Below are 57671 nucleotides of genomic sequence, written 5' to 3'. Positions count from 1 at the left end.
GAAAGCCTCGACCGCTGTCAGGAAGTCATGCGTCAAACGCTCGGGATTTTCAGGACCGCCTTCCGGCGAAGTCGCCGGACCGGGATCGAGCGTCTCGTCCAGACCAAGCAGCATGCCGCCGAGAATGGCGGTCAGCAGAAAATAGGGATTGGCGTCGGCGCCGGCAACCCGATGCTCGACGCGCGCGCCCGGCCCATCCTTTTCCGGAATGCGCACGGCGGTGCCGCGATGGCTGAAGCCCCAGTCGATATCGACAGGCGCGAACGAACTCGGCTGGAATCGGCGATAGGAATTGGCGAAGGGCGCAAACAGCAACTGGCTTTCACGCATGGTCTTCAGCATGCCGGCGGTGACGGATTTGAGCAGGGTAGGCTCGCCGCCCTTGGCGTCCAGCACATTGCGGCCGTCCTTGTCGATCAGGCTCGCATGCACATGCAGGCCGGAGCCGGCTTGGTCGGAATAGGGCTTGGCCATGCAGGTGGATTTGAGCCCCATCTTGCGCGCCGCCTGCTCGACCACCCGCTTGAGATAGATGCAGTCATCGGCCGCCGCCATGGCGTCGGCCTTGTGGTTGAGGTTGATCTCATACTGGCCAGCGCCGAATTCCGCCGTGGTGGCGTCGGCCGGCAGGCCCATCTCGGCGCAATAAGCGCGCACGAGATCGAGATAGGGCTGCATGCTGTCGACCGCGTCCATCTCGTAGAGCTGGAAGCCGTTGGGCACGCCCTTGCAGGTAAGGATCGACGGCGGCATGGGCACGCCGGTTTCGCGGCTCGATCCCTCCATCACGTAGAATTCGAGCTCGGTGGCCACCACAGGCGTCAGGCCCTTGTCCTTGAAGCGCTCGAGGATCGCAGCCAGCTTGGCGCGCGGATCGCAGAAATGCGGCGCGCCTGAGAGCGTATGCATGGTGGCGAGCGTCTGGCTCGATCCCTTCGGCGCCCAGGGCATTGGCCGATGACTGGCGCGGTCGGCGATGACGGCGCCGTCGGGATCGCCGAGTGTCAACGAGATCTGGGTCAGATCGTCATTGTCATCGCCCCAGATGTCGAGCGATTGCGTGGAGGCGGGCAGCCGCACGGCGCCTTTCCAGACCTTGTCTTCGGCCTCGATCGGGATCTGCTTGCCGCGCAGGCGGCCATTCATGTCGACCAGAAGGATTTCGATGCGCGGCGGCGTCGCGGGGTTCGAAGTGCCGGCGTCCGGTCTGGATGATGTCATGATGGAATTGGGCCTCGCTGAGCAGGTTTGTCTGGCAAAACGGGCAAAAAGCCGGAGATCTCTTGCCAAAATCGGGAAGTCAGGCCAATTTGGTAGCTGATAACACGTCGCCTTTCAATCAGGCAAAACCGCCGCATGCCCCGCCTTGCATCCCTCCGGAGCCGGGAGGGCTTTCTGCGGCAAGGGGGAATGACATGACCAGAACCGCCGCGCTCTCCAACATCGCCGCCATCGACGCCGCCCACCATATCCATCCCTTCTCGGATATGAAGAAGCTGAACGAGGCCGGCTCCCGCGTGATCGCCCGCGGCGAGGGATCGACCATCATCGACACCAACGGCAAGCGCTATCTCGACGCTTTCGCCGGCCTGTGGTGCGTCAATATCGGCTATGGCCGCACCGAGATCGCCGACGCCGTGCGGGCGCAGATGGACGAACTGCCCTATTACAACACCTTCTTTGGCACCACGACGCCGCCGACCGCGCTCTTGGCGCAGAAGGTGACGGCCCATGCCGGCCCCAACATCAACCATGTCTTCTTCACCAATTCCGGCTCGGAAGCCACCGACACCTGGTTCCGCATGGCGCGCGTCTACTGGGCGGCGCTCGGCAAGCCGGAAAAGACCCATTTCATCTCCCGCCGCAACGGCTATCACGGCTCCACCGTCGCCGGCGCCAGCCTCGGCGGCATGAAATACATGCATGAGCAGGGCTCGCTGCCGATTGAGAAGATCCACCATATCGGCCAGCCCTACTGGTATGCGGAGGGCGCCGATCTCACGCCGGAAGAGTTCGGCGTGACGGTCGCCCGCGAACTCGAAGCCAAGCTCGACGAATTGGGCGCGGAAAATGTCGCGGCCTTCGTCGCCGAACCGATCCAGGGCGCTGGCGGCGTCATCGTGCCGCCCTCGACCTACTGGCCCGAAATCGCCCGCATCTGCAAGGAGCGCGACATCCTGCTGGTGGCCGATGAAGTCATCTGCGGCTTCGGCCGCACCGGCAGCTGGTTCGGCCATCAGCATTTCGGCTTCGAGCCGGATATGGCGCCGGTCGCCAAGGGCCTGTCCTCGGGCTACCTGCCCGTCGGCGGCGTCCTTGTCAGCGACCGCGTCGCAAGTGTGATCATGCAGACCGATTTCAACCACGGCTACACCTATTCCGGCCATCCGGTTTGCGCCGTCGCCGCGCTTGAAAATCTCCGCATTATTGAAGAGGAAAAGCTGGTCGAGCGCGTGCGCGACGACATCGGCCCCTATTTCGCCAAGGCCTGGCATGCTTTCACTGATCACGATCTCGTCGGCGAAACCCAGGCTGTTGGCTTGATGGCCGGCCTGCAGATGGCCAAGGACAAAAAGACCCGCGAGCGCTTCGAAAAACCCGACGCAATCGGCACCTGGGTGCGCAATCACTGCGTCGAAAACGGCCTGATCCTGCGCGCCACCGGGGACCGCATGCTGGCCTCGCCGCCGCTGATCATCACCGAAGAGGAAGTGGACTTCATGGCCAAGACGCTGAAGGCTGCGCTGGATGCGGCCTGGAAAGAGTGGAAGTAAGAGCAAAGTTGCGGCTGGCCCCTCATCCGGCTGCCGCCACCTTCTCCCCGCAATAGCGGGGCGAAGGGCCATAGAGCGCGCACCTTGCCACAGCCTCCTTCTCCCCGCATGCGCGGGGAGAAGGTCCCGGCAGGGGGATGAGGGGCCTCGCACGCCCGCCAGCCTGAGCCAGTCCCGCCTGTCACATCCCTGACGCCTACATCCGCTACCCACACGCAAGCCTGACACGGGAGACGCACATGAAGTTCATCCACGTCACCGATCTTCATATTCTCCCTGAGGGAGGCGCGCTCTGGGGTCTCGATCCCTTCGAACGGTTCGAGGCTTGTCTCGTCGATATCGAGGCGCATCACGCCGACGCCGCCTTCGTGTCCATCACTGGCGACCTTACCGACAAGGGCGATGAAGCGTCCTACCAAAGGCTCAAGGAGCGGCTCGCGCGTTTCCCCCTGCCCTGCCATCTCATTCTCGGCAATCATGACAACAGGGCGAATTTCCGCGCCGTGTTCTCCGACCGCCCCGTGGATGAAAACGGCTTCGTCCAGTTCGCCATCGAGGCGGACGGGCGGACGCTGCTGTTCCTCGACACGCTCAAGGGACCGCCATCGTCGGCCGGCCTCTATTGCCCGGCGCGGCGCGAATGGCTGGCCGAACAACTGGATGCGGCCGACGGCAAGCCGGTCTATCTCTTCATGCATCACCCGCCTTTCGGCATAGCCCATCCGCTGATGGACAAGATCATGCTCGATGATCCCGAGGATTTCGCAGGCATACTCTCCGGCTATGATGTCCGGCATATCTTCTTTGGTCACGGCCACCGCGCCGTCTCCGGCGTCTGGCGCGGTATCGGCTACTCCGCCCTGCCCTCGACCAATCACCAACTGCCACTGGTGGGCGGATCAGTGCCGACGGTCTATAGCGACGAGCCGCCAGCCTATGCGGTCGTTCATCTCACAGAAGAGCAGACCATCATCCACAATGACGCTTTTATGCATCGCGCGCCGTCGCTGATGCCGATCGAAGCGGAGCGCGGCGATTGGTATTAGAAAGTTGCGCGGATCGCCATTGATCCGGCGTTCAATTTTCTTGCGCGACCGTTTTTGAGGCCCCGTCCGGTATCTTTTTTCGGTTGGGGCTGGAAAGGCCAAACCCCGGCACGCCGATCGTCAGCAAATTTTTGCCAATTTGCTCGTCATCTACCTCGAACGCACCGCATTCCGGCCCGCTTTCACTCATCGAAAGAACGGGGCCAGGCCGCATTTCCACTCCCGGCCAACCCGAACCATAAGCTCGGAAAAGAGCCGCTTTGGCCCGGTCCTTATGCCCATCCGAAAATTCCGGGGAGGTGGTTTGGGCGCGTGTGATTCGCGTCAACGGCATTTCCATCCACATTGCGGCTGTGTCAGCCAGCCCACAAAGGAGAGTAAAAAGGTTTAGATTACTCGATGCGCGATCACAAAAAATCATGCCTCGCGCCGGAACTAAAGATGCAACAGATTTGTTTCTTGCGGTCGAAACACATCACGTCTGGTCACCTTTGAGCCTGACCTAGATGATTTACACTCGTTGCCGGATTTAGTCCTCATCACGAAACGCAACCGGGAAGTGCAACCCCACCTCTCAAGCAGATTTAAAATCCGCAACAGGCGTATTTATAAATCCATAATATTTTCACTGAATCAATTTTTCGGATATCAATACGCGTATAACGGTTATGCTCGACAACAACTTTTTCCAAGTTTATGATATTTTGTTCTCCATTTCGTATACCAAAATACTCGTTAGTATAATTTAATTATATACATGACTTAAAATTAGTATTTGACTATTTTTTTATTGGTTGAAATCTTCTCGCCTACGGATATCTGAGCATACGAGGAATGACTTATGGGAACTCCAAACTTTCTATGCATAGGAGCACAGAAAGCAGGCACCACATGGCTGCACCATATGCTGAAGCAACACCCGGATGTGTGGCTGCCGCCCATTAAAGAAATACACTTTTTCGATAGATCTTTAGAAAAGAAAATTGGGCTCTCGAACAATCTACAAAGATACAAAGCGATTGCCGCGGCCTATAAAAAACGTTTAAAAACAATTGATAGTGATACATACAACTACCAGTTGGGATATTTAATATCCCTTACGCAATATGATTTCCTAACCGAGGATTGGTATCGGAGGATATTCAATCACAAGACTGCACGAGAGAAAATTTCAGGAGAAATTACACCTGCTTATCTGGATATGGATAAGGCGAAGGTCGAGAATGCAGCAAGAATGCTGAAAGACGCAAAGTTCATTTTGATTATTCGCGATCCGCTTGCGCGCGCGGTTTCGCAAATAAGAATGACTGTTGAACGGCGCAAATTAACTTCAGTCAGCGAGAAAAACTGGCTGCACTTGCTAAAACAGATCAACAGGGATCCGCGAGGCCTTTATCACCTCAGCATTCCCAACTGGATCGATGCGGTGGGGCAGGACCGAATGCTTTGCCTGCCATTCGCTCAAATCAAGAGCGAGCCCAAAGGTCTGCTTGAGAAGATCGAGGATTTTATCGGCGCCTCCCGGTTCGTTGACTATGCTGCGGCGGAAGAGAAAGTGAATGTAAGCCAGAGCATCGACATCCCGGATTGGGTCGTCGCGAAACTGGCCAAACAAACCGATCCCGCCAAGCAGTTTCTCATCAAAAAGTTCGGGCGGGAATTTTACGAGCGGACGCGTTGATAGCGACCATTCCGACATTTGCGTCGAACCCAATCACAGGCGATGGCGATGGCGATGGCGCCGACGCCATCGGTCAGGCCTCCGCGACGACGTCTGGATGTCGCGAAGTCGGAAAAATTCGTTCCGGATTGAGGATGCAGTGCGGATCCAGCGCCGTCTTGATCGCCCGCATCAGGGCGATTTCCTCGGGGCTGCGGCTATGGCCGAGATAGGCGCGCTTCAGCCTTCCAATACCATGCTCGGCTGAAACCGCGCCCTTGTGGCGGCGAACATGATCATAAACGATCGCGTCCACTGCATCATGCTCGATGTCGCCAGCCTTGCCCACCGAAATGCAGAGATGGATATTGCTGTCGCCCATATGACCGAAGACCGAGACATGCGCGTCTGGATAGGCGGCAAGGATCTCGTCGGTCACAGCGCGGGCATAGGTGTCGAGATCGCCGATAGGCAGGCTGACGTCGTAATTCATGAGGTCAGGCAGATGATCGAGCGCATAGCCCTCGCGCACTTTCCAGAAATCCAGCCGCTGCTTCTCCGACTGTGCGATCACCGCATCCGAAATCAGTTCCTGTTCGAAAGCGGCTTCGAGAAAGCCTTCAATGGACGCCGCGCCGGATTGCTCGATCAGCACGACAAAAGGCGGGTCCTGTTCGAAAAAGCGCAGCCCTTCAGCCTTCGAGCTGAAGTCGAAGAAAGTCCGCCACATCACCTCATAGGCCGACAAGCCTGCTATGCCTTTGCGCGCCGCGTGCAACAGCGCCACAGCCGCCTCATAACTTTCAACCACGCAAAGGCAGGTCTCGCGGCCGTCGCCCAGCGGCTTGAGCTTCAGAACCGCCCGCGTAATGACGCCGAGCGTGCCTTCCGAGCCGATGAACAATTGCTTGAGGTCATAGCCGGTATTGTTCTTCTGCATCTTGTTGAGCGAGGAGATCACCGTTCCATCGGCAAGCACGGCTTCGAGACCGAGCACATTGTCGCGCGTCACGCCATGCGAAATGACGCGGATGCCGCCGGCATTGTTGGCCAGATTGCCGCCGATCTGGCAGGAGCCCCGCGCGCCGAGATCGATCGGCAGCAGAAAGCCGGCCTCTTCCGCCGCCTTCTGCGCCGTCTCCAGCACCGTCCCCGCCCATACCGTCATCGCGCCGGCGTCGCGGTCGACCTCCTCGACGCCGGCCAGACGATCGAGCGACAACGCCACATCTCCGGCATCAGGATTGGCGCCGCCGGCAAGACCAGTCATGCCGCCTTGAATGGTGACTGGCCGCCGCGCCGCGTTGCAGAGACGCAGCGCCTCCGACACGTCGGACACCCTGCGCGGCCGGAGATAGATCGTTGGCATCGCATGGCCGGTGCGGCTTTCATCCGATTTGGCTTTGGCCGGAATCCGTTCGCCGATGAACACCACGTCCTCCCCCAGCGCATCGAGAAGAGCCTGCAGCAATGGGTCGGTCGGCTGGATCATGTCAGTCTCAGGAATGATGGAGGAAAGAGGAAAGATCAGAAAGCTTTGCGGCCCCCACCTGCTGCATCGTGCCGAACAGTTCCTGCTTGAGCACGTCGATGAGATGCGCCGGGCCCTCGTCGCTGACAGCCGCGGCGAACAGGAAGGGCCTGCCGAGAAAGACATAGTCCGCACCCAAAGCGATCATACGGGCAATATCGAGGCCCGAGCGGACGCCGCCATCGACCATCACCAGCGCTTCGGCTCCGAGCCGCGCCCGGATCTTTGGCAACATGGCGGCAGACGATGGCGCGGCGTCAAGCTGCCGTCCGCCATGATTGGAGACGATAACGCCGTCGGTGCCGGCGGCCATATAGTTGGCAGCCTCCTCCGGATCGAGCACGCCCTTGACGACGAGCTTTCCCGGCCATTGGTCGCGAATGCGCTTGAGCCGGGCGGCAGTGATGTGGCCCGAGAGGATCTCGCCGAGAAACGTCCCGAGCTGGGTGATGCTCAGCCCCGGCGGCGCATAGGGTTCCAGATTACGGAAATGCGGCATGCCGTATTGCGCCAGCCGCATGAGCCAGCGCGGTCGGGTGAGAACGTGAGAAATGGTCCGCGCCGTGATCTCAGGCGGCACCGAGAGCCCGTTGCGAATGTCGCGATCGCGCCGGGTCGGCGCAGGAATATCGACGGTGACGACCAGCACCTGATAGCCCGCTTCGCGCGCCTTGCGGATGAGATCGCTTTCCATCTCGGGATCGTTGGGCGGATAGAGCTGGAACCAGCCATTCGCGCCCGAATGCCGCTTCATGTCTTCGAGCGATTGCGTCGCATGCGTCGACAACACATGCACGATGTTATGCGCGCGCGCGGCGTCGGCGATCGGTTTTTCGCAGCCCGGCCAGATCAAGCCGTTCAGCCCCATCGGCGCCACGCCGAACGGCGCATCCAGTTGCGCGCCGAACAGCGATGTCGAGAACAGGGGAACATCGGCATCGCCATTCAGATAGCGCGGCATGAGCTGCACCGCCTGGAGATCGTCGGCATTGCGCCTAAGATTCTCCTCAGGGCCGATCCCGCCGGTCATGTATTCCCAGGCGAAGCCCGGAATGCGCGTCCGGGCTTCTTCCTTCATATGCGCCACCGAGGGGTAGCGCCGGCTCAAATCGGCCATAAATGCCTTCCTGCGTGTCAGGCGGCTTCGCGCTTCAGGGCTTGCGCCATGCAGTGGATTCCGCCGCCGGTCTTGGAGATCTCGCTGGTGTCGACGGCGGCCACTTCGAAGCCGCGCGCCTTCAACTGCTCGATCAGCGTCTTGCTCGTGGTGGGGGCGATGATGCGGTCATTGCCGAGCGCCATGAAATTGCAGCCGAGCGCCATCGTGTCCTGGAACGGCACGTTGACGATCTCATGCCCCTTGTCCTTGAGCCAGGTTACGATCGCCGGATCTGTGCAGTCAAGGCAGACGGCGGTCAGCTTCTCGGCGATCGGCACCACCATCAGGTCGATATGCACGTAATATTCGTCGATGAAGGCAAGCCGTGTTTCCCAGCCTTCCTTGTCGAACCATTCCTTCACCTGGCGCGCGCCCTCTTCCTGGGTGCGGGCGCCGCCGCAGCCGATCAGCACGACGCCATCTTCGATGACGTTGAAATCGCCGCCTTCGAACGTGCCGGCAGTGACCATGTCGTAGATCGGAATGCCGAGCTTTTCATAGGTGCGGATGGCGGCGTAATTCTCGCCGCGCCGCCACCACTGCGCCATGGCGGTGATAATCGCGCCATAAGGGGTCATGACGGAGGAATCGCGGCTATAGACCTGCATCGGCAGTTCCGACGTCGGCTCATGCCAGTGAATGCGCACGCCGAAATGCTCGTAAGCGGAGACGAGTTCCTTGTGCTGCGCCTGGGCCGTCTGGATGTTGCAGGGATTTTCGCGCAGATGCTTGCGCGACAGCGAACTGGTGGCCATGTGGCGCAGAAAGGCCGGCGAGCCGAGCAACACATCGGTCAGCGGATCGGTTTCGTTTTGAAACCCCCAAGTGGTGAGCTTGGGCGTGTTTCCAGCCAAGTTGCGGCGCTGAAGCGAAAACGGCTCGTTGAAGGGGCTGGTCATGATTGGGTCTCCTGGGTTTCGGGGGCAAGGTTCAAAGAGAGGGTATCCACCAGTCGCGTCCGCGCGGCGTCTCGACATATTCGGGCCAGCGGAACTGAATGGGCGGGTCGTAATCGCAAAGCGGCGCAAGCCATGTGTCGCCGCCGACGCCGCCGCCGGTGCGGGTGTCGAACTCGGCTTTGGCGGCGGCGCGCGTGGCGGGATCTTCGAGGATGCGCAAGCCCGCATGCGCCAGCACTTTGGCCGCCGTCGTCACCATCGGATCGATGGTCTCGGGGATGCCGCCAAGCGCATTCATCGCCCAGGCCGGGTAGCGAAAGCCATTTGGCCCCTTGAGCGTGGGCCGGGCGATATAGAAACGGGCGAGCGGCGCGTGCCAGCTCATATCGGTGTAATCATCCGACGTCGAATGCGTCTGTGACGGCGCGAGATCGCGGCGCAGGATCGCTTCGGCCTCCTGGGGATCGATCAGCTGTTCGCACTCGTCGAGGAACGGATTTTGCATCGGCTCGACGCCGCAATTCTTCTGTACGGCGCGAGCGATTTCGCGCGCTTGCTCATCCCAGCGCGGCGCACCCACGGCCTGGATCGTCTCCCACACCGTTCCGGCCAAAGCGAGATTGGGCAGGCCGGGCCGCGATTTGCACACCCAGTGACGCTCGACCCGGCAGCCGGACATCGTTGCCGCCGCCTCGGCATTGCGGTCGAGCACGGCGATCACCTGCTCGGCCATGTCGATCGTGGGCATGCGCAGCATATATTGAATTTCGGCGAGCCCGGCCGGCAGATTGTCTGCGGTCGCCTGCCCGGCGGTCAGAATGGCTTCGGACACCGACCACCCGCCCATATGCGGCAGCATGGATTCGCGCAGGCCCTTGGAGGACATATACATCAGCATTAGCGCGTCATTGGCGCCCGGCGCGCGCACAGCGGAATGCGCCTGCGGGATCGGCGCGCCGTCCGAACGTCCCCAACCCTCGGGCTCGTCGCAGATGAAGCGATAGATCATCGAATAGGCGGCGCCGCAATGCGTCTCCAGCCGCACCGTGTTGCACATCGGCAGCATATAGAAAGGGTGGAAGGACAGCATGGCGTCCAGCCCGTCATAATAGCCCTTGGCGGCATGGATGGGCTTGGAGCCGCGCACCTTTTCCGCCGGTTCGCCGGTGAAGCGCAGCGTGCCCTTGATGTCATGCTGCTCCATCGCCGATTTGATCGCGAGCAGCGCCGCAAGCCCGGCCGTGCCGAGACCGGAATGCGGATCGGTATGCCCGCCGGCGTGAACGCTGAGACCCTCGCGCGGGCGTTTTTCCACCGCCGCCGCCTGGCAATTGCCGGGCACGGCGTCATATTCGGCGTAGAGACCGAGCGACGGGCCGGACCCGTTGCTCCACTCGGCGGCAAAGGCAGTGGGCATGCCCGCCGAGCCTTCTTCGACGGAAAAGCCATTGGCCCGTAGCGTCCGCACATACCATTCCGCTGAACGATATTCGCGCCAGGCCGTTTCGCCGAAATCGAAGATCGTCGAGGTCCAGGCGGAACGCGCCGACGACGTCGCATCGATTTGGGCTAGGGCATGGGCTTGCGCCCCCGTGTCGGCCATGGCCGCTTCTCCTTGGGGAAATCTGTCGACGGGCACTACAGCGCAAGTCGCTTATTCGAAAAAGTGAATTGTTTTCCGGGTTCATGCAAATTCGGTTCACCATTGCCCAAGATTTGGCTAGCCTTGCGCCATCATGGGAGACCGATCATGACCCGCATTCCCTCCACCCAGGCGCTGCGCGCGCTGGAAAGTTTCGCCCGCCACGGCTCCGTCTGGAAGGCAGCCGACGAGCTCAACCTGACCCGGTCGGCCGTCAGCCATCAATTGCGCCTGCTCGAACGCGATCTCGGATTTCAACTTCTCAATCGCATCGGCACCAAGGTGGAGTTGACCGAGCAGGGCCTCGGTTACGCGCTGGATGTCCGCAAGGCGCTGACCACCATCGCCGGCTCGGCGGCGCGTCACGCCAATCGCGGCGTCACCGGCTCGGTGAAAGTCTCCTGCCCGCCCGGCTTTGCTTCCAGTTGGCTCTGCGCCCAGGTCGGCGGCTTCAAGGATATCCATCCGGACGTGCGGCTGTCGATCACCACGCCTGGCCGTCTCGATGACGTCTCCAATCCCGATGTCGATGTGTTCATCGCTTTCGGCCATGGCCATTGGCCGGATATGCAGGTGGAACTGCTGGCGGAGGTGGAGTTCACACCGCTTTGCAGCCCGGTGCTGCTCAACAAGGGCGCGGCGCTGTCCGGCCCTGCCGATGTCAGCAAATTGACCCTGCTTCACCTCGTCGACCACGAGGATTGGGAGCTGTGGCTGGCCCAGGCGGGACTGGATCGCTCACTTGCCCAGGGCGGCATCCTGTTTTCCGACATGAATCTCGTTTACGCCGCCGCCATGGCCGGCCAGGGCGTGGCGATGGGCGACGAATTCATCTGCCGCAGCGCCATGGATCTCGGCCATCTCGTCCGTCCCTTCGATCTCAATATCCAGTCGAGCCGCGCCTATTACCTCGTCGTATCCGAGGCGAAGGCCGACAATCAGACGGTGGCCGCCTTCTCTTCCTGGCTAAAATCGGAGGTGATGAAAAATGATGCAGCGCAGCGAAGATTGTGATGTGAAAATGACGCTATAGGTGAATGAAATTTGTCGGTAGGGCGAAAAGATTTCGTTTGTGCAAGGGCCGCATCGCCCATAGGCTTCCAAAAAAAGGGAACGGCGATGCAGACTGCGACACGGGCGGCCGAACTTTCCGCCCAAGGAATCGGCAAGACTTATGGGGATTTCAAGGCGCTCCACGATGTGTCCCTGACCATCGGGCGCGGCGAGTTCCTGACGCTTCTGGGGCCATCGGGTTCAGGCAAGACAACCTTCCTGATGATCCTGGCCGGCTTTATCCAGGCGAATTCCGGAACGCTCACGCGAGACGGGATAGACATCACCCGACTGCCGGCAGAAAAACGCGGCTTCGGCATGGTGTTCCAGGGCTACGCCCTGTTTCCTCACATGTCGGTCGAGAAAAACATCGCCTTCCCGCTTCAGGTGCAGGGGCGCAGCGCTTCCGAGATCAAGGCGCGCGTCGATCAAATGATCGACACGGTCGGCCTGCGCGGACATGAAAAGAAGCGTCCTGCCGATCTTTCCGGGGGCCAGCAACAACGCGTTGCGCTCGCCCGCGCTCTGGCCTTCGAGCCGTCTGTGCTGTTGCTCGACGAACCCTTCTCGGCGCTCGACAAGAATTTGCGCGGCTCGATGCAGGAGGAAATGCGCCGGCTGCATCGCGAAACCGGCACCACCTTCGTCTTTGTGACCCATGACCAGTCGGAAGCCTTGGCGCTGTCGACGCGCGTGGCGATCTTCAACCATGGGCAATTGCAGCAGGTGGCCGCGCCGCGCGAGATCTATGACCGGCCCGCCAACCGCTTCGTCGCCGAATTCCTCGGCGACATCAATATTCTCCCCGTCACCGACGCCATTTTCAGCGGCGATGGCTATGTGGCGCGTTGCAGCGGCGAAATCGTCCGACTGGCGCCGGACGCCGGCGCGCTCAGCAACACGATCGCCGTGCGGCCTGAATATATCGCGCTCACCCAAGCCCGGGGGGGGCACGGCAACGCTTTGCCGGTCACCCTGACCTCATCGACTTATCTCGGCGGCGTGACCCGCTTCTCCGCTGTCACCGCGGACGGCGCGGCGCTGGTCGCGGAACTGCCGACGCATTTGACGCCCGCAGACTTTGTCCCCGGGGCCCGGGTTTTCGCGGGCTGGCCGGAAGAACGCGGCTATTTTCTTTGAGTTTCCGGCCGGGTCGCCATACCCGGGGAATGCGCCTGCCATAATCATAAAACAGAGGTGAACGACATGACGGATAAATTCGAGAAGGACTGCCTGGATATTCTTTCGGCGAAGGCCGCGCGCGGGGAGATTTCGCGCCGCCGGTTCACGCAGATCGCCGCCTTCCTCCTGGCTGGCGCGCCGCTGGCGCTGAAGGCCAAGGGCGCTCAAGCCGCCGCCAACGAACTCGTCTTCGTCAACTGGGGCGGCGACGCCGGCACAGCCTATGATGAGGCTTACGGCCAGCCCTTCCTCATGGAAGCCGGCGTAACGGTGAAGCAGGACGGCTCCGGCCCGACCGAGGGCGCGATCGAAGCCCAGGTCAAGAGCGGCAAACCCAGCTGGGATATCGTCGACGCCGATCCCTTCTCCGCCGAAGCGCTCGGCAAGAAGGGCCTGATGGAAGAGATCGACTATTCGATCGTCGACAAGAACAAGATGCGCCCCGGCTTCGGCTGGAAATACGCGGCATCCACCTATTTCTTCTCCTACATCATCGCCTATGACGCCTCGAAATTCGGCGACAAGGTTCCGACCGGTATGGCCGACTTCTTCGACGTGGAGAAATTCCCGGGCAAGCGTTCGCTCTACAAATGGGGCGCAGGCATGTGGGAAGCAGCGCTCCTCGCCGACGGCGTGACGCCCGATAAGCTCTATCCGCTCGATCTCGATCGGGCCCACAAGAAGCTCGAAGCCTTCAAGGACAATGTCGTTTCCTATTGGGGCGGCGGCGCCGAAAGCCAGTCGGTGCTTCTCAACGGCGAAGCCTCGATGGCGCTGATCTGGTCGACCCGCGCCGGCCTGATCGAACAGGATTCCGGCGGCTCGATCAAGTTCGTGTGGGACCAGGGCCTGATCTCGCCCGGCGCCATGGGCGTTCTGAAGGGCAATCCCGGCGGCAAGGACACCGCCATGAAGTTCATCGCCTCCGCCCAGGACCCGGAAAAGCAGATCGTGATGTTCGACAAGCTTGGCCAGGGACCGGCCAATCCGGCCGCCGACGCATTGATCCCGGAGGACAAGAAGCGGCTGAACCCCGTCGATCCGGAAAACATGAAGAAGCAGATCGCTCTCGACATGGCCTGGTACGAGACCAATTACGGTCCGGCGCTCGACGCCTACACCAAGATCATTTCGGCCTGACAGTAGCGGCTCGCCCCTCATCCCCCTGCCGGGACCTTCTCCCCGCAGGCGGGGAGAAGGAGGATGGAGCAGGGACATCACCAAAATCGTCCTTCTCCCCGCAATGCGGGGAGAAGGTGGCGGCAGCCGGATGAGGGGCTGTCATCAACCCATTTCCACTTCCGGAACCCCACCGCCATGCCGCACAGTCTCAAGCCTTTCGTCCTTATCGGCCCGCTGGTGCTGTTTCTGGCGGCGGCCTATGTGATGCCGTTTCTCGGCGTGCTCGAATGGAGCGTGACGCTGCCCGAGCCGGGACTGCAGAATTATGCGACTGCCGCCACCGACCCACTCATTCTCTCCGTGATGATCCGCACCTTCCGCATTTGCCTGATCGTCACCGTCTTCGCCGTCACGGCGGCCTATGCGATCAGCTATATCTGGGTGCGCGGCACGCCGGGCCAGCGGTTGGTGATGGAATTGTGCATTCTCATTCCTTTCTGGATCTCGGTGCTGACCCGCGCTTTCGGCTGGGTTTCGCTGCTGTCCAATCGCGGACTGCTCAACACCTGGCTCACCCAACTCGGCGTCATTTCCGAGCCGCTGACGATGGTGCGCAACGAATTTGGCGTCGTGCTCGGCATGGCGCATTTCCTCATTCCCTTTGCGGTGTTTCCGATCGCCTCGTCGATGCGCAGCCTCGACGAACGGGTGCTGCTCGCCGCGCGCGGCATGGGCGCCACGCCAAGACGCGTGTTCTGGCAGGTCTATCTGCCGATGACCGGCGCCGGCATTCTGGGCGGCGCGATCCTGACTTTCGTCTTCTCGCTCGGTTTCTTCATCACCCCCGCCATCCTCGGCGGCGGTCGGTCGGTGATGGCAGCCGAACTCATCTATCTCCGCATCTTCCAGAGCCCGGATTGGGGGCTGGGCGCGGCGATCAGCGTCATGATGATGATCATCGTCGGCCTGCTGCTCTCCCTGCTCATGCGTTATGCGCGCCCCAACGGCATGCTGAAGTGAGGTCGCGCCATGTATAAACCCTCCACCCTCGCCGTTCTCGCCGCCGCTTTCGTGGCGATCTTCCTGCTGATGCCGCTGATTGCGGTGGCGCCGGTGTCTTTCACCCCGGCCCGCTTCCTGTCCATGCCAAGCGGGGTCTGGTCGCTCAGGCATTACCAAGCGCTTTTGAACGATCCCAGTTGGGCTGAGGCCGCCTGGCTGTCTGTCCGCATCGCGCTGATGAGCACGATATTTTCGACCGCGCTCGCGCTGGCCTTCGCGCTCGGCGTCTGGATGTTTCGCCCCTGGTTTTCCAGCATTCTGATCGGCTTTGTGCTGATCCCCATGGTGGCGCCGCCTGTTGTCTCGGCCATCACGCTCTATTTCTTCCTGACCTCGCTGTCCAAACTCAACGACTGGATCGGTTACGACACGCCGCTCGGCGTCGCGCTCGCCCATGCCGTGATGATCGCGCCCTATGGCGTGGTGCTGATCCTGGTGGCGTTGTCGCAGGTAGACCGGCGCATCGATCTCGCCGCGCGCGGCTTCGGGGCCGGCGTCTTCACCCGTGTGTTCAAGGTCATCCTGCCGAATATCCGCTTCGGCGTACTCACCGCCGCTTTCATGGGCTTCGTACTCTCCTGGGAAGAGATCGGGGTTACTCTGTTCATCACCTCGGTGAACGCCGTCACCCTACCGCGCAAAATGTGGATGGGCCTGCGCGACAATATCGATCCCGCCATCGCCGCGATTTCGGTGATCCTCATCGTGCTCGTGGTGATCGGCGTGCTGGTGAAGACGGTCCTCGCAGGCGGCGAGAAAAAACCCGCCGAGTGACTTGCCGCGGCCTTCAAATTATACAAATGTAGAATAACAGACTCGCAGACAGGGAGCGCGACGTGATCAGCACGGGCATGTATCTCACCAGGCTTTTGGAAGCCTATGGCGTCGACACGGTGTTCGGCATTCCGGGCGTGCATACGGTGGAGCTGTATCGCGGCCTTGCCGGCAGTTCGATCCGCCACATCACCCCACGCCATGAACAGGGCGCCGGCTTTATGGCCGATGGTTACGCCCGCGTCTCGGGCAAGCCGGGCGTCTGCTTCATCATCACCGGGCCGGGCATGACCAATATCGTCACCGCCATGGGCCAGGCCTATGGCGATTCCATTCCGATGCTGGTGATCTCCACCGTCAACAGCCATGGTCGCATGGGTTCGGGCGAAGGCTGGCTGCATGAATTGCCCGATCAGCGGGCGCTGGTCGAGAATGTCGCCGCCTTCAGCTATACCGTCAACCGCCCCGAGGAGCTCGCGCCGGCGCTGGCCCGCGCCTTCGCGGTGTTTGACAGCGCGCGGCCTCGCCCCGTCCATATCGAATTGCCGATCAATGTGATGCTGGCTTCCGCCGAACATCTGACGGTTCCCCGCCAGATCGCTCGTCTTAGCCGGCCGGAGGCGAAATCCGACGACATCGCCGCAGCGGCAGACCTTCTGAATGGCGCCAAAAGCCCCGTCATTCTCGTCGGCGGCGGCGCCGCGCGCGCGGCCGACGAAATTCGCTCACTCGCCGAAATGCTCGACGCCCCCGTGGTCATGACCACCAACGCCCGCGGCCTGCTGCCTGTCGGCCATCCCCTCGCTGTGTCTCTGTCGGCAAGCTACTCCGCCACGCGGCAGATGATCGAAGCCTCCGACGTTGCGCTCGCCATCGGCACCGAATTCGGCCCGACCGATTACGACATGTATGAAGACGGCTTCTTCACTATTCCGGGCCGCCTGATCCGCATCGACATCGACCCGACCCAGATCATGCGCACCATTATGCCCGAAATCGGAATCGTCGCCGACAGCGCCGAGGCCGCCGGACACCTTGCCGCCCTCATCGAGCCGGCGTCGCGCAACGGCTCGGCCCGCGCCGCCCATATCGCGACCAATCCCAACCAGGATCTCTCGCCGCAGATGCTCGGTGATCTCAAGATCCTCGAGACGATCCGCGACCGGGTTCCCGACGCCATCTTCGTCGGCGACTCCACCCAGCTCGTCTATGCCGGCAATCTCGGCTACGCCTCGGCGGCGCCGGGCTCCTGGTTCAACTCCGCCACCGGTTACGGCACGCTCGGCTACGGCCTGCCCGCCGCGATCGGCGCCAAGCGCGCTGCGCCGGAACGGCCTGTGATCGCGCTCGCCGGCGACGGCGGCGTACAATTCACCATCGCCGAACTCGCCTCCGCCAAGGAGGCGCGCCTGCCGATCACGCTGCTGCTCTACGACAACAAAGGCTATGGCGAGATCAAATCCTATATGGTGTCGCAGAACATCCCGCCGCTCGGCGTCGACCTCTTCACCCCCGATTTCCTCGCCCTTGGCCAGGCTTATGGCTGGGAAACCGCGCGCGCTGAGACGCTGGACGATCTCTTCGACCTCGTCGAAGCCGCCGCCAAGAACACCGAGCCGACGCTGGTGCTGTTTGGCCCGGAGGTGCGGGATCAGGCGATGAAGGCGATTTCGTAAAAACACCCCTCCCCACCCCCTCCCCACAAGGGGGAGGGGCTAGCCCGGCCGCGACGTCTTGCCTTTTACAAACCTCGTTTTTCCTGTGAGGATAGCCGGGACAGACGACAGCGCTGCAGGTTAAGCCCCTCCCCTTGTGGGAGGGGTTGGGGAGGGCCTCCTATTATCGGGAGGGATTTTCATGACAAGGAAGAACACCATGACCCAGTTCAACCAACCTCTTGGCGGCAATGAGATGCCGCGCTTCGGCGGCCCCTCGACCATGATGCGCCTGCCGACGCAGCCGACAGCGGAAGGCCTTGATGTCTGCTTCGTCGGCATACCGCTCGATATCGGCGCATCCAACCGCTCCGGCACGCGGCTGGGCCCCCGCCAGATCCGGCAGGAAAGCTGCATGATCCGGCCCTACAATATGGCGACCGGCGCAGCCCCATTCGACAGTCTGCAGGTGGCCGATATCGGCGATGTCGCCATCAACACCTTCGACCTCAAGAAGACGGTGGATATCATCACCGCAGCCTATGACGAGATCCTCAGTCATGACTGCATCCCGCTGACGCTGGGCGGCGATCATACGCTGACCTATCCAATCCTCCGCGCCATCGCCAAGAAGCACGGCCCTGTGGCGCTGATCCATATCGACGCCCATGCCGACATCAATGACGAGATGTTCGGCGAGAAGATCGCCCATGGCACGCCCTTCCGCCGAGCCTATGACGACGGCCTGCTGATCAACGACAAGGTCTTCCAGATCGGCCTGCGCGGCTCCGGCTATTCGCCCGACGATTTCAACTGGGGCCGCTCCAAGGGCTGGACGGTGGTGCAGGCCGAGGATTGCTGGGGCAAATCCATGACGCCGCTGATGGCCGACATCCGCGCCAAGATCGGCGACGCGCCCGTCTATTTCACCTATGACATCGACAGCCTCGACCCCGCTTTCGCGCCGGGTACCGGCACGGTCGAAGTCGGCGGGCTGACCACCTGGCAGGCGCTGGAAATCGTCCGCGGCGCAGCCGGCCTCAACATTGTCGGCGGCGATTTGGTCGAGGTCTCCCCGCCTTTCGACCCCTCGGGAAACACCGCGCTGATCGGCGCTAATATCCTCTATGAAATGCTCTGCGTTCTGCCGGGCGTGAAAAGGATAGTCTGATGTCTGCTGCCCAGAACCGCGAACAGACTGTCCGCGCGCTGATCGCGGCGCTGGATGATTATCTCAGCCGGTTTAATGGTCCAGGCGTCGCCGATGTCCGCGCCGGCATCGGCCGTTTCCGCGGCGGGCCGGTGCGGGAAAAGGCGCCGCATGGCATCGCCGCCGTCGATCACGTCGACGTAGCGCTCGACTGGATGACCGCCAACGGAGAGGCGCCGCTTGCCGGCGCTATCCGCGCCGCCATGCCCTATCTCGACTGGCGCGCCTATGATCCCTATCCGCGTGAGATCATCGGCGAGACCTACGCGACCAATCATTGCGCGACGATCCTGATCGGCGAACATGGGCTGATCCAGGCGGAGGATTTCGATCTCGGCCTGTTCGGCTTTGGCCCCAATATTCTTTACCGCGATCATAAACACGCCGCCCCGGAGCTCTACGCGCCCTTTACCGGCCCGAACGGTTGGCGATTTCAGCCCGGCGACCCGCTTGATTGGCGGCCGGCGCATGAGCCCGTCTGGAACGAAGCCTGGGCTCCGCATGCTTTTCGTTCCGGAAATGTTCCATTTCTCTGCGTCTATGGCTGGACGAAGGATGTGAACATCCCGGCGGAAATGATCCTTTGTGACGATTGGGCCGCTGTCGAAGCGGAAAACCAGCCTCTATCCGCCTGAAATGACCAGGAACTCCTCGATGAATTTGCTTTTGGCAAGCGGGAATTGCCGCTTGCTTTCCCCCGTTGCATTGCACAAACTCTTGTTCAAACAAGGGGAACAACCGCGCTTATGTCGATCAAGGCCAGCATCTATCATCTCACGCATTACACATACGACAATCCAGTTGTCCTGAGCCCGCAGATCATCCGTCTCAAACCGGCGGCGCATTCCAAGACCAAGGTGCTCAGCCATTCGCTGAAAGTCACGCCGTCCAATCATTTCGTCAATCTGCAGCAGGATCCCTACGGCAATTACCTTGCCCGCTTCGTCTTCCCGGAACCGGTGACGGAACTGAAGATCGAGGTCGATCTCGTCGCCGACATGACCGTCTACAATCCGTTCGACTTTTTCGTCGAGGAATCGGCGCAGGCCTGGCCGTTCGACTATTCCGAGGATCTCGTCGAAGACCTGTCGATCTACCGCAAGCCGGAGCCGACTGGCCCGCTTCTCGACGCCTTCCTGAAAACGCTCGATCGGACGGAAGGCCAGCACACCGTCGACATGGTGGTGGCGCTGAATGCGCGGCTCCAGCAGGAAATCGGCTATGTCATCCGCATGGAGCCCGGCGTTCAGGAGCCGGAGGAAACGCTGAAGACCCTCAAAGGCTCCTGTCGCGACACCGGCTGGCTCTTGGTGCAGATCCTGCGCCATCTCGGCTTCGCCGCCCGCTTCGTCTCGGGCTACCTGATCCAGCTCGCGCCCGACATCAAGGCGCTTGACGGACCTTCGGGAACGGAGGTCGACTTCACCGATCTGCACGCCTGGTGCGAAGTCTATATTCCCGGCGCCGGCTGGGTAGGCCTTGATCCCACATCAGGTCTGCTGACGGGCGAAAGTCATATTCCGCTCGCCGCCACCCCGCATTTCAAGAATGCCGCCCCCATCACCGGCGGCTATTTCGGCAAGGCGGAGACGGAATTCGCCTTTGACATGACCGTGACCCGCGTTTCCGAACATCCGCGCATCACCAAGCCTTTCCCGCAGGACAGCTGGGAGAAGCTGGACGAACTCGGCGAAGAGGTCGACGCCTATCTCAAGGCCGAGGATGTGAGGCTTACCATGGGCGGCGAGCCGACCTTCGTCTCCATCGACGACTTCCAGGCGGAGGAATGGAACACCGGCGCGGTCGGACCGATGAAGCGCGGCCTCGCCGACACGCTGATCCGCCGCCTGCGCGACCGCTTCGCCCCAGGCGGATTCCTGCATTACGGCCAGGGCAAATGGTATCCCGGCGAAAGTCTGCCGCGCTGGACCTTCTCGCTCTATTGGCGCCGCGACGGATTGCCGATCTGGAACGACCCGGGCCTGATCGCCATCGAGACGCGCGATCACGAGATCACGCATGAGGATGCGGGTCGGCTGCTGCAGGCCATCGCCGTTGAACTCGACATCAAGACCGACAATGTCGTGGCTGCCTATGAGGACCCGGCCGAATGGATCGTTCGCGAGGCCCGTTTGCCGGAAAATGTCGATCCGTCCAATTCCAAGCTCAAGGATCCCGAAGAGCGCAGCCGCATCGCCAAGGTGTTTTCCAATGGCCTGACGACGCCGGCGGGTTATGTCCTGCCGGTTCAGGCCTGGCAGGGCCGCGTCTCGGGCCGCACCTGGGTGTCGGAACAATGGCGCACGCGGCGTGGTCGGCTCTATCTTGTGCCAGGCGACTCCCCCGTCGGCTTCCGCCTGCCGCTCAATTCCCTGCCCTATGTCTCGCCCTCCTGGTATCCCTATATCAATCCCACCGATCCGATGATCGAGAAGCCGCCTTTGCCGGATTTCTCGACCGAAAAGGGCCGGGTGATGCACGAGCACTCCTTTCAGCGCGACATCGCTTTGCGCGACCGCCCGGTCGGCCAGTCCTATGAGGAAATCGGCGGTCGTGTGCGCACCGCGATCTCGGTGGAAGTGCGCGACGGCCGCGTCTGCGTCTTCATGCCGCCGACCGCGACGCTCGAGGAATATCTCGATCTCGTCGCCTCGGCCGAACGCGCCGCCGCGGCCCTGAAGCTGCCCGTCCATATCGAGGGCTACACCCCGCCGCATGACGAGCGCCTGAATGTCATCCGCGTCGCCCCCGATCCGGGGGTGATTGAGGTCAATATCCATCCGGCCCACAACTGGCAGGACTGCGTCAACATCACCACCGCCGTCTATGAGGAGGCGCGGCTTTGCCGCCTCGGCGCCGAAAAGTTCATGATCGACGGTCGCCACACCGGCACCGGCGGCGGCAATCACGTTGTGGTCGGCGGCTCCACGCCCTATGACAGCCCGTTCCTGCGCCGCCCGGACCTGCTCAAGAGCATCGTGCTCTATTGGCAGCGCCATCCGTCGCTGTCCTACCTGTTCTCAGGCCTTTTCATCGGCCCGACCAGCCAGGCGCCACGCATCGACGAGGCGCGCCATGACGGGCTCTATGAGCTGGAAATCGCGCTCGCGCAGGTGCCCGCGCCCGGCAAGGGCATACCGCCCCTCCCCTGGCTCGTAGACCGTCTGTTCCGCAATCTGCTCGTCGACACCTCGGGCAACACCCACCGGTCGGAAGTCTGCATCGACAAGCTGTTTTCGCCTGACGGCCCGACAGGCCGGCTGGGGCTGGTCGAATTCCGCGGCTTCGAAATGCCGCCGGAGCCGCGCATGTCGCTCGCCCAGCAATTGCTGATCCGCGCCTTGATCGCCCGGTTCTGGAAAGCGCCGCTCGAGGGTGGTTTCACCCGCTGGGGCACGACGCTGCATGATCGTTTCATGCTGCCGCATTTCGTCTGGGCCGATTTCATGGACGTGCTCGCCGACCTTCGGCAGCATGGATTCGATTTCCGCCCCGAATGGTTCGAAGCGCAGCTCGAATTCCGCTTCCCCTTCTATGGCGAAATCTCCTACGACGGCGCCCGCCTGGAACTCCGCCAGGCGCTGGAGCCCTGGCATGTGACAGGCGAGACCGGCGCGATCGGCGGCACGGCGCGCTTCGTCGATTCCTCCGTCGAGCGCCTGCAGGTCAAACTCGACACCGCCAATCCCGGACGCTTCGCTGTCGCCTGCAATGGACGGCCCGTGCCGTTGACGCAGACCCATGCGGGCGGCCCGGCAGTGGCCGGCGTGCGGTTCAAGGCCTGGCAGCCGGCAGCCGGCATCCATCCGGTTTTGCCGGTCAACACGCCGCTAACCTTTGACATTTATGATCAATGGACGGGGAAGGCGGTGGGCGGCTGCATTTATCATGTTGCCCATCCCGGTGGGCGCAACTATGAGACCTTCCCCGTCAACGGATACGAAGCGCAGGCCCGGCGGCTGGCGCGCTTCGAACCCTGGGGGCATACGGCCGGTCTCTATCAGCTCTGGCCCGAGCAACCTCATCCCGAGTTCCCGTTGACGCTGGATCTCAGAAGGCCGCCAGGAGTCTGAATTGGCAAGAATTGAAGCGAGCGGCAGGAAGGACGACAAAGCCTTGGCGGACCGCGCTTTCGACTACAAGCCGATCGCCGGCGCGCCGGACGAGATGCTGGGACCGGACGGGAAAGTGCGCCCGGTCTGGCGTCACTTCGTCGAATCGCTTTCCCGCATGCCGGAGGCTGAGCTTGAGCGCCGTCTCGACAAGGCCGACCGCTATCTCCGCGACGCCGGCGTTTTCTATCGCGCCTATGGCGGCGCGCCCAATGCCGAACGCTCCTGGCCGCTTAGCCATGTTCCCGTGCTGGTCGACGCCCGCGAATGGGAAAATCTCGCCGAGGGACTGATCCAGCGCGCCGAACTGCTGGAACTTATCGCCGCCGACGTCTATTCCGACAACAGACTTGTGCAGGAGGGTTTCCTGCCGCCGGGCCTGATCGCCGGCAATCCGGAATACCTTCGCCCTGTGGCCGGGCTGAAGCCGGTCAGCGGTCACTATTTACATTTCGTCGCCTTCGAGATTGGCCGTGGCCCCGACGGCAATTGGTGGGTGCTCGCCGATCGTACGCAAGCGCCCTCGGGCGCCGGCTTTGCGCTCGAAAACCGCGTCGCCACCACCCGCGCCTTTTCCGACATCTATGCCGAAACCCATGTCCATCGCCTCGCCTCTTTCTTCGGAGCGTTCCGAGATGAGCTGCAGAGCTACAAGAAAAACGCCGACGATCGCATCGCCATCCTGACCCCGGGCCCGGCCAACGAAACCTATTTCGAACATTCCTACATCGCCCGCTATCTCGGCTTCATGCTGCTGGAAGGCGAAGACCTGACGGTGGTCGACGGTCAGGTGATGGTGCGCACCGTCGCCGGCCTAAAGCCGGTCAGCGTGTTATGGCGCCGCCTCGACGCCAGCTACGCCGACCCGCTCGAATTGAACCAGCATTCGCAGATCGGCACGCCGGGCCTGACCCAGGCGCTGCGCGCCGAGACCGTGACCATCGTCAATGCGCTCGGCGCCGGGCTTTTGGAGACCCGCGCCTTCCTCGCCTTCATGCCGGCCATCTGTCGGCGCCTGTTGAACGAGGATCTGAAACTGCCGTCGATCGCCACCTGGTGGTGCGGTCAGAAAAAAGAGCGCGAGCATGTGGCGCGCAATCTCGACAAGATGGTGATTGGCCCGGCCTATTCCCGCCTGCCATTTTTCGATGACGCCGGCGAATCCAAACCCGGCCGCCTGCTGCGCGAAAAAGATCCGGAAATCCTGAAAACGCTCGCCGAGCGCGGCGGCCGGCTCGTTGGCCAAGAGATCGTCAAGCTGTCGACCACACCCGCCTTCGTCGACGGCAAACTCGCGCCCCGGCCGATGAGCCTGCGCGTCTTCGCCGCCCGCACCCGCGACGGATGGACCATCATGCCCGGCGGTTTCGCCCGTATCGGCGCCGGCGACGACGTGTCGGCCATCGCCATGCAGAAGGGCGGCTCGGTCGCCGATGTCTGGATCGTCTCCGACAGGCCGGTGAAATGGTCCACGCTGCTGCCGTCGGAAGAGAATTTCACCCGCAACATGCCCGGCAGCCTGCCGAGCCGCGCAGCCGACAATCTGTTCTGGCTCGGTCGCTATATCGAGCGGGCGGAAGGAGCGCTGCGCATCCTGCGCGCCTGGCACGGCCGTTTCGCCGAATATGCCGACCGCAAGCAGCCGCTGCTTGCCAATGTCTCCGATTATCTGGCCGCGCTCGACATCGACACGGAAGAGGTTGTGCCCGAAAGCCTGCTGATGAATATTTCGAGCGCGCTCTATTCGGCGTCGAACATCCGCGACCGCTTTTCGCCCGATGGCTGGCTGGCGCTCAACGATCTCTCCAAGACCGCGCGCGAATTCCGCGAAAAGATCCAGCCCGGCGACGACGCCACCAGCGCCATGACCGTTCTCTTGCGCAAGCTCGCCGGTTTCGCCGGTCTCGTGCATGAAAACATGTACCGCTTCACCGGCTGGCGCTTCCTGTCGATCGGCCGCTATCTCGAACGCGGCCTGCACATGTCCCGCCTGCTAGGCCATCTCTCGGGACCGGATGCGCCCGACGGCGCGCTCGACATGCTGATCGAGATCGGCGACAGCGTCATGACCCATCGCCGTCGCTACAATGTCGCCACCGCCCGGATGACGGTGACCGATCTCTTGGCGCTCGATCCGCTGAATCCGCGTTCGGTGCTCTATCAGCTCAACGAGATCAAGACCGAAGTCGAGCAATTGCCGAACGCCATCGTCAACGGCCAGATGTCGCCGGTGCACCGCGAGGCGCTCAGGCTCTATTCGACTCTCGCATTGATGACGCCGGAAAGCATGTCCGACGACGTATACAGTCGTCTCGAACGGGAAATGGAAACCTTTTCCGACCTTCTCGCCCGCACCTATATCGGCTAGGCTCCGCCATGCTTTACGACATTACGATGAAGATCGGCTATCTCTACGAGGTCCCGGCCAGCGGCGCCCGCCATATGGTGCGTGTCCTGCCGTTGACGCTTGGGCCCTGCCAACGCCTGATCGCCGGCACGATCAGTTTCGATCCGCAACCGCAGGAGCGATCGGATTTCGTGGATTTTTTCAAAAATCCCGCCGTCGCCGTCAATTTCCGCCGTCCGCATGAGAAGATGGAAATCCGCCTTCAGGCGCGCGTCCAAGTCGAGAACCCCTCGCCCCAGGCAGATTTCTCGCCGACGGTCGCCAAGCTCGGCGCGGAAATCTCTGATTGCTGGTCAGTTGAAGCGGAGGCGCCGCATCACTTCATCGCCGACAGCCCGCGGCTCGGGCCCGCCCCCGAGATTTCTGCCTGGGCGAAAACCATCGTCAAGCCCGACATGTCCATTCGCGAGGCGGCGGCGGCCCTCTGCAGCCGCATCCACCAGGACTTCAAATATCTGCCCGGCGCGACGACCGTCGACACGCCCGCCAAGGAAGCTTTCAAGCTCAAAAAGGGCGTCTGCCAGGATTTCGCCCATGTGATGATCGTCGCGCTGCGATCTCTCGGCGTTCCCGCCGGTTATGTCAGCGGCTTTCTACGCACCATTCCACCGCCGGGCAAGGAACGCCTCGAAGGCGCTGACGCCATGCATGCCTGGGTGCGCGTCTGGTGCGGCCGCGCCACCGGCTGGATGGAATGGGATCCGACCAATGACATCATGGCCGGCTCCGACCATATCCGCGTCGGTTTCGGTCGCGACTACTCCGACGTCGCCCCGGTGATCGGCGTGCTCAAGAGCTATGGCAGCCATTCGACGACCCAGGCTGTCGACGTCATCCCTGTCAAAGTTTAACGCCCTGTAAACACCGGTAAAATTTGCCTTAAATTCGAGCGCGGCCGGAAACCGGGATACAAGATTTCGCTGCTAGCCTTCGCGTCGTGACCACTCCATGATGAGAGTAGCATGATGCGACCACGCGGTAGATGTTTTACCGACCTGCGCCGCCTGTTGAAGGACAAGCGCGGCAATTTCTCGATTATGAGCGCCCTGATCCTGCCGGTCGGGCTCGGCGCGGCTGGCCTTGCGATCGACGCATCGCAACTGATCGCCAACAAGAACGCGCTCCAGGCGGCGGCCGACGCCGCAGCACTGGCCACCGCTTCAGCGCTCGCCAAACAGACCATCACCACCAATGAAGCCCGGGCTTTCGCCGTGGATTTCGTCAAGGGGCAGATGTCGAATCAGGTGAGTTCGGACGACGCGGAAGAGGAAGACCAGCAGTTCGACTTCTCCAGTTGCACCGATGTCGGGGCGTCCGAGACGAGCACGGTCGGCACGGCGAAAAAATACAACGTCACCGTAACCACCTGCCTCGATGTCGATTACTCGGCATTGTCGAATTTCCTCGGCAAGGACGGCGGCCGGCTCACGGTCAGCGCTTCGACAGTGTCGACGACGGAAAGCAAAAATGCGCTGTCGATGTATCTGGTGCTCGATCGTTCCGGTTCGATGGCGGAATACACCGACACCGTCTCCGGCAGCTATACCTGCCGCTATGGCCGCCGGACCTATACCTGCTACACCTACTACGACAAGATCACTGCGCTCCGGAACGCCGCCAATAGCCTGATGAGCCAGTTGGCGAGCGCCGATCCGGATACGGTGCTCGTGCGCACGGCGGCGGTCTCCTACAATTCCGCCATGCAGACGCCGGTCAATCTCGCCTGGGGCGAAGACCACGCCAAGACCTATATCAACGCCCTGACAGCGACCGGCGGCACCGATTCGAGCGCGGCCTTCAAGACGGCCTATCAGGCGCTGAACGCTGCATCCGAGGACGCCGCGCATGCGGAGGTCAATGGCCAGACGCCGTCGAAGTTCATCGTCTTCATGACCGACGGCGACAACAACTACACCTCGGCCGACACCACGACCAAGCAATGGTGCGATTCCGCCCGCACGGCCGGGATCGAAGTCTATTCCGTGGCCTTCATGGCGCCGGATCGCGGCAAGGCGCTTCTCAATTATTGCGCGACGACCAGCGCCCATTATTTCGCCGCCGAAGACGCCGACGACCTCAACGCCGCCTTCGAATATATCGGCGAACGCGCCACCGAAACGGCGACGCGCCTGACCCAATAGCCGCTCATTCCTTTGCCTGCCCGCAAAACTTGCCGTCGGCCCCGCGCCGGCGGTTTTTTTGTTTATCGATCAACAGTTGATCTTGTCGTCGCGGAATGCCTATTATCGGCGAAACAACAAAGATGTTCGGCGGGGACAGACCGACATCGCAAGGGGGAGCGCCATTTTGGGCAGGGTCGCATTGTCACCAACAAATGCCAGGCCGAAGGGGATTTTAGCGAAGCATGATCCCGCTCAGCACATCGTCCCGTCACCATCGATGCGCATAAAAGCTGCATCGACATCTCCAATTCGGTAGCGACATCGAGAAGATCATGACCACAAAGACCGAGACGTCCGAAATCCCCTTTCCGTCGCCGCGCCCGACCGATCCGGAAGCGCTTGCCAAGGACATCGTCGAACGGCTGACCTACCGGATCGGCAAGGATGTGAAGGTCGCCAAGCCGCATGACTGGCTCACGGCCGCCATCCTGGTGATTCGCGATCGCATCATCGACCGCTGGATGGCGTCGACGCGCGAGACCTACGATACCGGCGGCAAGCGGGTCTATTATCTTTCGCTCGAATTCCTGATCGGTCGCCTGATGCGCGACGCCGTTTCCAATCTCGGCCTGATGGAAGAACTGCGCGACGCCCTCAAGACCCTCGGCGTCGAAATCGACCTTGTCGCGGCGCTGGAGCCCGACGCGGCGCTCGGCAATGGCGGCCTCGGCCGTCTCGCCGCCTGCTTCATGGAATCCATGGCGACCACCGACATTCCCGCCTATGGCTACGGCATCCGCTATGTGCACGGCCTGTTCCGCCAGCAGATCGCTGAGGGCTGGCAGGTCGAATTGCCCGAAACCTGGCTCGCCCACGGCAATCCCTGGGAGTTCGAGCGCCGCGAAAGCGCCTATGAAGTCGGCTTCGGCGGCCAGGTCGAATCCGTGCTCGCCCCCGATGGCGACGCCCGCTATGTCTGGAAGCCGGCCGAGCGCGTCATCGCGGTGGCTTGCGACACGCCGATCGTCGGCTGGCGCGGCAAGCGCGTCAACACGCTGCGTCTGTGGACCGCCCAGCCGATCGACCCGATCCTGCTCGACGCCTTCAATGCCGGCGACCATATCGGCGCGCTGCGCGAAAGCAACAAGGCCGAGAGCCTCGCCCGGGTTCTCTATCCGGCCGACGCGACGCCTGCGGGACAGGAACTGCGCCTGCGTCAGGAATTTTTCTTTTCCTCGGCCTCGCTTCAGGACATTCTTCGCCGCCACCGCCAGCAATACAACAGCTTCGACAATCTGCCGGACAAGGTCTCGATCCAGCTCAACGACACCCATCCTTCCGTCTCTGTCGCCGAATTGATGCGCCTGCTCTGCGACGTGCATGGCTATGAATTCAATGCCGCCTGGGAACTGGTGCGCAAGACGATCTCCTACACCAACCACACGCTGCTGCCGGAAGCCTTGGAAACCTGGCCGGTGCCGCTGTTCGAACGTCTTCTTCCCCGCCATATGCAGATCATCTACGGCATCAACGCCAAGATCCTGCTCGAAGCGCGCAAGGAGAAGGGCTTCACCGACGCCCAGATCCGCTCGATCTCGCTGATCGACGAAGGCGGCGATCGCCGGGTGCGGATGGGCAACCTCGCTTTCGTGGGCTCGCATTCGATCAACGGCGTCTCGGCGCTGCACACCGACCTGATGAAGGTCACGGTGTTTTCCGATTTGCACAAGCTTTATCCCGAGCGGATCAACAATAAGACCAACGGCATCACGCCGCGCCGCTGGCTGCAGCAATGCAACCCCGACCTGACCGCCCTGTTGCGCGAGACGATCGGCGACAAGTTCCTCGACGAGACCGAGGCTTTGCAGGACCTCAACAAATTCGCCGAGGACGCCGAATTCCTGAAGAAGTTCGCCGCCGTCAAGCGTGACAACAAGGCTCGCCTCGCCCAGTTGATCCAGAGCCGCATGGGCCTCAAGATCGATCCCTCGGCGATGTTCGACATCCAGGCCAAGCGCATTCACGAATACAAGCGCCAGCTTCTCAACATCATCGAGGCGGTGGCGCTATACGACCAGATGCGTTCGCGTCCCGAGCTTGACTGGGTGCCGCGCGTGAAAATCTTCGCCGGCAAGGCGGCGCCGAGCTACCACAACGCCAAGCTGATCATCAAGTTGATCAACGATGTCGCCCGCGTGGTCAATTCCGACCCGGCCGTGCGCGGCCTGCTCAAGGTCGTTTTCGTGCCGAACTACAATGTCTCGCTCGCCGAGATGCTGGTTCCGGCCGCCGATCTGTCCGAACAGATCTCGACGGCAGGCATGGAAGCCTCGGGCACCGGCAACATGAAGTTCGCGCTGAACGGCGCGCTGACCATCGGCACGCTGGACGGCGCCAATGTCGAAATGCGCGATTGCGTCGGGCCTGAAAACATCAAGATCTTCGGCATGACCGCTGAAGAGGTCGGCGTGGCGCGGTCGGAAGGCCACAATCCACGCGCCATCATCGAAAGCTCCCGCGAATTGTCCCAGGCGTTGCACGCCATCTCATCCGGCGTTTTCTCTCCGGATGATCCCGGCCGCTTCGCAAGTCTCGTGGATGGTCTGTATCAGCATGACTGGTTTATGGTCGCCGGCGATTTCGACGCCTATGCCGCCGCCCAGCGCGACATGGACCAGCTATGGACGGACGAAGCCGCCTGGTTCTCCACGGCGATCAGGAACACCGCCCGCATGGGTTGGTTCTCGTCGGATCGCACGATCCGGCAATATGCAAAGGAAATCTGGAGAGCGGGATGAGCCAAAAGGCGGGAACGGCCGGACGCAAGACAGGTTCTGGGGGAGGAGTTGCGAACGACCGGGCCATGCCCGAAGCTTCAGCGGAGGCGGCCCCCGGCGCGCCTGCCGCTGAGCGCCCGAAGGACACCAGGGACTTCCGCATCTTCAATGAGGAAGTCGCAGCCATCGTCAATGGCGTGCACGCCAACCCGTTCGCGGTGCTCGGCGTGCACGAATTCGGCAAGCAATGCATCGCCCGCACCTTCATTCCCGGCGCGGAAAGCGTAATTGCCTACACGCTCGGCGGCGACGTCGCGGGAGAAATCCCGCGTCGTGACCCGGCTGGCTTCTTCGAAGGACCGGTCTCGATCAAGAGTCGGCAGCCGCTGCGCTATCACGCCCAGAATGCGCTCGGTTCCTGGGATGTCGTCGATCCCTATGGTTTCGGCCCGGTGCTTGGCCCGCTCGACGATTTCTATCTGAGCGAGGGCTCGCATCAACGCTTGTTCGATCGCCTCGGCGCGCATCCGCTTCGCCATGAAGGAGCCGACGGTTTCCATTTCGCCGTTTGGGCGCCGAACGCCGCCCGCGTCTCCGTGGTCGGCAATTTCAACAGCTGGGACGGTCGCCGCCATGTCATGCGTCACCGGGCCGACACCGGCGTCTGGGAAATTTTCATCCCTGGCATCGGCGCGGGCGAAACCTACAAATTCGAGATTCTCGCCAAGGACGGCGCGCTTCTGCCGCTCAAGGCGGATCCTTTCGCCCGGCGGTCTGAACTCCGTCCGAAAAACGCCTCTGTGACAGCCCCTGAAATGGCGCATGACTGGCAGGACGCAGCCCATCGCGCCTGGTGGTCCAGCGTCGACGCCCGCCGTCAGCCAATCTCCATCTATGAAGTCCACGCCGCCTCCTGGCGTCGCAAGGCCGACAACGAGATGATGAGCTGGGACGAGCTCGGCGACACGCTCATCCCCTACTGCGTCGAGATGGGTTTCACCCATATCGAATTCCTGCCGGTCACCGAACATCCCTTCGATCCGTCCTGGGGCTACCAGACCACCGGGCTGTTTTCGCCCTCGGCCCGTTTCGGCGAGCCCGAAGGTTTCGCGCGTTTTGTCGATGGCGCGCACAAGGCAGGCGTCAGCATCATTCTCGACTGGGTGCCGGCGCATTTTCCGACCGATGAATTCGGCCTGCGCAATTTCGACGGCACTGCGCTTTATGAACATGCCGATCCCAGACAGGGCTTCCACCCCGACTGGAACACGGCGATCTACAATTTCGGACGGACGGAAGTGGCGAGTTTCCTCGTCAACTCGGCGCTCTATTGGGCTGAAAAATTCCATATCGACGGGCTCCGCGTCGACGCCGTCGCTTCGATGCTCTATCTCGATTATTCGCGGAAAGACGGCGAATGGGTGCCCAACCAATATGGCGGGCGTGAAAATCTCGAAGCAGTGCAATTCCTCCAAGAGATGAACAAGCAGCTTTACGGCTCGCATCACGGCATCATCACCATTGCCGAGGAATCCACCTCCTGGCCGAAAGTCTCCGCCCCCGTGCATGACGGCGGCCTGGGCTTTGGCTTCAAGTGGAACATGGGCTTCATGCATGACACGCTGCAGTATCTGGCGCGCGACCCCGTGCATCGCAAGCATCACCACAATGAACTGACATTTGGCCTGCTCTACGCCTTCTCGGAAAATTTCGTGCTGCCGCTCAGCCATGACGAGGTGGTGCACGGCAAGGGCTCGCTGATCGCCAAGATGGCGGGCGACGACTGGCAGAAATTCGCCAACTTGCGCGCCTATTACGCCTTCATGTGGGGCTATCCCGGCAAGAAGCTGTTGTTCATGGGCCAGGAATTCGCCCAGTGGAGCGAATGGTCGGAGGCGCGCGGTCTCGACTGGGGCCTGCTCGACTATCCCAGCCATGCCGGCATGCGCGATCTCGTCCGTGATCTGAACCATCTCTACAAGGACAAGCCAGCGCTTCACGCCCGCGATTGCGAGCCGGAAGGCTTCGAATGGCTGATGGCCGACGCCCACGAACATTCGGTCTATGTCTGGCTGCGCAAGGCGCCGGGCGAAAAACCGATCGCAGTGATCACCAATTTCACGCCGGTGGTGAGGGAGAACTACCGGATACCGCTGCCTGAGACAGGCACGTGGCGGGAAATTATGAACACCGATTCCGAAGTCTATGGCGGCTCCGGCATCGGCAATATGGGCGCGGTTCTCGCCGGGCCCGGGGAACTCGGACGGGCTGCGGCGCATTGCACGCTCCCGCCGCTGGCCACTCTGTGGCTTGAATTGGCAGACTGACGAAGCAATACGGGAGGACTTCATAATGGCGGAAAAACGCATTCAACCCCTGGCGCGCGACGCCATGGCCTATGTTCTCGCCGGCGGCCGCGGCAGCCGGCTCAAGGAATTGACCGACCGGCGCGCCAAGCCCGCCGTCTATTTCGGCGGCAAGACCCGCATCATCGATTTCGCTTTGTCGAACGCATTGAATTCCGGCATTCGCCGCATCGGCGTCGCAACCCAATACAAGGCGCATTCGCTGATCCGCCATCTGCAGCGCGGCTGGGACTTCTTCCGGCCCGAACGCAACGAGAGCTTCGACATCCTGCCGGCCTCACAGCGCGTGTCGGAAACGCAATGGTATGAAGGCACCGCCGACGCGGTCTATCAGAACATCGACATCATCGAGCCCTATAACCCGGAATATATGGTCATCCTGGCCGGCGACCACATCTACAAGATGGACTATGAGCTGATGTTGCGCCAGCACGTCAATTCGGGCGCCGACGTCACCATCGGCTGCCTGGAAGTGCCGCGCATGGAAGCAACCGGCTTTGGCGTCATGCATGTCGACGACAAGGATGTGATCATCGACTTCATCGAAAAGCCCGCCGATCCGCCCGGCATTCCCGGCAATGAGGAATTTGCGCTGGCCTCGATGGGTATCTATGTCTTCCACACCAAGTTCCTGATGGACCTTCTGCGCCGCGACGCCGCCGATCCCAATTCCAGCCGCGATTTCGGCAAGGACCTGATCCCCTATATCGTCAAGAACGGCAAGGCCGTGGCCCATCGCTTCGCAGAATCCTGCGTGCGCGCCGAGACCGAGACGCATGCCTATTGGCGCGACGTGGGAACGGTGGACGCCTATTGGCAGGCCAATATCGACCTGACCGACATTGTCCCCGAACTCGATCTCTATGACGGCAACTGGCCGATCTGGACCTATGCCGAGATCACCCCGCCGGCGAAATTCGTCCATGACGAAGAAGGACGCCGCGGCGCCGCCGTGTCCTCACTCATCTCCGGAAACTGCATCGTCTCGGGCGCATCGATCAACCGCACGCTGCTGTTCACCGGCTGCCGGGTGAATTCCTATTCGCAGCTCGACCACGCCGTCGTGTTGCCGGAAGTCACCGTGCATCGCAATGCGCGTCTGAAGAACTGCGTCGTCGATCGCGGCGTCATCATTCCGGACGGCCTCGTGGTCGGGGAGGATCCGGAGCTCGACGCCCGTCGGTTCCGTCGCACCGAAAGCGGTATCTGCCTGGTCACCCAGGCGATGATCGACCGTCTTGGCTGAGGCGCAGATGAAAGTCCTTTCGGTCGCTTCGGAAGTCTTTCCGCTCATCAAGACCGGCGGCCTGGCCGATGTCGCGGGCGCTTTGCCGCTCGCGCTCGCGCCACTCGGCGTGGAGATGCGGACCTTGCTGCCTGGCTATCCATCTGTGCTCGGCAAGATCGGCGAGGCCACGGTCGTCGCCGAACTGCCGAGCCTGATCGGCGCGCCGGCGCGCATCCTCTTTGTCAATCATGCCGGGCTCGATCTGTATGTGCTCGACCAGCCAGTCTATTTCGACCGGCCGGGCGGCCCCTATGTGGATGCCGCTGGACGCGATCACGAGGACAACTGGCGGCGCTTTGCGGCGCTGTCCATGGCAGCCAACCGGCTGTGCAACGGGCTCGATCCCTCCTGGAGGCCAGATCTCCTGCATGGCCATGACTGGCAGGCGGGCCTCGCGCCGGTCTATCTGAAATACAGCCCGGCGAGCGCCAGCGTGCCCTCGCTGATGACCATCCACAACATCGCTTTTCCCGGCCGCTTCTGGGGCGGGATCTTCGGCGGGCTTGAATTGCCGGCTGAAGCCTATCATTCCGGCGATGTCGAATATTACGGCGATATCGCCTATCTCAAGGCCGGGCTCCGCACCGCATGGGCCATCAACACGGTCAGCCCGACTTATGCCGATGAGATCAAGACGCCACAATACGGCATGGGCCTCGAAGGGCTGATGCAAGCGCGCGAAGCCGATCTCAGCGGCATCGTCAACGGTATCGACCCAGTCGTCTGGGATCCTTCCAGCGATCGCGCGGTAGCGGTAAACTACACTGCGTCGACACTGGAGCGACGGACCGAGAACCGTCTCAAGCTGCGCCGACACTTCGGGCTGTCTCCGAGCGAGGGCCCGCTGTTTTGCGTGGTCTCGCGTCTGACCCATCAAAAGGGCATCGACCTCATCGCATCGGCTGTCGACCGGATCGTGGCGGAGGGCGGCTCGATCGCCATTCTCGGCGCCGGCGACAGCGCGCTCGAAGCGCAATTGCGCGACGCCGCCGAACGCCATCCCGACAAGGTTGGCCTCGTGCTCGGTTATGACGAGCCGCTCTCGCATCTGATGCAGGCCGGCGCGGACGCCATCCTCATCCCCTCGCGATTCGAGCCTTGCGGCCTGACCCAGCTCTATGGCCTGCGCTATGGCTGCATTCCCATCGTGGCGCGCACCGGCGGTCTCGCCGATACCGTGATCGACGCCAATGGCGCGGCGCTGTCGGCAGGCGTCGCCACCGGCATCCAGTTCTCGCCCGTCAACGAAGCGGGCCTGAACGGCGCGCTGACCCGCGCCTTCAAACTGTTTTCCGACCACGCCCTCTGGACGGGCATGCAGCGGGCGGCCATGCGTTCCGACGTATCCTGGACCGCCAGCGCCCGCCAATACGCCCAACTCTATGAAACGCTCCGAGCGAAGGTATGAGCTCCATGATCAAGACCGTTGCCACCACGCCCTATTCCGACCAGAAGCCCGGCACATCGGGTCTGCGCAAGAAGGTGCCGCATTTCCAGCAGCCCAATTACGCCGAGAACTTCATCCAGTCGATCTTCGACTCCCTTGAAGGCTTTGAAGGCAAGACGCTGGTGATCGGCGGCGACGGCCGCTATTTCAACCGCGAAGTCATCCAGATCGCCATGAAAATGGCCGCCGCCAACGGCTTCGGCAAGGTCATGGTCGGCCAGGGCGGCATTCTGTCGACCCCGGCCGCCTCCAACATCATCCGCAAATACGCAGCCTTTGGCGGCATCATCCTCTCGGCCTCGCACAATCCCGGCGGCCCGACCGAGGATTTCGGCATCAAGTACAACGCTTCCAATGGCGGCCCCGCGCCGGAGAAGATCACCGACGCCATCTTCGCCCGCTCCAAGGAAATCGATAGCTACAAGATCTCCGACGCCGCCGACGTCGATCTCGACACAATCGGAACGCTCGACCTCGACGGCATGGTGATCGAAGTCATCGACCCGGTCGCCGACTATGCCGAGCTGATGGAGAGCCTGTTCGATTTCCCGGCCATCCGCGCCAAGATCGCCTCGGGCTTCCGCGTCGTCTTCGACGCGATGAGCGCAGTGACCGGTCCCTACGGCAAGGAAATCATCGAAAAGCGGCTCGGCGCGCCGGAAGGCTCGGTGCGCAACTTCATTCCGCTGCCGGATTTCGGCGGCCATCACCCCGATCCGAACCTTGTCCACGCCAAAGATCTCTATGACGAGATGATGAGCGGCGAAGGCGCGCCCGATTTCGGCGCCGCCTCCGACGGCGATGGCGACCGCAATCTGATCATCGGCAAGGACATGTTCGTTACCCCATCGGACAGCGTCGCCATGCTCGCCGCCAACGCCCATCTCGCACCCGGCTACGCCAAGGGTCTGGCGGGCATCGCCCGCTCCATGCCGACCTCGGGCGCCGCCGATCGCGTGGCCGAAAAGCTCGGCATCGGCATCTATGAGACGCCGACCGGCTGGAAATTCTTCGGAAACCTGCTCGACGAAGGCATGGCGACGATCTGCGGCGAAGAATCCGCCGGCACCGGCTCCAACCATGTGCGCGAAAAGGACGGTCTCTGGGCCGTGCTGCTGTGGCTGAACATCCTCGCCGTGCGCAATGAGAGCGTCAAGGACATCGTCACCAAGCATTGGGCCGCCTTCGGCCGCAATTACTATTCCCGCCATGATTATGAGGAAGTGGCGAGCGATGCCGCCAATGGCTTGGTCGACAATCTCCGCAACCAGTTGGAGACCCTGCCGGGCAAGAGCTTCGGCGATCTCAAGGTCCAGGCGGCGGATGATTTCGCCTATCATGATCCGGTCGACAATTCCGTCTCGAAGAACCAGGGCATCCGTATCCTGTTCGAAGGCGGCAGCCGCGTCGTCTTCCGCCTGTCCGGCACCGGCACATCGGGCGCGACGCTGCGCGTCTATATCGAGCGCTATGAGCCGGACGCCACCCGCCACGACATCGACACGCAGGAAGCATTGGCGGATCTGATCGCGGTGGCTGACGAGATCGCTGGCATCAAGGCCCGCACCGGCCGCGATGCGCCGAGCGTCATTACCTGAAGAACCAGGGCCCCCCGAGCATGTTTGGTTAGCCTCAATTTCCATTAGGGTAAGCTAAACTTTTGACGACTATTCTGACCAATACAGTCAGGGCGCGTCGGAAAGGCACGAAGCATCAAATGTTCGACACCGAGGATCAGCGACTCGCTGCGCTCGCCAATTATGTCGTTTTGGATACTGAACCGGAGGCGCGTTTTTCGCGCCTTACGGATCTTGCCAGAATGATATTTGAAACGTCGATCGCGCAGATCTCGCTGATCGAGCGTGACAGGCAATGGTACAAAGCCGAAAGCGGCGCATTCATCTGCCAGACCACGCGCGAAGAAGCGATCTGCAACCACACGATTCAAAGCCGCGACGTGCTGGTTGTGCACGACACCATAGCTGATCCCCGCACGTCAGGTCTGCGCATCGTCACCGGCGAGCCGTACATCCGCTTCTATGCGGGCGCGCCGCTGATCTCTCCGGACGGCCATGCGATCGGAGCGTTTTGTGTCTCGGATCATTCGCCACGGGACTTTTCCGATCGTGAAGCCGACATTCTCAGGGGCCTTGCCCAGACCGCCATGGACCAGATGGAGCTTCGGCTGCGCTCAAGCCTTGATTGGTTGACTGGCGCGGCCTCAAAAGGCGCATTTCACAGTTTCGCTCGCGAGATCCTGGCGCCCGGCTCGCGTCAGGGCCTCCTCGCGCTCGTTTCCTTCGACATCGATCATTTCAAGAGAGTCAATGACCACTATGGCCATCTTGTGGGAGATCAGGTTCTCTCCCGGGTGGCGCTGTGTTGCCGCACCCAGTTGCGCCACGGCGACATGATCGCCCGTATGGGCGGGGAAGAATTCACCATCCTGTTGGCCAACACCACGCAAAGCGTGGCCATGAATGTGGCCGAGCGGTTGAGGGCAGCGATATGCGCGCTGGACCTCTCCGACATTGGCTTGCCGAATGGCGTGACCGCCAGTTTCGGCGTCACAATGCTGGAGGAGCGGGACATGTCGATCGAGGCCACCCTCGAGCGGGCCGATCAAGCGCTTTATCGAGCCAAGTCAGAGGGGCGCAATTGCGTGCGTTTCGCTTATGGCTGTGAAAGCGCAGCCGTCCATGTGGCCTAACGACGCCTGGCGCTAGATACCCGCCTGACATCATCATTGGGCGCACGCCCTTATCTCGATGATCTTTGGTATAATGGAACACGCCTCCCTCCTCTGCTAAGCTCAATCGTGGAGGAGGACCGCATCGTGCTGATCGCGCTGTTGTCGGACATACATGCCAATCGCGAAGCCTATGAAGCCTGTATCGCCACAGCCGAAAAGCTGGGCGCGCAGCGTATGGTCATCCTTGGCGATATCGTCGGCTATGGACCTGACCCTGAATGGTGCGTGGAGAAGACGCGCGCGTTGCAGGCTGAGGGCGCATTGGTGATCCGCGGCAATCACGACCAGGCCTGCAAGGACGCCTCCCAGTCCATGACCGACGCTGCCAAGCGCGCCATGGACTGGACGCGCAATCAACTCTCGGACGACGCCCGCCGCTATCTCGGCTCGCTGCCGATGAGCCTTGTTGACGACGACCGGCTCTACATTCACGCCGAAGCCAGCGAACCAGCGCGGTGGCGTTATGTGCTCTCTTCCGACGAAGCTGCGCGGCATCTCGGCGCCTGCAGCGCCACCGTCAGCTTTTGCGGCCACACACATCGCCCCGCTCTCTATTCGTTATCGCCTACTGGCAAGGTCACGCATTTCACCCCCTGTTCGGATCAGGCGATTCCGCTCTCCGCCTCGCGCCGCTGGCTGGCGGTGATGGGCGCGGTGGGCCAGCCGCGCGACGACAATTCCAAGGCGGCGATTGGGCTCTATGACACCGAGGCCCGCACGCTGCGCTATCTGCGCGTCAGCTACGACATCGACAAGACCGTGGGAAAGATCCACGCCGCCTGCCTGCCGGAAAGCCTCGCGGGACGATTGATGGCGGGACGCTGACATGGCGAAACCCAAACTCGCCACCGGCGACGCCATCGACGGCTTCATAATCGGCGACCTCAAGCACAATGGCGGCATGGCTCGCCTCTGGAGCGTCACTCATCCGGACCAGCGCTTTCCCCTGCTGATGAAGACGCCGAAGATGAGCGAAGGCGACGATCCCGCCGCAATCGTCAGCTTCGAAATGGAGCAGATGATCCTGCCGCGCATCTCCGGCCCACATGTGCCTGAATTCGTGGCCAACGGTGATTTCGCCCACCAACCCTATATCGTTCTGGAGCAGGTTCCCGGCCCATCGCTCTATCCGATGCTGGAGAAGCTGCCGCTGCCGCCGCACGAGGTCGCGGATCTCGGTCGCCGGATCGCGCTGGCGCTCGACGATCTGCATCGCCAGAACGTCGTGCATCTCGACATCAAGCCCTCCAACATCCTGTTCCGCGACACGGGCGAAGCGGTGCTGATCGATTACGGGCTCGCCTGCCACACGCAATTGCCGGATCTGATGGCGGAAGAATTCCGCCTGCCCTATGGCACAGCGCCCTATATGGCGCCGGAACAGATCCTCGGAAAACGCACCGATTTCCGCAGCGATCTCTTCGCGCTCGGCGCCCTTCTCTATTTCTTCGCAACGGGACGGCGTCCGTTCGGCGATCCACAACGACTGAAAGGGCTCAAGAAACGGCTCTGGCGCGATCCCTATCCGCCCCGGGCGCTGAACAAGGACATCCCGCCCGGCCTGCAGGAGGTGATCCTCCGGTGCCTGGAGGTCAATCCCGCCTGGCGCTATCAGACGGCGGCGCAACTCGTCAATGATCTCAAGGATCTCACCCAGGTCAAGCTGACGGCGCGGTCGGAAAAGCTCAAGCGCGACGGCTTCGCCGCTGTGCTGCGGCGCCGCTTCAATCCCGAGCCCTGGGATCGCCTCGAACCGCAGGTCGTCGCCGGCCAAAACGTCGATGCGCCGATCGTGCTGGTGTCGATCGACCTTGCCCGCGCCGATCAGGATCTTCTCGACTCGCTGCGGCTGAATGTTTCCCGTATCGTCGAGAAATCGCCCGGCGCACGCATAGCCTGCCTCAACATCCTGCGCATCAACCGCATCAGCCTCGATACCACGCTCGACGAAGAGGGCAACAACAAGCATGTCAGCCGTCTGGTGGAGCTCAAGGGCTGGGCGGCGCCCCTGCAGGCGCGGGACGGCGCGATCACCTATCACGTTCTCGAGGCGGTCAATCCCGCCGACGCCATTCTCGACTTCGCCCGGGCCAACAATGTCGACCATATCGTCATGGGAGCCCGTGCAGCCTCCGCCATGCGTTCGCTGATCGGCAGCGTCTCGGGAGAAGTGGCGGCGCATGCGCCTTGCACCGTGACGGTGGTGCGCAAACGCGCCCTGAAACTCTCAGCGGATCAGGCTTGAGGTCAGAAAGAGCGAGAAGGCGGCCAGAACCACCGCGCCCAGACGGCGCATATGGGCGCGCTTGAACCTGCCGCCCGCGCTGAGCGCAAAGGCGCCGAAGGCGATCCAGGACAAGGAGGCCGCCGCGATCAGCCCTGCCAACAAAGCGAGCCGGGGTCCGATGGCCAACAGCGTTCCATGCGGCATGATCACCAATCCGATGATCACGGCCTTGGGATTGAGCAGCGTGGTGATGAACACATGCCGGGCGCCGACGGCGCGCGCCTGGCCGCTTTCCGGCAACCACAGGCGGATGGCGAGATAGAAGATCCACATCGCCGCCCCTGCCTTGAGCGCAGCGGTCGCCATCGGATAGGCCGAGAGCAAGGGTGCTGCGACAGTGGCGAGCGGAATGACCACGATGAGATAGGCGAGGACTTCCGCGACCATATAGGGCAGCGATGCGCGAAAGCCGCCTGCCGCAGCGCCCACGGCCAGCAATGTGTTGGTCGGCCCGGGCGTCAGCAGCAAAGCGAGGATCGCGAAGATGAATTCTATCGTGGTCATGTGATCACCTGAAAGCGAATTGTCCTCGCTTTTCGCGCGCGAACCTGCCTCCCGCCTTGATCGACGTCAAGCTTTGCTCACGCGCATCGCCCAATCACGCACTCGTATTTTAACTCCCGTCTCGTAAGATGGGAACCAGGAATCGCAGGAACCGTTTCATGACCCACCACTCCCTCGGAGCCGAGCTGACGCCAGACGGCGCCCATTTCAGCGTCTTTTCGCGGCATGCCCGCAAAGTCGAACTCTGCCTGTTCGACGAGGAGGGGGCCGAGCGTCATGTGGACATGGTCTGCGGTCACGACCATGTCTGGCGGTGCGATGTCGAGGGCGTCCGCGCTGGCCAGCGTTACGGCTTCCGCGCTCATGGCGATTATGCGCCGGGCCACGGCCTCTGGTACGATCCGTCCAAACTTCTCGTCGATCCCTATGCGCTGGAACTCGATCGTCCCTTCGCGCAAGACCGCCGCCTCGCCGCCTATGGCGTCGACACCGCCGATATCGCGCCGCGGGCCATTCTCCGGCATCTGTCGCCCGTTCATGTTCAGCCGCCGCAGTGGAAGCCGGGCGGGCTGGTCTATGAGATCAATGTCCGCGCCTTCACCATGCTGCATCCCGATATTCCCGAGCAAGAGCGCGGCACGATCAAGGCGTTGACCCATCCGGCTGTCCTTGCGCATTTCGAACGGTTGGGCGTCTCCGCTCTGGAGCTTATGCCGATCACCGCCTGGCTCGACGAGCGGCATCTGCCGCCGCTCGGGCTCCGGAACAGCTGGGGCTACAACCCGATCGCGCTGATGGCGCTCGATCCCCGGCTCTGCCCCGGCGGCGTGCGCGAACTCGCCGAAACCGTGGCGACATTGCACAGCCATGGCCTCGGCGTGATCCTCGATCTCGTCTTCAATCACACCGGAGAAAGCGACGCAGAGGGCGGCACGCTCTCCATGCGCGGGCTCGACAGCCTGACTTACTATAGCCACCCGCCGGGAAAGCCGGGCGAGTTGATCAACGACACCGGCTGCGGCAACACGCTTGCCTGCCATCACGCGCCCATGCGCAATCTCGTTCTCGACAGCCTGCGTCATTTCGTGCGCCACGCCGGGATCGACGGCTTCCGCTTCGACCTCGCGCCGATCCTGGGACGCGGCCCCCAAGGCTTCACCTCTGACGCGCTGCTGTTGTCGGAGATGCGCGCCGACCAGATCCTGAAGGATCGCATTCTCATCGCCGAGCCCTGGGACATCGGCCCCGGCGGCTATCAGCTCGGCAATTTCCCGCCGTCATTTCTGGAATGGAACGACCGCGCCCGCGACGATATCCGCCTGTTCTGGCGCGGCGACAATCACCGCATCGGTCCGCTCGCCACAGCGCTTTCAGGCTCGTCGAACATTTTCAGCCGGCATGACGGCCGCCGCACCCGCACCGTCAATTTCGTCGCCGCCCATGACGGCTTTACGCTGTGGGATCTGGTGTCCCATTCCCACAAACACAATGAGGCCAACGGCGAAGCCAATCGCGACGGCCACAATGAAAACTATTCCTGGAACAATGGCGTCGAAGGCGCCACCAACGACGCCACGGTCAACGCCAGTCGCCGCACGGATGTGATGGCGCTCCTCTCCACCCTGTTCCTGTCTCGCGGCGCGATCATGCTGACGGCAGGCGACGAATTCGGCCGCAGCCAGCACGGCAACAACAACGCCTATGCCCAGGACAATGCGCTGAGCTGGATCGACTGGGGGAGCCTCGATCATGAAATTTTCGAGCATGCCGCGGCGCTGTCGGCGCTGCGCCGCCGCTTCACCATCTTCGAGGGCCAGGAATTCCTGACCGACCTCGACGTCTCCTGGCTGACCGTGAAGGGCGAACCGATGCAGGTGGCCGATTGGGAGGCCCATCACGCCGACCAGCTGATCATGACCCTGCAAACCAATGACCGCGTCACAGGCCGCCCCGCCACGCTGGCCGTCGCCTTCAATCGCGCCAGCGAACCGAAGTCCATCCGCCTGCCCGGCGGCGCGCGACTGTGGAAGACCCTTATCGGCGACGGCATGACTGTGGCGGCGCGCTCGGTGAGCCTCTATCTCGGACCGCCCGCTTGAGCGTTTCGGCGCCAAAATCGCGGGAAGCCGCTTAAGGCGTTGAATATCGCACCATCGAAGTTAGCATTAGCTATGCTTGACGCCAACCGCAATCTGTGATTGTTGTTTCGCCGGTCAAATTACACATTTGCAATTGTGCCGGACTTACAAGTGGCCGCCTGGCCGGATTGCATTTCTGTGGATCTTAGGCGGGATATCGATACCCTGAGAAACAAGACAAGCGGCTGAAGTCTTGGATTTGCTTTTAAACATCAACACGACGCTAAAAATTAGAGAATTTTATGCCGACCATCACAGACCATCTGCTTAACCCCGGCCTTTCAACAGACCAATATGTCAATGGTCGCAACATTGCTCTAGGACAGGAAATTAGCACACGCCGTCCGGTTTATTTGGACACAAAATTTTGGATTATATTGAGAGATACCGATAGAGGAGCAGGAAATCCTGAGTCTGCTACTTTGCTTGCGCTACTACGAAAGGGGGTTGGTGAAGGGCTCTTATTTTGCCCGATCAGCGAGGACATTTTCGTTGAACTAATGAAGCAGCAGGACGACGCTTCACGTCTTGCAACTGCCAGCCTAGTTGATGAACTCAGCTTAGGCGTTACGCTAGTTCCGCAGAACGTGAGAATGGCTACTGAGGTCACCTATTTCATGTATGCGACCACCGGCACACCCAATCTGCATCCTCTAAATCACCTAATATGGTGCAAGCTCAGCTATGTGCTCGGAATTTTACATCCCACGAATACCATATTTGATTCAGGTACCGAACGGGCTATCCAGAAGGCTTTCTTCGACCACATGTCGACGATCCCGCTAAGGGAAATAGTCACACGCATTGGTGAAATAGAGATCCCGGGCACTGATTTGACGGAGGTTGCCAATAAGCTTAATGCCGGAAATTTTGCGCACAAAGACGAAATACAAAGCTACGAACAGTCCTACTCCGCAGAGGTACGGGGGGTCGTGGATTTGATGGGAGACGCAATACACCAAGCCACAATGATGTTGGCGGAAAGCAGAGGCATCGTTCTCAACGAGCGGACAGCAGAGCAGAAACGAGTTGCCGAAAACGGATTTAAGAACCTCCTCGCAATTTCCCTAGAACGCAATAAATCCCGTGACACTCTTCGAACTATTCACATTCTTGCAAGCCTCCATGCTTCGGTTCGATGGAACAAAGGGCGGAAACTGAAAGGCAATGATTTTTTTGATTTTCATCATGCCGCAGCCGCGATTGCGTACTGTGACGCCTTTTTTACGGAGCGATCCTTACGCACCACAATAACGCAAAGCCATCTAAGCCTTGACAAGCTTTATGGTTGCTTTGTGACATCTGAGGCTTCAGACGCCATAAGCTGGCTTCGCGACCTACAGTAATCATTAAAGCTAACTTATATATATGTTTTCCTGCACCAAGCAGCCTCATGCACGCGGCTTGCCGGGCGTGATATCCGCTTCTGGCATCGGCAGCTCAACCGCCGTCCCCCAGCTGTCCATCCATGCATGCATCTTTGCTTGGGAAACGAAATAGCCCTTGTCCGCCTCCGCCGCAGCGGCGCGGGCGGAATTCAGGCGGACCTCCCGGAGTTCGAGATAGTGCTCCACGGCGCGCGCGACGATTTCCGGGGCCGTTGTGTCGGTCTCGTCGGCGGCGGCTTTCAGCCGCTCTTCCAATTCGCCTGTCAGCGTCAGTGAAATCATTGAGCTTCGCCCCACGCAAGAATGTCGTCAGACAATAGCGCAGGGCGATGCCTATGCAAAGCGATCCGTCAGATCGCCGCGTCTTCCGCGCCTTCGTTCAGCATGCCGAAGCAATAGTCGCCGAAGGAGCGCCAGCATTCCAGACGGAAGCTTTCCTCGCCGGTGCGGTAGATCACCACTTCGGCCTTGCCGAACACCGTGCGCGAGGCCGCGCCGACCGGGAAGATCGCGTCGCCGAGATCCAGCGGGCAGGCGGACGCCAGCGTGGCGCGGGCGCCCGGGCCGGAGATGACGAAGGCGACATTGCGATGCGACACATCCACCGCCGAATGCAGCGCGCCGGACTGGCCGGCGAGCGCCACGAAATCGACGCCGTCAGGACCGATCAGCAGCCATTCGTCGGGACCGAGCCACAGCGCATGCTTGCCATCGGCCGAAGCCGTGCCTTTGGGCCTGGTCGGCAGTTCCAAGCCGAGCGCCGAAGACAAAGCGGAGACGGCGTCGGCGCCGGCGCGCAGCGAGGCGCGGGAAGCGGCCGGAGCAAAGGTCACGGACGCGACCGCCGAGCCGCCATGGCCCGCCTTGATCGGCGACTTGCGGAGAGCAGAGAGAGCGTCAGCCATTGATGCGGCCTCCTTCCTTGTCATAGAACACGGCGTCGCAGACTTCGACGGCGACCACGCGGTCAGCCATCGGCACATAAAGCGTCTGCCCCATCTTGGCGCGACCGTCGATAACAACGGCCATGGCGATCGAGCGTTCGCAATTTTCCGACCAATAGGACGACGTCACATGGCCGAGCATGGTCATCGGCTTGGGCTGGTTGGGATCGGCGACGATCTGCGCGCCTTCCTCCAGCACCTCGCGAGGATCCTTGGTCTTGAGACCGACCAGCTGCTTGCGGCCGCTGCGGACGAGATCGGGACGCTTCAAGCCGCGAATACCGACGAAATCGGTCTTCTTCTTGCCGACAGCCCAGGCGAGGCCGGCGTCATCGGGCGTCAGCGTGCCGTCAGTGTCCTGACCGACGATGATATAGCCCTTCTCGGCGCGCAACACGTGCATGGTTTCCGTGCCATAGGCGCAAGCGCCCATCGGCTCGGCGCGTTCCCAGATCGCTTCCCAGACGGCCTGGCCATAATCGGCCGGCACGTTGATTTCGAAACCGAGTTCGCCCGCGAATGTCATGCGGAAGAGACGGGTCGGCACGCCGGCGATCTTGCCTTCGGCGACGCTCATATGCGGGAAGGCCTCGTTGGAAAGGTCGATGCCTTCGACGAGGGGCGCAATGATCTCGCGCGCCTTCGGGCCCTGCACGGCGATGACGGCCCACTGTTCGGTCGTCGAGGTCAGCCACACCTTGAGATGCGGGAATTCCGTCTGCAGATAGTCTTCCATGTGATGCATCACGCGCGGCGCGCCGCCGGTGGTGGTGGTGACATGGAAACGATCTTCAGCCAGACGGCCAACGACGCCGTCGTCATAGACGAAACCGTCTTCGCGCAGCATGATGCCGTAACGGCAGCGGCCGGGCTTCAGCGTGTCCCAGGAGTTCGTGTACATCAGGTTCATGAAGGCGGCGGCGTCGGGGCCGACCACTTCGATCTTGCCGAGCGTCGAGGCGTCGAACACGCCGGCCACGGTGCGCACCGTCTTGCATTCGCGATTGACGGCCTGATGCATGTCTTCGCCCGGACGCGCATAATACCAGGCGCGCTTCCAGTTGCCGACATTTTCGAAATCCGCGCCCTGGGCTTCGTGCCAGGCATGGATGGGCGTCTTGCGGGCCGGGTCGAAATGCGGCCCGCGCGAATGGTTGATCAGTGTGCCGAAGGTCACGGGCGTATAGGGTGCGCGGAAGGTGGTGAGGCCCACTTCCGGCATCGCCTTGCCGAGTGCTTCCGCCGCGATCGCCAGACCATGGATATTGGATGTCTTGCCCTGGTCGGTCGCCATGCCATTGGTGGTGAAACGCTTGACATGCTCGATCGAATGCATGCCTTCGCGCACGGCGAGACGGATATCCTTGGCGCAGACATCGTGCTGGAAGTCGACAAAGGCCTTGGCCGAGGTGTCGTCGGGGCCAGCGCCTTCGCCGCTGCCCGCCATTCCGCCCGTCCAGTCGAAAGCCTGGGTCGCGGCGATGGAGAGGGTGGACTTGCCTTCAGCGCCGGCAGCGCGGGCGAGCAGTTCGCCGACGCCGAGCGCCTCGTCGATCGTGGCCTGGATGGAATTGGTGCCGTTGCAGGCGCCGACCGACATGCAGTCCTCGAGATAGGTCCCCGGCAGGAAGCGCTGGTTGTCCGCGTCGAAGGCCAGTTTGCCGCGCGACTGCGAGAACAGATGCACCGAGGGCGTCCAGCCCGAGCACATGATCAGCGCATCCACTGCGATCTTCTCGCCGCTCTTCTGGCCACGACGCGCCACGACCATGGCGGAGACGCGCAGCTTGCCCTTGGTGGTCAGCACCGCATGTCCGGTCAGCACATTGATGCCCATCGAACGCGCCTTGGCGAGCACGGCTTCACCCGGCTTGTCGCGGCTGTCGACGATCACGGGAATCTCGACGCCGGCGGCCTTGAGATCGAAGGCGGCTTCATAGGCGGAGTCATGAGCCGTGTAGACGCCAACCTTGGCGCCGACGGCGACGCCGTAATGGTTGAGATACATCCGCGCTGCAGACGCCAGCATCACGCCGGGCCGGTCGTTGCCGTCGAACACCATATGGCGCTCGATCGCGCCGGTGGCGATCACCACCCGCTTGGCGCGGACCTGCCACAGGCGCTCGCGCGGCAGATGCGGCGCGGGCTTGGCCATATGGTCGGTGACGCGCTCGGCGAGACCAATGAAATTGTGCTCGTAATAGCCGAACACGGTGGTGCGCGACAGCACGGTCACATTCGGCATGGCCTGGAGCTTGGCGATCATCTTCTTGGCCCAGACATAACCGTCCTGGCCGTCGATGGTCACGCCGGCATCGAAATGCAGCGCGCCGCCAAATTCGGCGCGCTCGTCGGCGATGATCACGCTGGCGCCGGTTTCCGCAGCTGACAACGCTGCGGCGATGCCGGCCGCGCCGCCGCCCGCCACCAGCACGTCGCAATGGGCGAAGCGGTTGGCGTAGTGGTCAGGATCGTCCTGGGTCGGAGACACGCCGAGACCGGCGGCCTTGCGGATCTGCGGCTCATAAACCTTGTGCCAGGCGGCCTTCGGCCACATGAAGGTCTTGTAGTAGAAGCCGGCGGCGAAGAAGGGCGCAAACAGATTGTTGATGCCGCCGATGTCGAAGGCGAGCGACGGCCAGCGGTTCTGCGACGATACGGTCAGTCCGTCATAGAGGTCCTGCATGGTGGCGCGCACATTCGGCGTCTTGCGGCTGGGGTCGCGCGACACGTCCATCAATGCGTTCGGCTCTTCCGGACCAGCGGTCAGGATGCCGCGCGGGCGGTGATATTTGAACGACCGGCCGGCCAGATGAATGCCGTTGGCGAGCAGCGCCGAGGCGACCGTGTCGCCTTCCAGACCCGTCAGGATGCGGCCGTCATAGGTGAAGCGCGCTGTTTTGGCGGGAGTCAGGCGACCCTTGCCTGCGATACGGTTTGCTCCGCTCATTTCTGGCCTCCAATGCCGGCGAGTTTGGCCTGGACGGTCGCGTCATCGGGACGCGGCTCTTCCTGCCGGTAGGTCATGACGAAACGATCGCTGACGGTGTGGCGAACGGCCCTGAAGAAGCGGCCACAGCCATGGATATGGCGCCAGCGCTCGTAGATCAGGCCTTTCGGATTGTCGCGCATGAAAAAATAGTCGGCGAATTCCTCGTCCGAAATTTCGGTGATGTTCTGCGGACGGTCGATATGGGCGTCGCCCACGCCGCGGAATTCGAGTTCCGAACGGTCTTCATTGCAATAAGGGCAGTGGATGAGAAACATGGTCTTGACCTAACCTGTCAATGCGCAACGGCGGCGGCGGCGGCTTCGTCGACCAGGCGTCCGGAGCGGAATCGGTCGAGCGTCAGGCCGGCGGCGAGCTTGTGCGGTTCGTCGCGCGCGATGAGATGGGCGAAGAGATGGGCCGAGCCCGGCGTGGCCTTGAAGCCGCCGGTGCCCCAGCCGCAATTCACATAGAGGCCCTTGACCGGCGTCTTGGACTGGATCGCCGAACGGTCGGGCGTGTTGTCGGTGATGCCGCCCCACTGGCGCATCATCTTCACGCGCCGGAAGATCGGGAAGATTTCGCAGATGGCGTCGAGCGTATGCGTGATGATCTGCAGACCGCCGGTCTGCGAATAGGACACATACTGGTCGGTGCCGGCGCCGATCACCAACTCGCCCTTGTCGGACTGGGAGATATAGGCGTGCACGGTGTTGGACATCACCACACAGGGGAAGATCGGCTTCATCGGCTCCGACACCAGCGCCTGCAGCGGGTTGGAATGCAGCGGCACGCGGACATCGGCCATCGACATGATCGCTGTGTTGTGGCCAGAGGCCGACACGCCGATCTTCTTTGCGCCGATAAAGCCGCGCGTGGTCTCGACGCCGATCACGGCGCCGTCGGGGCCGCGACGAATGCCGGTGACTTCGGTGTTCTGGATCACATGCACGCCACGATCGGTGGCGGCGCGGGCGTAACCCCAGGCGACTGCATCATGGCGGGCCGTGCCGCCGCGACGCTGCAGCGCCGCGCCATTGATCGGGTAGCGGGCGGAAGCCGCGATGTCGAGCGGCGGGCAATAATCCTTGGCCTGCTCGGGCGTCAGCCATTCGTTGTCGATGCCATAGAGACGGTTGGCGTGGACATGGCGCATGAAGGTCTGCTTGTCATGCACCGTATGCGACAGCATCATCACGCCGCGCGGCGAATACATGACGTTGTAGTTCAGTTCCTGGGAGAGGTTCTCCCACATCTTGAGCGAATGCTCATAGATGTCCATGCTCTCTTCATAGAGATAGTTGGAGCGGATGATGGTGGTGTTGCGGCCGGTATTGCCGCCGCCAAGCCAGCCCTTTTCGATCACCGCAACATTGGTGATGCCGTGCTCCTTGGCGAGATAGAAGGCCGCGCCGAGACCATGCCCGCCGCCGCCAATGATAATGACATCATATTCCTTTTTCGGCTCGGGCGACGTCCATTGCTTTTCCCAGCCCGTATGCCCGCGAAGGGCCTCGCGGGCGACGGCGAAAACAGAATATTTGCGCATCGCGAATTCACTCCAGATACCGGCGTCATCAGCCTTGATGAGCGTGAGGAAATCGCAAAAAAGATGTTCTGACAACGTCCATTTTGCGACGCAGTCGGGCGGGTCTCCGCCAAAGCCGCGACGGGCAGTATAACCGGTCGCCACGGTTCAAAATATGACGGCAACCACTGGACTTGCCGTATTTGATCTGGTAGTTGCTTGCGTCAATCGCTAGGCCATAGGGCTCAGCGAAATTACTTTGTTTGCCCCATGCCTGAAGGTAGGGCTCAACTCAAGACAAGGAACGGGATAACGTGCAGGTACTGGTTCGCGACAACAATGTTGATCAGGCTCTCCGCGCTCTGAAAAAGAAGATGCAGCGCGAAGGCATTTTTCGTGAAATGAAGATGCGCGACTACTACGAAAAGCCTTCTGAGAAGCGCGCTCGCGAAAAGGCCGAGGCTGTTCGTCGCGTTCGCAAGCTGGCGCGTAAGCGCGCCCAGCGCGAAGGTCTGGTGACGGGACGCGTCGCTGCGCGCTGATCCGCCGTCGTCTTGACGAAATTCGATGTTGTCTGGCGGGGGCGATGTGATTCGCCGCCGCCTTTTTTGATTGTCCCCTGCTCCGGCAGCTTGCGCGAAGAACCGATCATGCTCCGACACAATAGCCTCGCCATCTCCCTCCTCGCACAGGCCACTGGCCTGGGTCGAAAGGTCCGTATCGGCCTGGCCATGACGGGGCTATCGCTCGTCCTCGCCGCCTGCAACACAACGGATACGACCGACACGATCCGCATCAACAAGGCGCAAGGGGGCGAAGAGAATATCGCCTCGCTGACCTCGTTGATCGAGAGCAACCCGCAGGATCCGGAGGGCTACAACACCCGCGGCTCCGCTTATGGTCGCGCAGGTGAATTCAAACGGGCGTTGTCGGACTTCAATCAGGCTATCGCGCTCAACCCGCGCTTTTATCAGGCCTATGCCAATCGCGGCCTGATCTACCGGAACATGGGACAGCCGGAAGCGGCGCTCGCCGATTACAACACCGCGCTGAAGCTCAATCCTCGTTATGACGTCGCCTTCATCGGACGCGGCAATGTCTACCGCCAGGCCGGCCAGCTCGACCCGGCGATGAACGACTATAACCAGGCGATCGGCCTCGACACCACCGATCCGCGCGCTTACCATAATCGCGGCCTGATCTTCCAGAAACGCGGCAATCACGCCAAGGCGATCGAAGACTTCTCGACCGCCATCTCGCTGTCGCCGAATTCCGCCGAGCCCTATAACGGCCGCGGCATTTCCTATGTGGCGATGAACGACGACGACAACGCCTTTGCCGACTTCAACCACGCCATCGAGCTCGACGGATCGCTGGCCGAATCCTGGGCAAACCAGGCGCTGATCTATGAGCGCAAGGGCGACATGCGCCGCGCCTATAAGTCCTACGCCCATGCCCTGTCGCTCGACCTGAAATATCAGCCGGCTCGAGATGGCGTCGCGAGGACGCGCGCAGCGACGGGCATGCCCGCGCAGTGATCGAATGAGGCCGCCGCGAGCGGCCTTTTTCATGCAAGCCCGTTCGAAGGAGGATCGGCGTGGCTGAGGAGAATACCCAAAAACACCACCGCCAGCTTTTGACGGGACAAAATTGTGTCGTTCACATCTACGATGCGGACGCTGGCGTCGTCACGGAAGTGCTGCGCACACGCGATCGCTTGCTGGAAGCCCCCAACTGGCCATGGCCGGACCGGCTTCTCCTCAATGGCGACGGGCTTCTCTGGACGCTCGATCTCGGTTCGGGCGCATTGCAACACTTCGACATTGACGGCCTGCCCTTCGTCAACAACGACCATGTTCCCGCTCCGGATGGGAAAACCCTGTATGTCTCCTGTTACGACTGGCGCATCCATGGCGTGTCGATCGAGACAAGAGACCATTGGCTGGTCAGCCGCGACGAGCCTTCCAGTCCGCTCCGGCATTTCCTGCATGGCGTCAGCCCGAACGGAAAGGAACTCGCCTTCGTCGGCGTCGAGTCCAGTCCCGTCAGCCCCTGGGGCGCAGCCAATATCTACACCATGGACATCGGCGGCGGGCGGCTGCGCCAATGGACTCATGGCGACAGGCCTGCGGACGGATGCGAATATTCGCCAGACGGCGGCTGGATCTATTTCAACACCGAGGCACTCAGCAAAGAGAAGGGCCATGCCCAGATCGCGCGCTTGGAACGGGACAGCGGCGCCATCGAACAGTTGACGTTCGACTCCAGGGTCAACTGGTTTCCCCATCTCGCGCCAACGGGCGATCTCGCCTGCTACCTCTCCTACCCCGAGGGGACGATGGGGCATCCGGAAAACTGCCCGGTGGACCTTTGCCTGGTTCGGTCGGGTGAATGGGCGGCGGCCGAAACGGTCGCCCGTCTCTTCGGCGGCCAAGGCACGATCAACGTCAACAGCTGGTCGCCGGACGGCAGGCGTTTCGCCTATGTGTCCTATCCGATGGATCAATAGGCTTTCCCCTCCCCTGCTCCGGCGATAAGTTGCCGGAGCAACAGAGGGAATCGGCATGTCGGGCAAACATATCATCGTCATCGGCGGCGGGGTCATCGGCGCATCCATCACCTGGCATTTCGCCAAGGCGGGCGCGAATGTCACTGTGTTTTGCGGAGAACGCGGCGGCGTCGCCACACCCAATTCCTTCGCCTGGATCAACGCCAACTGGGGTAATCCCGAACCCTATTTCCGCCTGCGCATTGCGGCCATGGCGGGCTGGCGCCGACTGTCGCAAGCCGCGACCGGCGTGAACCCACAATGGTGCGGGTCGATCTGCTACGACCTGCCGCCCGAGGGGTTGGAAAAATTCGCAACGGAACAAGAGAGCTGGGGTTACGGGATTGAACGCATCAACCGCGAGGAAATTCTCAGTCTCGAACCGGCCATCAAAAACGCTCCCGACTGGGCGCTGAAAATCGCCGAAGAAGGCATGATCGAACCTCGCCCCGTGGCGCTCGCGCTGCTCGCCGATGCGGAAAAACTGGGCGCTTCGATACACGCCGGCACGGAGATCTCCTCGCTTGCGCTGCGCGACGGGCGCGTCATCGGCGTCATGACCACCGATGGCGTCATGGAAGCCGACGAGATCGTTCTCGCCGCCGGGGCCGAAACCGCTAACTTGGCCGCCACCGCCGGCGTCACCGTGCCGATGAGCGCTTCGCCTGGGCTCATCATCGACACCAGGCCGGCGCCGCGCATGCTCAACCATATCGTCGTCGCGCCCGAAATGGAGATGCGCCAGGCGCCGGACGGCCGCATCATCGCCTCCACCTCTTTCAACGGCACAGAACCCGGCGTGGACCCCAACGCCACCGCCAGGCGCGTGTTCGACGACATGTGCTCGCGCCTCGTCGACGGCGACAGGCTGGAACTCGAAGGCTACCGCATCGGCTATCGCCCCATCCCCGAAGATGGTTTCTCTATTGTCGGGCGTGCCAAGGGGGTTGAAGGCCTCTACATCGCTGTGACGCATTCAGGCATCACGCTCGCCCCGGCCATCGGCGAATTCGCGGCGAAGGAAGTTCTTGAAGGAGGATCCGAGCCGCGGCTTGCGCCCTACCGCCTGTCACGCTTCGGCTGATCAGAGGCCGAGCGCTTTCCTGAGATCCGCATTCACCCGGCTTTGCCATCCCCTGCCTCCCGCCTTGTAGCGCGCCACGACATCGGCATCGAGCCTTAGCGTCACCTGCTTCTTGGGGCTGTCGGACACCGGACGCCCCCGGCTGCGCTCGATCTCTGCGGCGAGTTCCGGAAACACCTCGCGGAACGGCCGCGCCAGCTTGAAATCTTCTTCGGTCCATTCGGGATTGTCGGATACCTCTTCCCAGATTTCACGCGGGAAACCGTTGATCATGTCATCAGCGAGAGCTTTCTTGCCGTCACTCATCAAGCAGTCTCCTTTCACGCAAGCTGGCCGGACGCATGGAGATCACCGAGATGCCCTCCCGCCCGAGATAAGCGAAGATAACCGCGACAGTTCCATCTTCCAGGCGTCCTATCGCCCGGTGACGACCGTGTTTCGCTGGCCGGATTACGGCAGTGAGGAAAAAGCCGACATCCAGCCCGGCAAAGTCAAAACCGTGCTTGCGCAAATTCGCCTGCCGCTTCACCTCGTCCCAAACGATCTTCATTTAATGTAACTACATTTAATGACGAAAACAAGCGTATCGATGCTATCGGGATCGCGCAAAACGTGCAATTGAAAAACCCCGCCGTTGCGGGCGGGGTTTTGAGCAAACCGTGATTTCGGAACGTCAATGCGCCAGCGCCTTGACGATGTCCTCCGTCACTTTCTTGGCGTCGCCCAGCAGCATCATCGTTCCATCCTTGTAGAACAGCGTATTGTCGATGCCGGCATAGCCGGAGCCGAGCGAGCGCTTGACGAACAGGCAGGTCTTGGCCTTGTCGACATCGAGGATCGGCATGCCGTAGATCGGCGAGGACTTGTCGTCGCGCGCTGCCGGATTGGTGACGTCATTGGCGCCGATGACATAGGCGACGTCGGCTTGGGCGAATTCCGAATTGATGTCCTCGAGTTCGAATACATCGTCATAGGGAACATTGGCTTCGGCGAGCAGCACGTTCATATGGCCGGGCATGCGGCCCGCCACCGGATGGATCGCGTATTTCACCTCGACGCCGGCTTCCTTGAGCTTGTCGCCCATTTCGCGCAGTGCATGTTGCGCTTGGGCCACCGCCATGCCGTAACCCGGCACGATGATCACCTTGGAGGCGTTGGCCATCAGATAGGCGGCATCGTCGGCAGACCCCTGCTTGACCGTCTTGTCGGAATTGTCGGCGGCGGCGGAAGCCCCCGCATCCCCGCCAAAGCCGCCGAGGATCACCGACACGAAGGAGCGGTTCATGCCCTTGCACATGATATAGCTGAGGATCGCGCCCGACGAGCCCACTAGCGCGCCGGTGATGATCAGCGCGAGATTGCCGAGCGTGAAGCCGATGCCCGCCGCAGCCCAACCCGAATAGGAATTGAGCATCGACACCACCACCGGCATGTCGGCGCCGCCGATCGGGATGATCAGCAACACGCCGAAGGCCAATGACAGCAGCACGATCAGCCAGAACACGAAATAGCTTTCGGTCGCCACCAGCACGCCAATCAGCACCACGATCGCCGCGAAAATGGCGATGTTGATCACATGCCGCATCGGCAGCATGATCGGCTTGCCGCTCATGCGCCCGTCGAGCTTCAGGAAGGCGATGATCGAACCGGTAAAGGTGATCGCGCCGATGGCGACGCCGAGCGACATTTCGATCAGCGCCTGGCCATGGATTTCACCCACTTCACCGATGCCGAAGGACGACGGCGCATAAAGCGCGGCCGCCGCCACGAGCACGGCGGCGAGGCCCACCAGCGAGTGGAAGCCCGCAACAAGCTGCGGCATCGAGGTCATGGCGATGCGACGGGCGATCACCGCGCCCGCGCCGCCGCCGATGGCGAGGCCGAGAATGATCAGCGCCAGCCCGCCGACGCTTGGTTTGGCCAGCAGGAGCGTGGTGACGATGGCGATGCCCATGCCAACCATGCCGTAAAGATTGCCCTTGCGGCTGGTGGAGGGATGGCTGAGCCCCCTAAGCGCCATGATGAACAGAACGCCGGAGACGAGATAGAGAAAGGCCGCGAAATTGACGGACATGGATTTCGCCCCTTACTTTTCTTTTTTCTTGTACATGGCGAGCATCCGCTGGGTGACCAGGAAGCCGCCGAAAATGTTGATCGAAGCGAGGATCAGCGCCACGAAGCCGAAGCCGGTGGCGAAACCGCTTGCCGACAGGCCGACTGCGAGAAGCGCGCCGACCACGATCACGGAGGAGATCGCGTTGGTCACCGCCATCAGCGGCGTGTGCAGCGCCGGCGTCACCGACCAGACCACGTAATAGCCGACGAAGATCGACAGCACGAAGATCGCCAGCTGGAAGACGAAGGGATCGATTGCCCCGCCCGACAGCGCATGCGCCGCATCCGCGATGGAGGGTTGGGTTTCGACGGCCTGATGCACGGCGGCCACCGCCGCGTCGAGATTTTGAAGTGCTTTATCCAGAGTTTCCATCGCCATCTCAGCCTTCCTTCGCGCCGCCGAAATTGGGGTGAACGACCTTGCCGCCATGAGTCAGCATGGTCGCCTTGACCAGTTCGTCCTCGATATTGAGGTCAAGCGTCTTCGTCTCCTTCGACACCATAGTCTCGAGGAAGGTCACGAGGTTCTTGGCGTAGAGCAGCGAGGCTGAAGCGGCGATGCGACCGGCGACATTGAGATGGCCGATGACCTTGACGCCCTCGACCTCGACGATCTCGCCCGCAACCGCGCCTTCGATATTGCCGCCACGCTCAACGGCGAGATCGACCGCCACCGAACCCGGCTTCATCGCTTTCAGCATCTCGCGGCTCACAAGCCTCGGCGCCGGACGGCCGGGAATGAGCGCGGTGGTGATGACGATGTCCTGCTTGGCGATATGCTCGGCGACAAGCGCCGCCTGCTTGGCCTGATAGTCCGCCGACATCGGCTTGGCGTAACCGGCTGCGGTTTCCGCCGCCTTGAATTCCTCGTCCTCGACCGCGATGAACTTGGCGCCGAGCGAGGCGACCTGTTCCTTGGCGGCGGGACGCACGTCAGTGGCCGACACCACCGCGCCGAGACGCCGGGCCGTAGCGATGGCCTGCAGTCCGGCAACGCCCGCGCCCATCACGAAGACTTTGGCGGCCGGCACGGTGCCGGCTGCAGTCATCATCATCGGCATGGCGCGATCATATTCCGAGGCTGCATCGATGACAGCCTGATAGCCGGCGAGATTGGCCTGGGACGACAGCACGTCCATGGATTGGGCGCGGGTGATGCGCGGCATCAGCTCCATGGCGAAGGCCGAAACGCCTGCGGCGGCCAAGGCGGCGATCGCCTCGTCATTGCCATAGGGATCCATGACGCCGAGTACGATCGCGCCCGTTTTGTAGCCAGAGACTTCGTCCGCGGTCGGCCGGCGAACCTTCAGCACCACATCGGCGGAGGCGGCATCGGACATCGCGCCGATACGCGCGCCCATTTTTTCGAACTCAGCATCGGGAATGCGCGACGCAAATCCCGCTCCCGCCTCCACGACCACATCGAAGCCCAGCGACTTCATTTTCTTGACCGTATCGGGAGACGCGGCCACGCGCGGCTCGCCTCCCTCGATCTCTTTCGCCACAAACACCAGACTGCTCACGCGCCGGCTCCCCTCTTCACCAGATAATAGTCGCGCGAAAGGGTCCGGCCGCTATCACGGTCGGGCGAAACTTCGCGCGGATCGAAATGTCAGATCAAAAAGAAGCCGGCCAGCGTCAGGACGATGAACAGCAGAACCGAGAACAAGAAGCCGGCGCCGGTGAAGAAGCCAACCATCATCGAGATCAGCAGCACCACGATGGCCATCGTGCCGTATTTGGCGGCCCAGAGGAAACCCTTATAGGTCTTCTCATGTTCAGCGTAATCCATCGAAGCGCCAACTTCCGCCGGTCCGGAATGATGTTCGGCCATTCAAATTCTCCCATTCTTAAGACGCGGAAACCTGTTTCGCACGCCTTGTTCTACTCCCCTGCAGCCACAGGCTAAGCCTTAGCTCTCCTTCTGGCCTTACACAAAGGTCTAGGGGGGCGCAATCTCACGCAGGCCGCCAAGCGACATAAAATCGATTAGAAACGACGTTGGAAAATAAAGTCATGACCTCCACCAAAGGTGGAGGTTTGAAACGCTGCGCTTGAACCGCTAGAAGCGGTTTTGCTATGTCTTAGTAGCTACGGTTAAAGAG

The 57671-nt window shown here is 61.7% G+C and carries 47 protein-coding genes (1 of these 47 running past the window's edge); 29 read left to right on the top strand and 18 right to left on the bottom strand.

Features of this window, described 5'->3' with window-relative positions; genetic code table 11:
* Positions 1 to 1221 carry the 5' portion of a glutamine synthetase family protein gene (locus M2360_RS21425; protein WP_280777421.1) on the bottom strand. It extends 138 nt beyond the left edge of the window, so the window shows 1221 of its 1359 coding nt (coding positions 1–1221); its start codon is at positions 1219 to 1221; its stop codon lies off the left edge, out of view.
* A gap of 194 nt (positions 1222 to 1415) precedes the next feature.
* On the opposite strand from M2360_RS21425, the gene M2360_RS21420 reads away from it, so the two are divergent.
* Together M2360_RS21420 and M2360_RS21415 are read left to right on the top strand one after the other, a co-directional pair.
* Positions 1416 to 2774: an aspartate aminotransferase family protein gene (locus M2360_RS21420; RefSeq protein WP_280777420.1), complete on the top strand. Its 1359-nt coding sequence runs from the start codon at positions 1416 to 1418 to the stop codon at positions 2772 to 2774.
* Positions 2775 to 3013: 239 nt separating this feature from the next.
* A complete protein-coding gene (locus M2360_RS21415; protein WP_280777419.1) occupies positions 3014 to 3820 on the top strand; it encodes a phosphodiesterase in 807 nt (268 codons plus the stop codon).
* Between the two features lie 31 nt (positions 3821 to 3851).
* On the opposite strand, the gene M2360_RS21410 is transcribed toward M2360_RS21415, so the two are convergent.
* Positions 3852 to 4148 (bottom strand): hypothetical protein, encoded by a 297-nt coding sequence (locus tag M2360_RS21410; RefSeq protein ID WP_280777418.1) that lies wholly within the window; start codon positions 4146 to 4148, stop codon positions 3852 to 3854.
* A gap of 513 nt (positions 4149 to 4661) precedes the next feature.
* On the opposite strand from M2360_RS21410, the gene M2360_RS21405 reads away from it, so the two are divergent.
* On the top strand, positions 4662 to 5501 hold the full coding sequence (locus M2360_RS21405) for a sulfotransferase (RefSeq protein WP_280777417.1): 840 nt from the start codon (positions 4662 to 4664) through the stop codon (positions 5499 to 5501).
* A 73-nt stretch (positions 5502 to 5574) separates the two neighbouring features.
* On the opposite strand, the gene M2360_RS21400 is transcribed toward M2360_RS21405, so the two are convergent.
* The 4 genes from M2360_RS21400 to M2360_RS21385 are packed head-to-tail and all read right to left on the bottom strand — an operon-like array spanning position 5575 to position 10672.
* Positions 5575 to 6972 carry an FAD-binding oxidoreductase gene (locus tag M2360_RS21400; protein ID WP_280777416.1) on the bottom strand — a complete coding sequence of 466 codons (1398 nt, stop codon included), beginning with the start codon at positions 6970 to 6972 and terminating at the stop codon, positions 5575 to 5577.
* Positions 6973 to 6979: 7 nt separating this feature from the next.
* Positions 6980 to 8128: an alpha-hydroxy acid oxidase gene (locus M2360_RS21395; protein ID WP_280777415.1), complete on the bottom strand. Its 1149-nt coding sequence runs from the start codon at positions 8126 to 8128 to the stop codon at positions 6980 to 6982.
* Between the two features lie 17 nt (positions 8129 to 8145).
* A complete protein-coding gene (locus M2360_RS21390; protein ID WP_280777414.1) occupies positions 8146 to 9069 on the bottom strand; it encodes a dimethylarginine dimethylaminohydrolase family protein in 924 nt (307 codons plus the stop codon).
* Between the two features lie 31 nt (positions 9070 to 9100).
* The gene (locus M2360_RS21385) at positions 9101 to 10672 is read right to left on the bottom strand and encodes an amidohydrolase (protein ID WP_280777413.1); all 1572 of its coding nucleotides are present in this window, start codon (positions 10670 to 10672) and stop codon (positions 9101 to 9103) included.
* 147 nt (positions 10673 to 10819) lie between these two features.
* Here M2360_RS21385 and M2360_RS21380 point away from each other — a divergent pair, with 147 nt between their 5' ends.
* The 20 genes from M2360_RS21380 to M2360_RS21285 all read left to right on the top strand — a co-directional run bounded on the left by M2360_RS21380 (position 10820) and on the right by M2360_RS21285 (position 40286).
* A complete protein-coding gene (locus tag M2360_RS21380; RefSeq protein WP_280777412.1) occupies positions 10820 to 11725 on the top strand; it encodes a LysR substrate-binding domain-containing protein in 906 nt (301 codons plus the stop codon).
* Positions 11726 to 11830: 105 nt separating this feature from the next.
* Positions 11831 to 12904: an ABC transporter ATP-binding protein gene (locus tag M2360_RS21375; RefSeq protein ID WP_280777411.1), complete on the top strand. Its 1074-nt coding sequence runs from the start codon at positions 11831 to 11833 to the stop codon at positions 12902 to 12904.
* Positions 12905 to 12970: 66 nt separating this feature from the next.
* Positions 12971 to 14086: an ABC transporter substrate-binding protein gene (locus M2360_RS21370; protein WP_280777410.1), complete on the top strand. Its 1116-nt coding sequence runs from the start codon at positions 12971 to 12973 to the stop codon at positions 14084 to 14086.
* 177 nt (positions 14087 to 14263) lie between these two features.
* Entirely contained in the window at positions 14264 to 15088 is an 825-nt protein-coding gene (locus M2360_RS21365) for an ABC transporter permease (protein WP_280777409.1), read from the top strand.
* Positions 15089 to 15097: 9 nt separating this feature from the next.
* On the top strand, positions 15098 to 15904 hold the full coding sequence (locus M2360_RS21360; RefSeq protein WP_280777408.1) for an ABC transporter permease: 807 nt from the start codon (positions 15098 to 15100) through the stop codon (positions 15902 to 15904).
* Between the two features lie 62 nt (positions 15905 to 15966).
* On the top strand, positions 15967 to 17580 hold the full coding sequence (locus M2360_RS21355) for a 5-guanidino-2-oxopentanoate decarboxylase (protein ID WP_280777407.1): 1614 nt from the start codon (positions 15967 to 15969) through the stop codon (positions 17578 to 17580).
* 181 nt (positions 17581 to 17761) lie between these two features.
* Positions 17762 to 18730, top strand: a complete 969-nt coding sequence (gene speB, locus M2360_RS21350) for an agmatinase (RefSeq protein WP_280777406.1) — start codon at positions 17762 to 17764, stop codon at positions 18728 to 18730.
* Positions 18730 to 19404, top strand: coding sequence for a dimethylsulfonioproprionate lyase family protein (locus tag M2360_RS21345; protein ID WP_280777405.1), 675 nt, complete (start codon positions 18730 to 18732; stop codon positions 19402 to 19404). Before speB ends, M2360_RS21345 begins: the two co-directional genes overlap by 1 nt.
* Positions 19405 to 19515: 111 nt before the next feature.
* Complete coding sequence (locus M2360_RS21340; protein ID WP_280777404.1) at positions 19516 to 22842, top strand: transglutaminase family protein; 3327 nt, start codon at positions 19516 to 19518, stop codon at positions 22840 to 22842.
* 43 nt (positions 22843 to 22885) lie between these two features.
* The gene (locus M2360_RS21335; protein WP_263823166.1) at positions 22886 to 25249 is read left to right on the top strand and encodes a circularly permuted type 2 ATP-grasp protein; all 2364 of its coding nucleotides are present in this window, start codon (positions 22886 to 22888) and stop codon (positions 25247 to 25249) included.
* A gap of 8 nt (positions 25250 to 25257) precedes the next feature.
* Positions 25258 to 26139, top strand: a complete 882-nt coding sequence (locus M2360_RS21330) for a transglutaminase family protein (protein WP_280777403.1) — start codon at positions 25258 to 25260, stop codon at positions 26137 to 26139.
* 111 nt (positions 26140 to 26250) lie between these two features.
* Positions 26251 to 27429 (top strand): TadE/TadG family type IV pilus assembly protein, encoded by a 1179-nt coding sequence (locus M2360_RS21325; RefSeq protein WP_280777402.1) that lies wholly within the window; start codon positions 26251 to 26253, stop codon positions 27427 to 27429.
* A gap of 314 nt (positions 27430 to 27743) precedes the next feature.
* Positions 27744 to 30209 carry a glycogen/starch/alpha-glucan phosphorylase gene (locus M2360_RS21320; protein WP_280777401.1) on the top strand — a complete coding sequence of 822 codons (2466 nt, stop codon included), beginning with the start codon at positions 27744 to 27746 and terminating at the stop codon, positions 30207 to 30209.
* 65 nt (positions 30210 to 30274) lie between these two features.
* Positions 30275 to 32515: a 1,4-alpha-glucan branching protein GlgB gene (gene glgB, locus M2360_RS21315; RefSeq protein WP_280777400.1), complete on the top strand. Its 2241-nt coding sequence runs from the start codon at positions 30275 to 30277 to the stop codon at positions 32513 to 32515.
* A 25-nt stretch (positions 32516 to 32540) separates the two neighbouring features.
* Entirely contained in the window at positions 32541 to 33800 is a 1260-nt protein-coding gene (gene glgC / locus M2360_RS21310; RefSeq protein ID WP_280777399.1) for a glucose-1-phosphate adenylyltransferase, read from the top strand.
* 7 nt (positions 33801 to 33807) lie between these two features.
* Positions 33808 to 35250, top strand: coding sequence for a glycogen synthase GlgA (gene glgA / locus M2360_RS21305; RefSeq protein ID WP_280777398.1), 1443 nt, complete (start codon positions 33808 to 33810; stop codon positions 35248 to 35250).
* A gap of 5 nt (positions 35251 to 35255) precedes the next feature.
* Positions 35256 to 36887, top strand: a complete 1632-nt coding sequence (locus M2360_RS21300) for an alpha-D-glucose phosphate-specific phosphoglucomutase (protein ID WP_280777397.1) — start codon at positions 35256 to 35258, stop codon at positions 36885 to 36887.
* Positions 36888 to 37006: 119 nt separating this feature from the next.
* Positions 37007 to 37999, top strand: coding sequence for a sensor domain-containing diguanylate cyclase (locus tag M2360_RS21295; RefSeq protein ID WP_348529570.1), 993 nt, complete (start codon positions 37007 to 37009; stop codon positions 37997 to 37999).
* A 126-nt stretch (positions 38000 to 38125) separates the two neighbouring features.
* Positions 38126 to 38866: a metallophosphoesterase family protein gene (locus tag M2360_RS21290; RefSeq protein WP_280777395.1), complete on the top strand. Its 741-nt coding sequence runs from the start codon at positions 38126 to 38128 to the stop codon at positions 38864 to 38866.
* A 1-nt stretch (position 38867) separates the two neighbouring features.
* Positions 38868 to 40286, top strand: a complete 1419-nt coding sequence (locus M2360_RS21285; protein WP_280777394.1) for a bifunctional serine/threonine-protein kinase/universal stress protein — start codon at positions 38868 to 38870, stop codon at positions 40284 to 40286.
* On the opposite strand, the gene M2360_RS21280 is transcribed toward M2360_RS21285, so the two are convergent.
* Positions 40269 to 40832 (bottom strand): hypothetical protein, encoded by a 564-nt coding sequence (locus tag M2360_RS21280; protein ID WP_280777393.1) that lies wholly within the window; start codon positions 40830 to 40832, stop codon positions 40269 to 40271. The two genes, M2360_RS21285 and M2360_RS21280, sit on opposite strands and share 18 nt — an antisense overlap.
* A gap of 158 nt (positions 40833 to 40990) precedes the next feature.
* Here M2360_RS21280 and glgX point away from each other — a divergent pair, with 158 nt between their 5' ends.
* Both glgX and M2360_RS21270 read left to right on the top strand, forming a co-directional pair.
* A complete protein-coding gene (gene glgX / locus M2360_RS21275; protein WP_280777392.1) occupies positions 40991 to 42931 on the top strand; it encodes a glycogen debranching protein GlgX in 1941 nt (646 codons plus the stop codon).
* A gap of 281 nt (positions 42932 to 43212) precedes the next feature.
* Positions 43213 to 44316, top strand: coding sequence for a hypothetical protein (locus M2360_RS21270; RefSeq protein WP_280777391.1), 1104 nt, complete (start codon positions 43213 to 43215; stop codon positions 44314 to 44316).
* Positions 44317 to 44361: 45 nt separating this feature from the next.
* On the opposite strand, the gene M2360_RS21265 is transcribed toward M2360_RS21270, so the two are convergent.
* The 5 genes from M2360_RS21265 to M2360_RS21245 form a co-directional block, all read right to left on the bottom strand.
* Positions 44362 to 44640, bottom strand: a complete 279-nt coding sequence (locus tag M2360_RS21265) for a hypothetical protein (RefSeq protein ID WP_280777390.1) — start codon at positions 44638 to 44640, stop codon at positions 44362 to 44364.
* Positions 44641 to 44708: 68 nt separating this feature from the next.
* Complete coding sequence (locus tag M2360_RS21260; RefSeq protein ID WP_280777389.1) at positions 44709 to 45263, bottom strand: sarcosine oxidase subunit gamma; 555 nt, start codon at positions 45261 to 45263, stop codon at positions 44709 to 44711.
* Positions 45256 to 48252, bottom strand: a complete 2997-nt coding sequence (locus M2360_RS21255; RefSeq protein WP_280777388.1) for a sarcosine oxidase subunit alpha — start codon at positions 48250 to 48252, stop codon at positions 45256 to 45258. The genes M2360_RS21260 and M2360_RS21255 overlap by 8 nt, the downstream gene beginning before the upstream one ends.
* Entirely contained in the window at positions 48249 to 48569 is a 321-nt protein-coding gene (locus tag M2360_RS21250) for a sarcosine oxidase subunit delta (protein ID WP_280777387.1), read from the bottom strand. The genes M2360_RS21255 and M2360_RS21250 overlap by 4 nt, the downstream gene beginning before the upstream one ends.
* A 17-nt stretch (positions 48570 to 48586) precedes the next feature.
* Positions 48587 to 49840, bottom strand: a complete 1254-nt coding sequence (locus M2360_RS21245) for a sarcosine oxidase subunit beta family protein (protein ID WP_280777386.1) — start codon at positions 49838 to 49840, stop codon at positions 48587 to 48589.
* 293 nt (positions 49841 to 50133) lie between these two features.
* Here M2360_RS21245 and rpsU point away from each other — a divergent pair, with 293 nt between their 5' ends.
* From rpsU to M2360_RS21225, 4 genes are all read left to right on the top strand, one after another.
* Positions 50134 to 50361, top strand: coding sequence for a 30S ribosomal protein S21 (gene rpsU, locus M2360_RS21240; RefSeq protein ID WP_280777385.1), 228 nt, complete (start codon positions 50134 to 50136; stop codon positions 50359 to 50361).
* A gap of 108 nt (positions 50362 to 50469) precedes the next feature.
* Positions 50470 to 51357, top strand: coding sequence for a tetratricopeptide repeat protein (locus M2360_RS21235; protein WP_280777384.1), 888 nt, complete (start codon positions 50470 to 50472; stop codon positions 51355 to 51357).
* A 59-nt stretch (positions 51358 to 51416) separates the two neighbouring features.
* The gene (locus tag M2360_RS21230) at positions 51417 to 52328 is read left to right on the top strand and encodes a biopolymer transporter Tol (RefSeq protein ID WP_280777383.1); all 912 of its coding nucleotides are present in this window, start codon (positions 51417 to 51419) and stop codon (positions 52326 to 52328) included.
* A gap of 55 nt (positions 52329 to 52383) precedes the next feature.
* Positions 52384 to 53451: an FAD-binding oxidoreductase gene (locus M2360_RS21225; protein ID WP_280777382.1), complete on the top strand. Its 1068-nt coding sequence runs from the start codon at positions 52384 to 52386 to the stop codon at positions 53449 to 53451.
* On the opposite strand, the gene M2360_RS21220 is transcribed toward M2360_RS21225, so the two are convergent.
* From M2360_RS21220 to M2360_RS21195, 6 genes are all read right to left on the bottom strand, one after another.
* Positions 53452 to 53757 carry a BrnA antitoxin family protein gene (locus tag M2360_RS21220; protein ID WP_280777381.1) on the bottom strand — a complete coding sequence of 102 codons (306 nt, stop codon included), beginning with the start codon at positions 53755 to 53757 and terminating at the stop codon, positions 53452 to 53454.
* Positions 53750 to 54001, bottom strand: a complete 252-nt coding sequence (locus tag M2360_RS21215; protein ID WP_280777380.1) for a BrnT family toxin — start codon at positions 53999 to 54001, stop codon at positions 53750 to 53752. Before M2360_RS21215 ends, M2360_RS21220 begins: the two co-directional genes overlap by 8 nt.
* Positions 54002 to 54124: 123 nt before the next feature.
* Positions 54125 to 55525 carry an NAD(P)(+) transhydrogenase (Re/Si-specific) subunit beta gene (locus M2360_RS21210; protein ID WP_280777379.1) on the bottom strand — a complete coding sequence of 467 codons (1401 nt, stop codon included), beginning with the start codon at positions 55523 to 55525 and terminating at the stop codon, positions 54125 to 54127.
* 12 nt (positions 55526 to 55537) lie between these two features.
* Positions 55538 to 55945 carry a proton-translocating transhydrogenase family protein gene (locus M2360_RS21205; protein ID WP_280777378.1) on the bottom strand — a complete coding sequence of 136 codons (408 nt, stop codon included), beginning with the start codon at positions 55943 to 55945 and terminating at the stop codon, positions 55538 to 55540.
* Between the two features lies 1 nt (position 55946).
* A complete protein-coding gene (locus tag M2360_RS21200; protein ID WP_280777377.1) occupies positions 55947 to 57089 on the bottom strand; it encodes a Re/Si-specific NAD(P)(+) transhydrogenase subunit alpha in 1143 nt (380 codons plus the stop codon).
* A gap of 89 nt (positions 57090 to 57178) precedes the next feature.
* The gene (locus tag M2360_RS21195; RefSeq protein ID WP_280777376.1) at positions 57179 to 57400 is read right to left on the bottom strand and encodes an aa3-type cytochrome c oxidase subunit IV; all 222 of its coding nucleotides are present in this window, start codon (positions 57398 to 57400) and stop codon (positions 57179 to 57181) included.
* Positions 57401 to 57671 lie beyond the last annotated feature (271 nt).

The organism is Rhizobium sp. SG_E_25_P2 (assembly GCF_029892285.1).
Lineage (GTDB): Bacteria > Pseudomonadota > Alphaproteobacteria > Rhizobiales > Rhizobiaceae > Rhizobium_E.
This window is presented reverse-complemented; position numbering and strand designations above follow the sequence as displayed.

Coding starts and splice junctions, on each gene's coding strand:
- M2360_RS21340 (WP_280777404.1), top strand. CDS start 19,516: ATGTCGATCAAGGCCAGCATCTATCATCTCACGCATTACACATACGAC.
- M2360_RS21285 (WP_280777394.1), top strand. CDS start 38,868: ATGGCGAAACCCAAACTCGCCACCGGCGACGCCATCGACGGCTTCATA.
- M2360_RS21380 (WP_280777412.1), top strand. CDS start 10,820: ATGACCCGCATTCCCTCCACCCAGGCGCTGCGCGCGCTGGAAAGTTTC.
- M2360_RS21370 (WP_280777410.1), top strand. CDS start 12,971: ATGACGGATAAATTCGAGAAGGACTGCCTGGATATTCTTTCGGCGAAG.
- M2360_RS21235 (WP_280777384.1), top strand. CDS start 50,470: ATGCTCCGACACAATAGCCTCGCCATCTCCCTCCTCGCACAGGCCACT.
- glgC (WP_280777399.1), top strand. CDS start 32,541: ATGGCGGAAAAACGCATTCAACCCCTGGCGCGCGACGCCATGGCCTAT.
- M2360_RS21325 (WP_280777402.1), top strand. CDS start 26,251: ATGATGCGACCACGCGGTAGATGTTTTACCGACCTGCGCCGCCTGTTG.
- M2360_RS21255 (WP_280777388.1), bottom strand. CDS start 48,252: ATGAGCGGAGCAAACCGTATCGCAGGCAAGGGTCGCCTGACTCCCGCC.
- M2360_RS21270 (WP_280777391.1), top strand. CDS start 43,213: ATGCCGACCATCACAGACCATCTGCTTAACCCCGGCCTTTCAACAGAC.
- M2360_RS21250 (WP_280777387.1), bottom strand. CDS start 48,569: ATGTTTCTCATCCACTGCCCTTATTGCAATGAAGACCGTTCGGAACTC.
- M2360_RS21385 (WP_280777413.1), bottom strand. CDS start 10,672: ATGGCCGACACGGGGGCGCAAGCCCATGCCCTAGCCCAAATCGATGCG.
- M2360_RS21400 (WP_280777416.1), bottom strand. CDS start 6,972: ATGATCCAGCCGACCGACCCATTGCTGCAGGCTCTTCTCGATGCGCTG.
- M2360_RS21360 (WP_280777408.1), top strand. CDS start 15,098: ATGTATAAACCCTCCACCCTCGCCGTTCTCGCCGCCGCTTTCGTGGCG.
- M2360_RS21220 (WP_280777381.1), bottom strand. CDS start 53,757: ATGAGTGACGGCAAGAAAGCTCTCGCTGATGACATGATCAACGGTTTC.
- M2360_RS21260 (WP_280777389.1), bottom strand. CDS start 45,263: ATGGCTGACGCTCTCTCTGCTCTCCGCAAGTCGCCGATCAAGGCGGGC.
- glgB (WP_280777400.1), top strand. CDS start 30,275: ATGCCCGAAGCTTCAGCGGAGGCGGCCCCCGGCGCGCCTGCCGCTGAG.
- M2360_RS21345 (WP_280777405.1), top strand. CDS start 18,730: ATGTCTGCTGCCCAGAACCGCGAACAGACTGTCCGCGCGCTGATCGCG.
- M2360_RS21210 (WP_280777379.1), bottom strand. CDS start 55,525: ATGTCCGTCAATTTCGCGGCCTTTCTCTATCTCGTCTCCGGCGTTCTG.
- M2360_RS21330 (WP_280777403.1), top strand. CDS start 25,258: ATGCTTTACGACATTACGATGAAGATCGGCTATCTCTACGAGGTCCCG.
- glgA (WP_280777398.1), top strand. CDS start 33,808: ATGAAAGTCCTTTCGGTCGCTTCGGAAGTCTTTCCGCTCATCAAGACC.
- M2360_RS21365 (WP_280777409.1), top strand. CDS start 14,264: ATGCCGCACAGTCTCAAGCCTTTCGTCCTTATCGGCCCGCTGGTGCTG.
- M2360_RS21390 (WP_280777414.1), bottom strand. CDS start 9,069: ATGACCAGCCCCTTCAACGAGCCGTTTTCGCTTCAGCGCCGCAACTTG.
- M2360_RS21295 (WP_348529570.1), top strand. CDS start 37,007: ATGTTCGACACCGAGGATCAGCGACTCGCTGCGCTCGCCAATTATGTC.
- M2360_RS21280 (WP_280777393.1), bottom strand. CDS start 40,832: ATGACCACGATAGAATTCATCTTCGCGATCCTCGCTTTGCTGCTGACG.
- M2360_RS21265 (WP_280777390.1), bottom strand. CDS start 44,640: ATGATTTCACTGACGCTGACAGGCGAATTGGAAGAGCGGCTGAAAGCC.
- M2360_RS21215 (WP_280777380.1), bottom strand. CDS start 54,001: ATGAAGATCGTTTGGGACGAGGTGAAGCGGCAGGCGAATTTGCGCAAG.
- M2360_RS21320 (WP_280777401.1), top strand. CDS start 27,744: ATGACCACAAAGACCGAGACGTCCGAAATCCCCTTTCCGTCGCCGCGC.
- M2360_RS21205 (WP_280777378.1), bottom strand. CDS start 55,945: ATGGCGATGGAAACTCTGGATAAAGCACTTCAAAATCTCGACGCGGCG.
- M2360_RS21195 (WP_280777376.1), bottom strand. CDS start 57,400: ATGGCCGAACATCATTCCGGACCGGCGGAAGTTGGCGCTTCGATGGAT.
- glgX (WP_280777392.1), top strand. CDS start 40,991: ATGACCCACCACTCCCTCGGAGCCGAGCTGACGCCAGACGGCGCCCAT.
- M2360_RS21225 (WP_280777382.1), top strand. CDS start 52,384: ATGTCGGGCAAACATATCATCGTCATCGGCGGCGGGGTCATCGGCGCA.
- M2360_RS21300 (WP_280777397.1), top strand. CDS start 35,256: ATGATCAAGACCGTTGCCACCACGCCCTATTCCGACCAGAAGCCCGGC.
- M2360_RS21375 (WP_280777411.1), top strand. CDS start 11,831: ATGCAGACTGCGACACGGGCGGCCGAACTTTCCGCCCAAGGAATCGGC.
- M2360_RS21395 (WP_280777415.1), bottom strand. CDS start 8,128: ATGGCCGATTTGAGCCGGCGCTACCCCTCGGTGGCGCATATGAAGGAA.
- M2360_RS21415 (WP_280777419.1), top strand. CDS start 3,014: ATGAAGTTCATCCACGTCACCGATCTTCATATTCTCCCTGAGGGAGGC.
- speB (WP_280777406.1), top strand. CDS start 17,762: ATGACAAGGAAGAACACCATGACCCAGTTCAACCAACCTCTTGGCGGC.
- M2360_RS21405 (WP_280777417.1), top strand. CDS start 4,662: ATGGGAACTCCAAACTTTCTATGCATAGGAGCACAGAAAGCAGGCACC.
- M2360_RS21420 (WP_280777420.1), top strand. CDS start 1,416: ATGACCAGAACCGCCGCGCTCTCCAACATCGCCGCCATCGACGCCGCC.
- M2360_RS21245 (WP_280777386.1), bottom strand. CDS start 49,840: ATGCGCAAATATTCTGTTTTCGCCGTCGCCCGCGAGGCCCTTCGCGGG.